This window comes from Flavobacterium sp. W21_SRS_FM3, from assembly GCF_052113625.1.
Classification (GTDB): Bacteria; Bacteroidota; Bacteroidia; order Flavobacteriales; family Flavobacteriaceae; genus Flavobacterium.
In genome coordinates this window covers 461,371-519,041 of record NZ_JBGQOD010000001.1, presented here as the reverse complement: position 1 = coordinate 519,041, position 57,671 = coordinate 461,371, and the positions used below count along the sequence as shown (strand labels likewise).

The 57,671-nt window shown below is 35.3% G+C and carries 48 protein-coding genes and 2 tRNA genes (2 of these 50 only partly in view); 21 read left to right on the top strand and 29 right to left on the bottom strand.

The features are described 5' to 3' along the window. Positions 1–1,334 carry the 3' portion of an asparagine--tRNA ligase gene (asnS, locus tag ACEN2K_RS02350; RefSeq protein ID WP_441757701.1) on the top strand. The gene continues 103 nt to the left of window position 1, outside the view, so the window shows 1,334 of its 1,437 coding nt (coding positions 104–1,437); its start codon lies beyond the left edge, outside the window; the stop codon is at positions 1,332–1,334. Between the two features lie 89 nt (positions 1,335–1,423). Further along, on the top strand, positions 1,424–2,890 hold the full coding sequence (gene rpoN, locus ACEN2K_RS02345) for an RNA polymerase factor sigma-54 (protein ID WP_441757700.1): 1,467 nt from the start codon (positions 1,424–1,426) through the stop codon (positions 2,888–2,890). 141 nt (positions 2,891–3,031) lie between these two features. Here the strand turns inward: rpoN and ACEN2K_RS02340 are convergent, their stop codons facing one another. After that, positions 3,032–3,628: a thymidine kinase gene (locus ACEN2K_RS02340; RefSeq protein WP_441757699.1), complete on the bottom strand. Its 597-nt coding sequence runs from the start codon at positions 3,626–3,628 to the stop codon at positions 3,032–3,034. A 241-nt stretch (positions 3,629–3,869) separates the two neighbouring features. Here ACEN2K_RS02340 and ACEN2K_RS02335 point away from each other — a divergent pair, with 241 nt between their 5' ends. From ACEN2K_RS02335 to ACEN2K_RS02310, 6 genes are all read left to right on the top strand, one after another. Beyond that, positions 3,870–4,991, top strand: a complete 1,122-nt coding sequence (locus ACEN2K_RS02335; protein WP_441757698.1) for a hypothetical protein — start codon at positions 3,870–3,872, stop codon at positions 4,989–4,991. 102 nt (positions 4,992–5,093) lie between these two features. Beyond that, positions 5,094–5,816 (top strand): 16S rRNA (cytidine(1402)-2'-O)-methyltransferase, encoded by a 723-nt coding sequence (gene rsmI, locus ACEN2K_RS02330; protein WP_441757697.1) that lies wholly within the window; start codon positions 5,094–5,096, stop codon positions 5,814–5,816. A 9-nt stretch (positions 5,817–5,825) separates the two neighbouring features. Then, positions 5,826–6,170: a HopJ type III effector protein gene (locus tag ACEN2K_RS02325; RefSeq protein ID WP_441757696.1), complete on the top strand. Its 345-nt coding sequence runs from the start codon at positions 5,826–5,828 to the stop codon at positions 6,168–6,170. A 47-nt stretch (positions 6,171–6,217) separates the two neighbouring features. Next, positions 6,218–7,906 carry a single-stranded-DNA-specific exonuclease RecJ gene (recJ, locus tag ACEN2K_RS02320; protein ID WP_441757695.1) on the top strand — a complete coding sequence of 563 codons (1,689 nt, stop codon included), beginning with the start codon at positions 6,218–6,220 and terminating at the stop codon, positions 7,904–7,906. Beyond that, complete coding sequence (locus ACEN2K_RS02315; RefSeq protein ID WP_441757694.1) at positions 7,906–9,189, top strand: MFS transporter; 1,284 nt, start codon at positions 7,906–7,908, stop codon at positions 9,187–9,189. The genes recJ and ACEN2K_RS02315 overlap by 1 nt, the downstream gene beginning before the upstream one ends. Positions 9,190–9,303: 114 nt before the next feature. Then, the gene (locus tag ACEN2K_RS02310; RefSeq protein ID WP_441757693.1) at positions 9,304–9,660 is read left to right on the top strand and encodes a hypothetical protein; all 357 of its coding nucleotides are present in this window, start codon (positions 9,304–9,306) and stop codon (positions 9,658–9,660) included. Here the strand turns inward: ACEN2K_RS02310 and ACEN2K_RS02305 are convergent. From ACEN2K_RS02305 to ACEN2K_RS02295, 3 genes are all read right to left on the bottom strand, one after another. Next, on the bottom strand, positions 9,657–10,415 hold the full coding sequence (locus tag ACEN2K_RS02305; RefSeq protein ID WP_441757692.1) for a UDP-2,3-diacylglucosamine diphosphatase: 759 nt from the start codon (positions 10,413–10,415) through the stop codon (positions 9,657–9,659). The genes ACEN2K_RS02310 and ACEN2K_RS02305 overlap by 4 nt on opposite strands. 23 nt (positions 10,416–10,438) lie before the next feature. Beyond that, positions 10,439–10,891 carry a 6-pyruvoyl trahydropterin synthase family protein gene (locus ACEN2K_RS02300; RefSeq protein ID WP_441757691.1) on the bottom strand — a complete coding sequence of 151 codons (453 nt, stop codon included), beginning with the start codon at positions 10,889–10,891 and terminating at the stop codon, positions 10,439–10,441. Positions 10,892–11,071: 180 nt separating this feature from the next. Then, positions 11,072–11,839 (bottom strand): enoyl-CoA hydratase/isomerase family protein, encoded by a 768-nt coding sequence (locus tag ACEN2K_RS02295; RefSeq protein WP_441757690.1) that lies wholly within the window; start codon positions 11,837–11,839, stop codon positions 11,072–11,074. 121 nt (positions 11,840–11,960) lie between these two features. Between ACEN2K_RS02295 and ACEN2K_RS02290 the strand changes: the two genes are divergently transcribed. Then, positions 11,961–12,034: transfer RNA gene (locus tag ACEN2K_RS02290), tRNA-Ala, on the top strand. A 185-nt stretch (positions 12,035–12,219) separates the two neighbouring features. Here ACEN2K_RS02290 and ACEN2K_RS02285 read toward each other — a convergent pair. From ACEN2K_RS02285 to ACEN2K_RS02265, 5 genes are all read right to left on the bottom strand, one after another. Next, positions 12,220–13,722 (bottom strand): aldehyde dehydrogenase family protein, encoded by a 1,503-nt coding sequence (locus tag ACEN2K_RS02285; RefSeq protein WP_441757689.1) that lies wholly within the window; start codon positions 13,720–13,722, stop codon positions 12,220–12,222. Positions 13,723–13,923: 201 nt separating this feature from the next. Next, positions 13,924–14,763, bottom strand: coding sequence for a helix-turn-helix domain-containing protein (locus tag ACEN2K_RS02280; RefSeq protein WP_441757688.1), 840 nt, complete (start codon positions 14,761–14,763; stop codon positions 13,924–13,926). A 104-nt stretch (positions 14,764–14,867) separates the two neighbouring features. After that, positions 14,868–15,803, bottom strand: coding sequence for a lipid A deacylase LpxR family protein (locus ACEN2K_RS02275; protein WP_441757687.1), 936 nt, complete (start codon positions 15,801–15,803; stop codon positions 14,868–14,870). Beyond that, a complete protein-coding gene (gene mtgA, locus ACEN2K_RS02270) occupies positions 15,804–16,550 on the bottom strand; it encodes a monofunctional biosynthetic peptidoglycan transglycosylase (RefSeq protein WP_441757686.1) in 747 nt (248 codons plus the stop codon). Continuing rightward, entirely contained in the window at positions 16,550–17,662 is a 1,113-nt protein-coding gene (locus ACEN2K_RS02265; RefSeq protein ID WP_441757685.1) for an NAD(P)/FAD-dependent oxidoreductase, read from the bottom strand. The genes mtgA and ACEN2K_RS02265 overlap by 1 nt, the downstream gene beginning before the upstream one ends. Positions 17,663–17,891: 229 nt before the next feature. On the opposite strand from ACEN2K_RS02265, the gene ACEN2K_RS02260 reads away from it, so the two are divergent. Further along, entirely contained in the window at positions 17,892–19,793 is a 1,902-nt protein-coding gene (locus ACEN2K_RS02260; protein WP_441757684.1) for an alpha/beta fold hydrolase, read from the top strand. A gap of 73 nt (positions 19,794–19,866) precedes the next feature. Continuing rightward, on the top strand, positions 19,867–21,063 hold the full coding sequence (locus tag ACEN2K_RS02255; protein WP_441757683.1) for an aminopeptidase C: 1,197 nt from the start codon (positions 19,867–19,869) through the stop codon (positions 21,061–21,063). A 96-nt stretch (positions 21,064–21,159) separates the two neighbouring features. On the opposite strand, the gene accC is transcribed toward ACEN2K_RS02255, so the two are convergent. From accC to pdxA, 6 genes are all read right to left on the bottom strand, one after another. Continuing rightward, positions 21,160–22,506 carry an acetyl-CoA carboxylase biotin carboxylase subunit gene (gene accC, locus ACEN2K_RS02250; RefSeq protein WP_441757682.1) on the bottom strand — a complete coding sequence of 449 codons (1,347 nt, stop codon included), beginning with the start codon at positions 22,504–22,506 and terminating at the stop codon, positions 21,160–21,162. A gap of 90 nt (positions 22,507–22,596) precedes the next feature. Further along, positions 22,597–23,073: an acetyl-CoA carboxylase biotin carboxyl carrier protein gene (accB, locus tag ACEN2K_RS02245; RefSeq protein WP_441757681.1), complete on the bottom strand. Its 477-nt coding sequence runs from the start codon at positions 23,071–23,073 to the stop codon at positions 22,597–22,599. A gap of 23 nt (positions 23,074–23,096) precedes the next feature. Then, positions 23,097–24,095, bottom strand: a complete 999-nt coding sequence (locus tag ACEN2K_RS02240; protein WP_441757942.1) for a beta-ketoacyl-ACP synthase III — start codon at positions 24,093–24,095, stop codon at positions 23,097–23,099. 175 nt (positions 24,096–24,270) lie between these two features. Next, positions 24,271–24,465, bottom strand: a complete 195-nt coding sequence (rpmF, locus tag ACEN2K_RS02235) for a 50S ribosomal protein L32 (RefSeq protein ID WP_007137315.1) — start codon at positions 24,463–24,465, stop codon at positions 24,271–24,273. A gap of 9 nt (positions 24,466–24,474) precedes the next feature. Continuing rightward, a complete protein-coding gene (locus ACEN2K_RS02230) occupies positions 24,475–25,020 on the bottom strand; it encodes a YceD family protein (RefSeq protein WP_441757680.1) in 546 nt (181 codons plus the stop codon). 87 nt (positions 25,021–25,107) lie between these two features. Continuing rightward, positions 25,108–26,154: a 4-hydroxythreonine-4-phosphate dehydrogenase PdxA gene (pdxA, locus tag ACEN2K_RS02225; protein WP_441757679.1), complete on the bottom strand. Its 1,047-nt coding sequence runs from the start codon at positions 26,152–26,154 to the stop codon at positions 25,108–25,110. A 57-nt stretch (positions 26,155–26,211) separates the two neighbouring features. Between pdxA and ACEN2K_RS02220 the strand changes: the two genes are divergently transcribed. After that, on the top strand, positions 26,212–26,802 hold the full coding sequence (locus tag ACEN2K_RS02220) for a riboflavin synthase (RefSeq protein ID WP_441757678.1): 591 nt from the start codon (positions 26,212–26,214) through the stop codon (positions 26,800–26,802). A 16-nt stretch (positions 26,803–26,818) separates the two neighbouring features. Here the strand turns inward: ACEN2K_RS02220 and ACEN2K_RS02215 are convergent, their stop codons facing one another. From ACEN2K_RS02215 to mce, 3 genes are all read right to left on the bottom strand, one after another. Then, the gene (locus ACEN2K_RS02215; protein ID WP_441757677.1) at positions 26,819–27,052 is read right to left on the bottom strand and encodes a hypothetical protein; all 234 of its coding nucleotides are present in this window, start codon (positions 27,050–27,052) and stop codon (positions 26,819–26,821) included. 162 nt (positions 27,053–27,214) lie between these two features. Next, positions 27,215–27,288 (bottom strand) — tRNA-Ile (locus ACEN2K_RS02210). Between the two features lie 137 nt (positions 27,289–27,425). Then, positions 27,426–27,827 carry a methylmalonyl-CoA epimerase gene (gene mce / locus ACEN2K_RS02205; RefSeq protein ID WP_441757676.1) on the bottom strand — a complete coding sequence of 134 codons (402 nt, stop codon included), beginning with the start codon at positions 27,825–27,827 and terminating at the stop codon, positions 27,426–27,428. 236 nt (positions 27,828–28,063) lie between these two features. On the opposite strand from mce, the gene ACEN2K_RS02200 reads away from it, so the two are divergent. Next, entirely contained in the window at positions 28,064–29,728 is a 1,665-nt protein-coding gene (locus tag ACEN2K_RS02200; protein WP_441757675.1) for an Ig-like domain-containing protein, read from the top strand. On the opposite strand, the gene ACEN2K_RS02195 is transcribed toward ACEN2K_RS02200, so the two are convergent. The 4 genes from ACEN2K_RS02195 to ACEN2K_RS02180 all read right to left on the bottom strand — a co-directional run bounded on the left by ACEN2K_RS02195 (position 29,725) and on the right by ACEN2K_RS02180 (position 34,398). After that, positions 29,725–30,492, bottom strand: coding sequence for an amidohydrolase (locus ACEN2K_RS02195; RefSeq protein WP_441757674.1), 768 nt, complete (start codon positions 30,490–30,492; stop codon positions 29,725–29,727). The two genes, ACEN2K_RS02200 and ACEN2K_RS02195, sit on opposite strands and share 4 nt — an antisense overlap. A 388-nt stretch (positions 30,493–30,880) precedes the next feature. Further along, on the bottom strand, positions 30,881–31,627 hold the full coding sequence (locus ACEN2K_RS02190; RefSeq protein WP_441757673.1) for a succinate dehydrogenase/fumarate reductase iron-sulfur subunit: 747 nt from the start codon (positions 31,625–31,627) through the stop codon (positions 30,881–30,883). 92 nt (positions 31,628–31,719) lie between these two features. Then, positions 31,720–33,720: a fumarate reductase/succinate dehydrogenase flavoprotein subunit gene (locus tag ACEN2K_RS02185; RefSeq protein ID WP_441757672.1), complete on the bottom strand. Its 2,001-nt coding sequence runs from the start codon at positions 33,718–33,720 to the stop codon at positions 31,720–31,722. Positions 33,721–33,732: 12 nt separating this feature from the next. Beyond that, entirely contained in the window at positions 33,733–34,398 is a 666-nt protein-coding gene (locus ACEN2K_RS02180) for a succinate dehydrogenase cytochrome b subunit (protein WP_441757671.1), read from the bottom strand. 370 nt (positions 34,399–34,768) lie between these two features. Here ACEN2K_RS02180 and ACEN2K_RS02175 point away from each other — a divergent pair, with 370 nt between their 5' ends. Further along, on the top strand, positions 34,769–36,130 hold the full coding sequence (locus tag ACEN2K_RS02175; protein WP_441757670.1) for a hydroxymethylglutaryl-CoA synthase family protein: 1,362 nt from the start codon (positions 34,769–34,771) through the stop codon (positions 36,128–36,130). A 64-nt stretch (positions 36,131–36,194) separates the two neighbouring features. On the opposite strand, the gene ACEN2K_RS02170 is transcribed toward ACEN2K_RS02175, so the two are convergent. After that, on the bottom strand, positions 36,195–37,676 hold the full coding sequence (locus ACEN2K_RS02170) for a helix-turn-helix domain-containing protein (RefSeq protein ID WP_441757669.1): 1,482 nt from the start codon (positions 37,674–37,676) through the stop codon (positions 36,195–36,197). Positions 37,677–37,795: 119 nt separating this feature from the next. Between ACEN2K_RS02170 and aceB the strand changes: the two genes are divergently transcribed. The 5 genes from aceB (at position 37,796) to ACEN2K_RS02145 (ending at position 44,463) form a co-directional block, all read left to right on the top strand. Then, positions 37,796–39,397, top strand: a complete 1,602-nt coding sequence (aceB, locus tag ACEN2K_RS02165) for a malate synthase A (RefSeq protein WP_441757668.1) — start codon at positions 37,796–37,798, stop codon at positions 39,395–39,397. Between the two features lie 39 nt (positions 39,398–39,436). Then, positions 39,437–40,720 (top strand): isocitrate lyase, encoded by a 1,284-nt coding sequence (gene aceA / locus ACEN2K_RS02160; protein WP_441757667.1) that lies wholly within the window; start codon positions 39,437–39,439, stop codon positions 40,718–40,720. Positions 40,721–40,877: 157 nt separating this feature from the next. After that, complete coding sequence (locus ACEN2K_RS02155; protein ID WP_441757666.1) at positions 40,878–42,170, top strand: aminopeptidase P family protein; 1,293 nt, start codon at positions 40,878–40,880, stop codon at positions 42,168–42,170. 391 nt (positions 42,171–42,561) lie between these two features. Continuing rightward, the gene (locus ACEN2K_RS02150; protein WP_441757665.1) at positions 42,562–43,362 is read left to right on the top strand and encodes a TIGR00266 family protein; all 801 of its coding nucleotides are present in this window, start codon (positions 42,562–42,564) and stop codon (positions 43,360–43,362) included. Between the two features lie 318 nt (positions 43,363–43,680). After that, positions 43,681–44,463, top strand: a complete 783-nt coding sequence (locus tag ACEN2K_RS02145; protein ID WP_441757664.1) for an alpha/beta fold hydrolase — start codon at positions 43,681–43,683, stop codon at positions 44,461–44,463. A 54-nt stretch (positions 44,464–44,517) separates the two neighbouring features. Here the strand turns inward: ACEN2K_RS02145 and ACEN2K_RS02140 are convergent, their stop codons facing one another. The 4 genes from ACEN2K_RS02140 to ACEN2K_RS02125 form a co-directional block, all read right to left on the bottom strand. Further along, positions 44,518–47,280, bottom strand: coding sequence for a PD-(D/E)XK nuclease family protein (locus ACEN2K_RS02140; RefSeq protein ID WP_441757663.1), 2,763 nt, complete (start codon positions 47,278–47,280; stop codon positions 44,518–44,520). A gap of 63 nt (positions 47,281–47,343) precedes the next feature. Continuing rightward, a complete protein-coding gene (locus tag ACEN2K_RS02135; protein WP_441757662.1) occupies positions 47,344–48,777 on the bottom strand; it encodes an OmpA family protein in 1,434 nt (477 codons plus the stop codon). 133 nt (positions 48,778–48,910) lie between these two features. Next, complete coding sequence (gene kbl, locus ACEN2K_RS02130; protein ID WP_441757661.1) at positions 48,911–50,104, bottom strand: glycine C-acetyltransferase; 1,194 nt, start codon at positions 50,102–50,104, stop codon at positions 48,911–48,913. A gap of 138 nt (positions 50,105–50,242) precedes the next feature. Further along, positions 50,243–53,950 (bottom strand): UvrD-helicase domain-containing protein, encoded by a 3,708-nt coding sequence (locus tag ACEN2K_RS02125; RefSeq protein WP_441757941.1) that lies wholly within the window; start codon positions 53,948–53,950, stop codon positions 50,243–50,245. 324 nt (positions 53,951–54,274) lie between these two features. Here ACEN2K_RS02125 and rbfA point away from each other — a divergent pair, with 324 nt between their 5' ends. Together rbfA and ACEN2K_RS02115 are read left to right on the top strand one after the other, a co-directional pair. Continuing rightward, positions 54,275–54,667: a 30S ribosome-binding factor RbfA gene (gene rbfA, locus ACEN2K_RS02120; protein ID WP_441757660.1), complete on the top strand. Its 393-nt coding sequence runs from the start codon at positions 54,275–54,277 to the stop codon at positions 54,665–54,667. 1 nt (position 54,668) lies between these two features. Continuing rightward, positions 54,669–55,868 (top strand): ABC transporter permease, encoded by a 1,200-nt coding sequence (locus ACEN2K_RS02115; protein WP_441757659.1) that lies wholly within the window; start codon positions 54,669–54,671, stop codon positions 55,866–55,868. Positions 55,869–55,952: 84 nt separating this feature from the next. Here the strand turns inward: ACEN2K_RS02115 and dusB are convergent, their stop codons facing one another. Together dusB and ACEN2K_RS02105 are read right to left on the bottom strand one after the other, a co-directional pair. After that, complete coding sequence (dusB, locus tag ACEN2K_RS02110; protein ID WP_441757658.1) at positions 55,953–56,945, bottom strand: tRNA dihydrouridine synthase DusB; 993 nt, start codon at positions 56,943–56,945, stop codon at positions 55,953–55,955. A 44-nt stretch (positions 56,946–56,989) separates the two neighbouring features. Further along, a protein-coding gene (locus ACEN2K_RS02105; RefSeq protein WP_441757657.1) for a TIGR03915 family putative DNA repair protein crosses the window boundary here: on the bottom strand, positions 56,990–57,671 show its 3' portion. Its footprint extends 86 nt past the window's final position; the window shows 682 of its 768 coding nt (coding positions 87–768); its start codon lies beyond the right edge, outside the window — the gene reads right to left on this strand; the stop codon is at positions 56,990–56,992.

Sequence of the window (57,671 nt, the reverse complement as noted above, 5' to 3'; positions counted from 1 at the left end):
CTTTGAACGATGGTTCTACCATCGATAATATACAATGTGTAGTCGATTTTGAGAATACTCCTGACGAAACATTGAAAAGAATCACCACTGGAGCTGCGATTTCGGTAACTGGAACTCTTGTAGAGAGTAAAGGTGCCGGACAAAAATTTGAGATTCAGGTTGCCAAATTAGAAATATTAGGAGACTCAGATGCTGAGAAATTCCCGATACAACCAAAAAACAAACCAAGCTTAGATTTCTTACGTGAAAATGCTCATTTAAGAGTACGTACGAATATGTTTGGGGCAATTATGCGTGTTCGTTCGGTTTTATCTTATGCGGTGCACAGCTATTTCCAAGAAAAAGGTTTTGTGTATGTTAACACGCCAATCATTACAGGATCTGACGCTGAAGGTGCAGGTGAAATGTTCAAAGTTACCGCTTTACCATTTGACGGAACTCCAAGAACTGAGGAAGGAAAAGTTGATTATAAAGAAGATTTCTTTGGAAAAGAAACTAATCTAACGGTTTCTGGACAATTAGAAGGAGAGACTTTTGCTATGGCTTTAGGTCAGATTTATACTTTTGGTCCAACGTTTAGAGCAGAAAATTCAAACACTTCTCGTCACCTTGCCGAATTTTGGATGATCGAACCTGAGGTTGCTTTTAATGACTTGAACGACAATATGGATCTTGCTGAAGAATTCATTCAGTATGTCATAAAATACACCTTAGACAAATGTCCTGAGGATTTAAAATTCTTAGAAAATCGTTTGCTAGACGAAGAAAAATCAAAACCACAAGCTGAAAGAAGTGAAATGGCTTTGCTAGACAAGTTAAACTTTGTTTTAGATAACAATTTTAAACGCGTTTCTTATACTGAAGCAATTGACATTTTGAGAGACTGTACTCCAAACAAAAAGAAAAAATTCAACTACATCATTAACGAATGGGGAGCTGATTTACAGTCAGAACACGAGCGTTATTTAGTAGAGAAACACTTTAAATGCCCAGTAATCTTGTTTGATTACCCAGCAAATATTAAAGCATTCTACATGCGTTTGAACGAAGACGGAAAAACAGTTCGTGCGATGGATATCCTGTTCCCTGGAATTGGAGAAATCGTAGGAGGTTCTCAAAGAGAAGAGCGTTTTGACGTTTTAGTTGAAAAAATGAAAGCCTTAGGAATTGATGAGGAAGAATTATGGTGGTATTTAGATACTAGACGATTCGGTTCAGCAGTACACTCTGGTTTCGGACTTGGATTTGAAAGACTCGTTCTTTTTGTTACTGGAATGACTAACATACGCGACGTAATTCCTTTCCCAAGAACACCAATGAATGCGGAATTTTAAAAATAGTTTAATTTGTTTAAAGTTTAAAGCTGTTTAAAATACTGACATCTTTAAACTTTAAACCTTAAACTTTTTAAACAAAAAAATAAATGCTAAAGCAATTCTTAAATTTAAAATTATCACAGAAATTATCTCCACAGCAAATCCAGCTGATGAAGTTAATTCAATTGCCTACGCAAGCCTTTGAACAACGTTTATTAGAGGAAATGAATGAAAATCCAGCTTTAGAAGCAGGAAAGGAAGAAGATGACTACGAAAAAGACGAGTTCGAAAACGAAGATTATGATGATTATGATGATGCTGAATCAGATAGAATTGAAGCAGATGACATCAATATCGATGAATATCTAAGTGATGATGATTCACCGGATTATAAGACCCAAGCTAACAACTACAGTGATGATGATGAAGAACGAGAATCTCCATTAGCCTCTCCTATTAGTTTTCATCAGGATTTAATTAATCAGTTGAATACTTTTATTCTAGATGATAATGAGCGAGACATCGCTGAATTCTTAGTAGGAAGCATCGATGACATGGGATACATCCGCAGGAGTATTGCTGATATCGTAGATGATATGGCATTCACTCAAGCGATTTATACTGATGAAGACACTGTAGAAAGAATGCTACATGTAATTCACCAATTAGAACCATCGGGTGTGGGTGCGCGTGATTTACAAGAATGTTTATTACTGCAATTGAAACACAAAACACCATCAGAATATATTGATCTTGCAACAGATATTATCGAGAATCAATTTGATGCTTTTACCAAAAAACATTACGATAAATTATTGCAAAAATACGGGGTTTCTAACGAGCAATTAAAAAAAGCCATCCATGAAATTGAAAGGCTGAATCCGAAACCAGGCGGTGCTTTTACGGGTAATAATAAGATTACTGAAAATGTAGTTCCTGACTTTGCCATTCGAATTGTAGATGGTGAATTAGAGCTAACGCTTAACGGAAGAAATGCTCCTAGCCTGCATGTCTCAAAAGACTATCAGGAAATGATGCAAACCTATAAAGATTCTAGAGATAAATCAGGAGCACAAAAAGATGCAGTACAATTTATCAAGCAAAAACTAGATTCGGCTAAATGGTTTATTGATGCGATTAGACAACGTCAAGAAACGCTTTTTGTAACCATGAATGCGATCATGCATTATCAGGAGGAATACTTCTTAGATGGTGATGAGACCAAATTAAAACCAATGATCTTAAAAGACATTGCTGACATGGTGGGATTAGACATTTCAACTATTTCTAGGGTTGCCAATAGCAAGTATGTAGAAACACCTTATGGAACTAAATTGATCAAAGAATTCTTCTCAGAAGCAATGAAAAATGATCAAGGTGAAGATGTATCGACGCTTGAAATTAAAAAAATATTGCAAAACATTATCGAAGAAGAAGATAAGAAAAAACCTTATCCAGATGATCAACTTGCTGATTTACTTAAAGAAAAAGGCTATCCTATTGCTAGAAGAACCATTGCTAAATACAGAGAGCAACTCGATATTCCTGTGGCAAGAATGAGGAAGAAGATATAAGAATGTAGATTTCAAATTACTGATCAATTATTTTTGATTTAAAAATGCAAAACCCTTTCTGAGCATCAGAAAGGGTTTTGTATTTTATGGGTTCCAGCCACATTATAGCTGACTCTCCTTTGGAGAAGACTGGACAAAGGCTTACTTCTTTTCTTCCTGATCTTTTCGCATGGCGTGGTAATAAGCTGCACGGCTAAGCGGCTCGTATTCTTCAGTTTCCCCTAGCATGACAAGTTTATCACTGTCGGTTTTTCTAAAACTATAATTCGCTAGGTTTCCAGTGCGTGTACATACAGCATGAACTTTTGTTACATATTCGGCAGTAGCCATAAGTGCAGGCATAGGACCAAAAGGATTCCCTTTAAAATCCATGTCTAATCCCGCTACAATAACTCGAATTCCTTGATTGGCTAAATCATTACAAATTTTAACGATTTCGTCATCAAAAAACTGTGCTTCATCAATCCCCACTACATCACATCCTTGTGCTAAAATGGCGATGTTAGCTGCTGCAGGAACGGGTGTAGAACGAATTTCATTAGAGTCGTGAGAAACAACCATCTCATCATGGTAACGCGTATCAATTTCTGGTTTAAAAATTTCCACTTTTTGCTTGGCAAATTGCGCTCTCTTGAGTCGGCGAATCAATTCTTCGGTTTTACCCGAAAACATCGAACCGCAAATGACTTCAATCCAACCAAATTGCTCTTTATGATTTACTGTATTTTCGAGAAACATTTTGTATTTTTCTAACTTAAAAAATGAATAGTTTTTATTACTTTGTAATGTAATAAATGGGCGTAAGATTTTATACTTTTACGCTGTCTCAAAAGTAGAAAAATTTTATTAATTCGAAGATTTGTGAACAGTTATTTAAAAAATTAAATAAATCCGCTAAAGGGTTATTATTCATTTATCAAGATAAAGTTCGGGGTTTAAAAAGAAACAAATACGCAATACATACAATAATTTAAACGTTATGAAAAAAAGACTGGAAGCCGATTTAATGAGCATTGCTCACAGAATATTACAACTAAAAAACAAGTCTGACGTCAATCAATTGTATTTAGAAACGCAAAAATTGTACGAGAAACTTTCCGTTTTACGATTTATTGATGAGCACTATGGTGATGCAAAACCAACAATAGGGCATGCTGAAATTGAAAAAGAAGTGGAAGATTTTTATGACAAAGAAGCTGACTTACCCGTTGAGACCGTTATCGAAATGAATGAAACTAATCTTCCCCATGAAGCTGAAGAAGTAGAAGAACGCACTGAAGAAGTTGTTGAAGAAACGACAGTTGCAGATGAGAATTTAGATAGGGAAACTAAGGATGAGCCAGAAATTATTTCAGAAACTGAAATGGAGCATTCCGACAACCAAAGTATAGTAAAAGAAGAAGAAGATGTTGAGGAAGAAGAATCAGAAAGTATTGCTTTTGAAGCTGACCTAAAAGAAGAACCAGTTGTTGAGGAGCCTACTGAAGAAAACGAGGAAGAGCAAGAAATCGAAGAAGAAGTTCTTGGTGTTCCACCAGTAGATGAAGAATTAATTACAGAACAGGAAGAGTCTGCAAAAACAGACATTAATGATGATAAAAAGGATGATTTTACTCCAGCATTCGAATTGTCAGAAAGTGAAACACCAAAGAAAAATGAAGCGGTTCAAATATCATTTGAAGACTTGCTGGGGGGTAATTACAACGATACTCTTTTTGTAAAAGTAGATAATGTAGAACCTCTTCCGCCAGAAACCGTTTTTGAAGCTGTAGAAGAAAAAGCTGCAGATGAAGCAGTGAGTACTCCACCAGCTATAGAAAAACCAACTGTTGCAGAAACTCCAAAAAACCTTTCTATCAACGACAAATTTTCTAAAGGAATTGATATTGATCTAAACGATCGCATTGCTTTTGTTAAACATCTTTTTGGCAATAGTGAAGAAGATTACAACCGAGTTTTAAATCAATTGATCACTTTTGATAATTTTTACGAGACCCGTAATTTTATTGAAGAAATGGTTAAACCCGACTATAATGATTGGAAAGGTAAAGATGATTACGCAGAACGTTTTATGGATATTATAGAGAAAAAATTTCTTTAATTCTGTAAACTCAAAATCAAACTAAGTTGACTTTGTAGCAAGCAAATTACTTAAAGTGATTTCACAAACTGCAATTTATATTAAACCCATGTATTAGTTATTATGTCAAAATTATATATTGTTCCCACCCCTATAGGTAATCTCGAAGACATGACTTTTAGAGCCATTCGAATACTCAAAGAAGTCGATTTAATTCTGGCAGAAGACACCCGTACGAGTGGAAAACTGTTGAAACATTTTGAAATTGGCACGCACATGCACAGCCACCACATGCATAACGAACATAAAACTGTTGAGAATTTAATTGCTCGTTTAAAAGCAGGAGAAAACATTGCTCTTATTTCAGATGCTGGAACACCTGCTATCTCTGATCCTGGGTTTTTACTAACTCGAGCATGTGTTGAAAACGGAATTGATGTAGAATGCCTACCGGGTGCGACAGCTTTTGTGCCCGCCTTAGTCAATAGTGGCTTACCCAATGACAAATTTGTTTTTGAAGGATTTTTACCTGAAAAAAAAGGGCGTCAAACACGCTATTTAGAATTAGCCGAAGAAAGCAGAACGATGATTTTATATGTTTCTCCGCATAAATTAGTAAAAACCTTAGCCGAATTTATTACTTACTTTGGCGAGGACCGTCAAATATGCGTTTCTAGAGAATTATCAAAACTACACGAAGAAAATGTAAGAGGAACCACTCGAGAAGTGTTAACCCATTTTGAAAAAACAGCTCCTCGAGGAGAAATTGTTGTGGTTGTAGCAGGGAAACCTTTTGTAAAAGAAGCAAAGAAAAGTAAATTTTCAAAAGAAGACAATAAAGAATAAAGCCATCTCATGACGATATCAACATTCCTTACAACTGTAAAAGAAAACCCAAAATCTATTGCTTTTACAGATACCATCGCAGTAATCGAAGAAAATTACGATTTCACAGCAACCGCCTTTAAAAATGGCAATCAAGACAATGCTGCTGGAGAAAACTCAGGATCTTGTAAAGTGTTTGCTTTCGCAAAAGCACAACAGCTTACACAAGAAGAAACTTTAAGCTGCTTTGGTGCGTACTATTTTGAAGATGTACTAAACAAGCCAGAAGGAACGGATCACCAAAATATCCGCAACTTTATGATAACGGGTTGGAACGGAATCCAATTTGAAGGCGAAGCTTTGCAGTTGAAATAAATCAAACGAAAAAATCTCTTTTCACCTAAAACTTTAAACAAAAGACGATGCGTTGGACCATTAAACCCAAACCTTCAGAGGACAAAATCAAACATTTGGCCGCAGCCTTAAATGTAGAAGATTTTGTAGCAACTTTACTGGTACAACGTGGTATAGAAACTTTTGAACAGGCCAAAGCTTTTTTTCGTCCGTCGTTAGATCACCTTCATGATCCTTTGTTAATGAAAGATATGGAAAAAGCAGTTGCTAGGATTGAGTTAGCCATTGCAAATGAAGAGCGCATTCTTGTCTTTGGTGATTATGATGTTGATGGCACCACAGCTGTTTCACTAGTATCTTCTTATTTAAAGTCCTATTATTCTAATGTCGCCACTTACATTCCAGATCGCTACCTAGAAGGATATGGAGTGTCTTATAAAGGAATCGATTTTGCTGAGGACAATGGCTTTAGCCTTATCATAGCACTCGACTGCGGTATTAAGTCTATAGATCATGTCGCTTACGCAAAAGATAAAAACATTGACTTTATTATTTGTGACCACCACAGACCAGGAGACGAACTTCCTGAGGCTGTTGCCGTCTTAGATCCTAAAAGAACCGACTGTAGTTATCCTTATGACGAATTATGTGGTTGTGGTATTGGTTTTAAACTAATACAAGCCTTAGGAAGTAAAAAAGGAGAAACCATCGAAGATTTGATTTCGTATTTAGACTTAGTGGCTACCGCAATAGCCGCAGATATTGTACCGATGACTGGAGAAAACAGAGTTCTGGCCTATTATGGATTACAAGTTATCAATGATGACCCAAGACCCGGAATCAAGGCATTAATTCACCAGATAAAAAAACAAACCTTAGATATTACCGATGTTGTTTTTATCATTGCCCCGAGAATCAATGCGGCTGGCAGAATTAAACATGGTAATCACGCAGTGGAATTGTTAACCGAATTTGATTTTGAACAAGCACAACAATTTGCTTCTGAAATTGAACAATACAACTCGGATCGAAAAGATCTCGACAAACAAATTACCAAAGAAGCCTTTAACCAGATTGAAGTGAATCAAGAACAAGATCGCTTTACCACTGTGGTGTATCAGGAAGACTGGCACAAAGGAGTGATTGGTATTGTTGCTTCGCGATTAATAGAAACCTATTACCGTCCTACATTAGTATTTACAAAAAGTGGTGATAAATATGCTGCATCCGCGCGATCTGTAAAAGGGTTTGATGTGTATAATGCTTTAGACGCCTGTTCTGATTATTTAGAACAATTTGGTGGTCATATGTATGCAGCAGGAATGACGTTAAAAGAAGAAAACTATCCTGCTTTTAAGGAAGCATTTGAGAAGCAAGTTCAAGATACAATTCATCCTGAAATGCGCACACCTGAAATCGAGATTGATGCTGAAATCAACTTCTCTGATATCACCCCTAAATTTTTTAGAATTTTAAAGCAGTTTGAACCTTTTGGACCACAAAATATGACTCCTGTCTTTTTAACTAAAAATATTATTGATACGGGTTACGGCAAAACGATGGGGAAAGATGAAGAACATTTGCGCCTTTTTGTAAAACAAAATAATTCCGAAGGTATTGCTGCTATCGGTTTTGGCCTAGGAAATAAAATTGGCTTGACTAAAGGACAGCAATTCTTTGAGGCCGCTTACTGTATTGATGAAAACGAATGGAACGGCAACGTTTCAACACAACTACGATTAAAAAACATACGATAATGAGTGCTGACAATTTAAAGAAAAAAGATCCCTACGCCGCTTTACGATACAAGGAATTCAATACATTTTTACTACTGCGATTTGCGATGGTATTTGCTTGGTCCATGCAGTTTATCGTTATAGAATGGCAAGTATATAGCATTACAAAAGACCCACTATCTTTAGGGATTATCGGACTAATGGAAGTAATTCCTGCATTATCTATGGCTTTGTTTGCAGGTCATATTGTCGATCAAAAAGAAAAGAAAGGATTATTAGTAAAATGTATTCTTGCTTTTTCGGTTATAAGTTTTGGATTATTTTTATTGACTTGGCCTGCTGTGGTCAGTGATTTCAGTACCAAAAGTATTTTGTACGCTATTTATTTTCTAGTGTTTTTAGGTGGTTTGGTTAGAGCTTTTCTCGGACCAACAATCTTTTCCTTATTATCATTACTAGTTCCTAAAAAAGCTTATCCAAATGCAGCAACTTGGAGCAGTTCTGTTTGGCAGATCGCCTCGGTTGTAGGGCCGGCAGTGGCTGGATTTTCAATAACGTTGATAGGCGTTCACTGGTCCATGTGCTCTGTTTTTGCCTGTTCGATACTTGCTTTATTAGCACTCTCTCAAATCGAAAAAAAACCAATTTTAAATCCAAAAATTGGAGAACCAGTGATGGAGAGTCTGACAGAAGGAATCAAATTTGTTTTTAATAATAAAACCGTTTTAGGAGCTATTACATTAGATATGGTGGCCGTACTTTTTGGGGGTGCCGTAGCGTTACTTCCCGTTTTCGCGCAAGATATTTTAAAAGTGGGACCAGAAGGTTTTGGTTTTTTGAGAGCCGCTCCAGCCGTGGGTGCTTTTATTACCATGTTAATTACCGCCTATGTACCCTTAAGTAAAAATGCCGGAATGAAATTACTTTCAGCCATATTTGCCTTCGGAATCTGTATAATTGTATTTGGACTTTCCACCATTTTTTGGGTCTCTCTGTTAGCCTTGTTCCTTAGTGGCGTCTTTGATGGAATTTCAGTGGTGATACGCCAAACTATTTTACAACTAAAAACACCTGATCATATGCGAGGCAGGGTTTCAGCAGTAAACTCCATGTTTGTGGGTTCATCGAATGAATTGGGGGCTTTTGAAAGCGGATTGACAGCTAAATTAATGGGAACAGTCACTGCTGTTGTCTTTGGAGGAAGTATGACACTCTTCGTGGTATTAACTACTGGAATAATATCACCCACTTTTAGAAAATTAGATCTGACCAAAGATTTAGAAGAACACGAAAACGAAGACTAAGCTATTGAGATAAATAGCAAGATACCTGTTCTCATTATTTTAAAGATAAATTTAACTACAACCTATTTAGAACCAATCTAAATAAATGGTATATTTGTTTCATACACGACTACTATGAAAGAAATAGAACAAATATATTATAACCATTCAGGGATTTCATTTTATTGGAAAAAGGAAAACCAGACAATTTTGAATAAAGTTCAAATAGTATTTAAGGAAACTGGCTTTTATTTCACGGTTCCTGAACTTAATAATTTCATCTGTTTAATTGAAGAGAGCATTAAGAAAAATAATTGCTGCGATGATTGTGCAATGAAAAACAGTTGCGATAAGTTTTTATTAAAGACGCCTTGCAGCCAAATTGACTTAGCCGTTTCAATGAAAGAATTAAAAGCGATTAAAGATTTAGTAGAAGGAACCTTATTTAAAATAAATATGGATGAATATTTATATGGCGCAGGAATGAACTAATTATCGTACTTCTTAATTTCGAAATTTTCCCCATCAAAAACGCCATAAGTAAAATATGAAATCCAGTCGCCTAGATTCACATATTCCGCGTCTACACCCACAGTTACTTTCATAGGTAAATGACGGTGACCAAAGACGAGGTAATTATAGTGTTTAGTCTCTAGTTTCTTTTTAGCATATAAAATTAGCCATTCGTTGTCTTCGCCAAGAAAGGTCACATCTTCATCACCAGAAATCAATTTATTTTTTACCGAAAGATACTGTGCTAATCCTACTCCTATGTCTGGATGAAGCCATCTGAAAAGCCATTTTGAAAAAGGATTAGTAAACACCTTTTTCATACGTTTGTAACCCATGTCACCAGGACCTTTTCCGTCACCATGACCTACTAAGAAGGTTTTATCACCAAAAGTATATTCTTGATTGTCATGATAAACGGGAATATTTAATTCTTTTTCGAAATAACCATGCATCCATAAATCGTGATTCCCTACAAAAAAGTATATGGGAATTCCGCTGTCGCGAATTTCAGCAAGTTTACCTAAAACACGTATAAAACCCTTGGGAACTACGGTTTTATATTCAAACCAAAAGTCAAATAAATCCCCCACTAAAAAAATAGCTTCTGCATCTTCTTTTACTTCGTCCAGCCAAGCCACGAATTTTTTTTCTCTGGGAAAACTTAATTCGGGAGTAGGCGCTCCAAAATGTTGATCAGAAGCAAAATATACTTTTTTATTATTAGGTAATTTCATTAAACTAAGATATCAGTTATGAATTATAGATTATCGCTAGCGTACCACTCTGCAAATGAAGACTCAGTTTCCTGCAACTTCAAAGAGAAAAGTTTAATTCCTTGTGGCAAACGGCTAATGATTCTTTGTGAAAAATCAATTACCATGTTTTCGCTTGTAGGCTGATAATCTACTAAGATTACATGGTGACCACGATTTTTTAATTCCATAGCAAGCTCTACGTGAGGCGTAGTTTCATTAAAAACAGTTGCGTGGTCGAATTGATCTACAATCTCTTCTTTTACAATTTTCTTTAAGTCCGAAAAGTCAATTACCATTCCGAATTTGACATCGTCTCTATTAGTAATCGGACTTCCTATAACGGTCACTGATAATTTGTAGCTATGTCCGTGAACATTTTTACATTTTCCGTCGTAGCCATAAAGGGCATGTCCAGTTTCGAAATTAAATTGTTTTGTAATTCTGATATTGCTCATCTAGGTATAATTTTGACTGCAAATTTAGTCATTTGTTGTGAGAAATGGATTGGAAATATTGTGTTTCCGACTCTATGCGTTTTAGCCCTGATAGTAGCGGCATCCTTTTACTGGCTTCTTTAGCCAGTAAAAGATATAGCGAATAGCAGGAAATAGCTTCTGATAAAACTACGAAAGCAATTATTTCTTAAATTGGTTTAAGGCATTTTTAGTAAAATCAGAGAGTACTAATTTACCTGAAATAGCAGCTCTTTCAACTAAAAGTACATCCCAGTTAGCGGTTCCTTCCCAGATAATTTTTTTCATTTGCTGTAGCGCCTCCGGATTATATGAGGCTAATTTTGATGTAAAATGTCCTAAGTCAATATCTAATTCAGTTTGATCATCGACTAACTTCGCATACAGCCCTTTTTCTAATGCCCATTCTGGCGTTTTCCACTCATGAGCAGCAAGCGTCATCTGAGTCATTGCCGTCTTACCAATCTTACGACTTACAGCTGGTTCAATCACAAACGGACCAATACCTATGGCAAGTTCAGAGAGTTTTACCGCAGCATTTGTAGTAGCAAAAGCATAATCACAGGCAGCTACTATGCCAACACCGCCTCCTACTGCCTTACCGTGAATGCGACCCACGATAATTTTTGAACAGTTGCGCATGGCGTTGATTAGGTTAGCAAATCCAGAGAAAAAAGCGGTGCCTTCTTGTAGATTTGAAACCGCCAAAAGCTCATCAAATGATGCGCCAGCACAAAACGCTCCTTTGCCTTCACTTCGCAAAACGATTATCGCTACATCTGGATTTGAACTCAGCTGATTTAACGCATCAGTGAGTGAATCCAGCAATTGACGAGGAATAGAATTGCTCGCGGGATGTGAAAATTGTACCGTTGCAATATTGTCTTGAATTGTTGAAGTAAGTGAACCGGTCGTTGCTGCTGTAGTCATTTGAATAGTTTTGTGGTAAAGTTAAAATTATTCTGAAGAAAGTAGTACAATTCAACCAGCAGAAAGTTGTTTTTTTATTTGTTTTTTGAATGCTAAATAATGTTATATTTGCGATTGTATTGGGGGATTAGCTCATTTGGCTAGAGTGCTTGCCTGGCAGGCAAGAGGTGACCGGTTCGAATCCGGTATTCTCCACATTATTAAAAAAACCCTTGAAATCTGGTGATTTTAAGGGTTTTTTGTTACTCAGATGTGACCATTGATTAGATTTCAAGCACTTCTATTTAATATTACGAACTAATAAATAGTCTCTATACCGTTAAAACGACAAAACCTCGGAATATCCGAGGTTTTTTTGTAAAATTTAAGTTAGTTTTTGATTAAAAGAATCCCATTGGCTCTTTATCATAAGAAATCAACATGTTTTTTACAACACGGTAATGATCTAAGGCCATTTTATGATTTTCACGTCCAAAACCAGATTCTTTAACACCTCCAAAAGGAGCGTGAGCAGGGTAAGTATGGTATTGGTTTACCCAAACTCTTCCCGCCTGTATAGCACGTGGAACTTGAAATAATTCATGTGCGTCACGAGACCAAACTCCTGCACCTAAACCGTAAGGTGTGTCATTTGCAATTGCAATTGCCTCCTCGGTAGTACTAAAAGTGGTTAACGCTACTACAGGTCCAAAAATTTCTTCTTGGAAGACACGCATATCGTTGTTTCCTTTTAAAACTGTTGGTTGAATATAGTATCCTTCAGAAAGTTCTCCTTCGTAGTTTCCAGCGTCTCCACCAGCTAAAACTGTAGCACCTTCTTCCTTTCCAATGTTGATATAGTTCAAAATTTTGTCGTACTGCGCCTTAGAAACTTGAGAACCGATCATGGTTTCTGGATCTAGTGGGTTACCTGTTTTAATCGCTCCTAGACGTTGTTGCATTCTTTCTATGAAAAGGTCTGCAATGCTTTCATGAACTAAAATACGTGTTGGTGCAGTACAGATTTCGCCTTGATTCAGTGCAAACATTAGCGCTCCTTCAATAGCTTTGCTAAAAAAAGCATCATCTTTATCTGCTACTGATGGGAAAAATATATTTGGAGATTTCCCTCCTAATTCCATAGTTACCGGAATAATGTTTTCAGCTGCATTGTGCAATACTTTACGTCCTGTTGCTGTAGAACCAGTAAAAGAAAGTTTAGCAACACGCTTAGAGGTTGCTAGAGCTTCACCCGCTTCATTACCAAAACCAGTTACAATGTTTAACACTCCCGCAGGTAAAATATCTCCTATTAATTCCATTAAAAGCATAACACTTGTAGGAGTTTGTTCCGCTGGTTTTACAACTGCCGTACAACCTGCTGCTAATGCTGGAGCGATTTTCCATGCTAACATTAACATTGGAAAATTCCAAGGAATAATCTCTCCAACTACTCCGATAGGTTCATGCAAAACAATGCTTACGGTATTTTTATCATGCTCTGAAATACTTCCTTCATCCGCACGAATCACTCCTGCAAAATAACGAAAGTGATCGATACAATAAGGAATATCAGCTGCACGAGATTCACGAATTGGTTTTCCATTATCAATTGTCTCTAATGTTGCTAAATATTCGAAGTTATCTTCCATTACCTGAGCGATCTTAAGTAACATATTACTGCGCTCTGTTGCTGATGTTGTGCTCCAAGAAGGAAATGCTTTATGTGCTGCATCTAATGCAAGGTTAACATCTTCCTCAGAAGAACGAGCTGCTTGAGTAAATACTTTTCCGTCTACTGGTGATACATTATCAAAATATTGCCCGTTAACCGGAGCAACAAACTTTCCGTCAATAAAATTCCCGTATCTTTCTTTAAAAACGGGTTTAGTTACATTTGCCATAATTATATTTTTAAAATTATATTGGTGTAATTATTTATAACATGCTTGTTATAAATAATTACACCACAAATGTATGGTTAAGGCCAATTCTTGCAGTTATTGATTCAGTTCAAAAAATTATGAAAAAAGGTCATTTTAATACTTTAACCAGTAAACAAATAACATAAATTTATCAACTTACTTAAGTTCAACGTTTTGCAATTATGAAGTGATTTCCTTTGGACTTATATTAAATTTGTTTTTAAAAGCAATACTAAAGTTAGATAAATTGTTATAACCCATATCTAAATAAATATCCGAAGGTTTTAATACGCCTTCTTGTAATATTTCTTTGGCTCTTTGCAAGCGCTTCTCCTGCAACCATTTCCCAGGTGCTTCTTTGTATTCGGCGATAAAATGACGTTTAAAAGTGGACAAACTCATATTGCATAAAAAGGCAATTTCCTCTAGTTTTAAATTCGAATAAACATTACTCTCTACTACGCTTTTAAACGGGGAAACATCATTAGAAATTAGAGAATGCAAATACAATTCAAATTTCTTACCGTATTTATTTAAAAGATACAGCATGATTTCTTCAAATTTCAGAGAAAGTAGTTGCTTTTCAAAACCCGAATCAGCTGTATCTAGTATTGTTACTGAATTTATAAAAGCTGCTATATACGCATCATTTTCAATGACAAAATAGGCGATTTCATCATTAGAAGGCACAACATTATTAGTATATTTACTTAAAAAGTCAATCAATTTTTGCTCCGAAAAAAAGAAAAGTTTACAATAATAAATAGCTTCAGTATCCAATAGCTCCGTCCAAAGCCAATTACCCTTTTTTAGCAGTAAAGATTGTTTACTATTAACCGCTACAGAAGTATCGGCAAAGTGAACTTGCTTTTTACCTACTTGTAAAAAGCTGAACATATTCATACTTAAATTGACTTTACTTTTAACAACATCATTAGTCATCTTAAAGTCATAAATTAATAAGTCGAGATTTGATTTTTTGTCCTGAAAATAAATTTCAGGTATGTTTTCTATTGGCATAGCATTTTTGTGAAAAAAGATGAAAATAATGAAAGAAATTAGTACACTGGGATTCAATTAATCAAGAATTCCATTCATAAAATTATAATACAAAACTATAAGTATTACTGCATTAAATATGAAATTCCTATAGACCCGTAAAAATAACCCGATATAGTAGAACTGTAAAGTTCTTTACCGCGGTAAACAAAGACATAAGATAAATTGAGCTTATTTTTGCGGTATTTAAATCCCGCCTCTCCGTTAAAACGAAAAGGTACTAAACTAAACGTCACGGGACTATTGTTATTAAAAAGACTGCCTTGAATTGTAGCATCATACATTTGATAGTTAATACTAGGAGCTATGTAAAAATAAAACTCTCTTTCATTGCTTCCTACTGCTCCTCCATAAAGGTTCGAATTGTATACCGCTACCAACTTTTTAAAACCTATTCTAGTCACAAAACCCGCCGAAGCTCCATTGAAAATTGTTCCTAAACTCGCTTCGCTAAGAAAGTGTAGATCGACAAAATCATGATGGCTTTCTGCAAATATTTTCTTAGAGAACATAAAATGCGTTTGTACCGCTAGAGCGTTTTGAATTTGGTATTCCCAGCCGCGAACTTCTTTGTAACCTACTAGATCATGAAAACTTTTTTGGGTTTCTTTACCAAAAGCATTTGGACCAACATATCCTATTCTCACATCCCCTTGAAATACTGATTCATTCGTATAAAAAATAGTATTCCCAAACTCTCCAAAAAGATAACCAGCATAGGGCCGATCCATAATATCTTTATTAGCTGAATTTAAAAATCGAGGTGTATAAATGTATTGTCCTACTTTAAACTGAGTGGTTTTTTTATAAATTTTTGTGTTTTCATTCTTTGTCAGATACCAATAAAACAGCTCCATCCCATTAGTATAATACATATCATTTTTAGAAGAGGTATACAAATCATTGTCGGCTACAAGCCCTATTTCAGCGCCCTGGTTTTGACTCCAAACATGAGTTGTTAGCAGTAGAACAAATAAAATAAATTTGTTTTTATACCGCATCTAATAATTTATTTTACCTACTGTGCGCATCACTCGCATGATTTTAGTTTTTCTATTATTAATATAGGAAGAAGAACTTGTTGCAGTAAATTTTCTAGGATTAGGCAATATTGCTGCTATTCCAGCCGCTTGTAGTGGCGTCAAATTGGCAGCATCTTTTCGGTACCAGTGCTCAGCAGCAGCTTGTGCTCCATAAACCCCATCACCCATTTCAATACTATTCAAATAGACTTCCATAATACGCTCTTTCCCCCATATAAGCTCAATTAAAACCGTAAAATAAGCTTCAAGACCTTTGCGTAAATAGCTGCGTCCTTGCCATAGAAAGACATTCTTAGCTGTCTGTTGTGAGATGGTGCTCCCTCCTTTAATTCTTCGACCGCGCTCATTGCTTTTATATGCTTTTTGCATGGCTTTGAAGTCAAACCCATTGTGTTTTAAAAACATGCCGTCCTCACTAGCAATAACTGCTTTTTGCAAATTTACAGAGATATTTTCAAGCGGTTCCCAGTCATGACTACACACAGCATCCTTACCTGCAGCTTTATGTTCAATTGCCCTAATAGCCATTAATGGTGTAAAGGGAACAGGAACAAATTTAAAAAGTACTACAAAAAATAAAGAGAGTCCTATAAACCACAATACAAGTTTAAAAATAAGCTTACTCAACTTACTTATAAAACTTCCAGACTCTTTTTTAACTGGTTTTCTCTTTGTGGAACTACTCGGTCTTGTTTTTATTCCCATTATATTAAATCTGCTAATTCTTTTCCTATTAAACTTCCTATTGCTACTCCCATTCCTCCTAGCCTAACACCACAATAAACGTTATCTGATAATTGAGAGACTATAGGTTTCTTACTGTTACCAATCCCCATAATGCCACTCCATCTGTGAGCAATTTTGAAGTCTTGGCGTGGCAAAATTACTTCTTTTAATAATTGTTCCAATTTATTTTGAATAATTTCTGTTTGAGCCAGCACTGTCGTTGTTTCAGTTTCAAAATCAAGATTTCTTCCACCTCCTAGTAATATTCTATCGCCAATGTTTCTAAAATAGTAATAACCTCTGTCTAAATGAAAAGTGCCTTTAATATCTAAATCTTCTATTGGCTCAGTAATTAAAACCTGTGCTCTTGCTGGTTTTACCGCGCCATTTGTCAATTTATTCGAAAAACCATTTGTAGCAAACAATACTTTTTTAGAAATAAAACTAAAGTCCTCCAGCCCAATTTCAACTCCGTTCCCTACATCCGCAAATGCTGTAACTGTCTGCTTATTTAAAATTAATATATTCTCATTATTCGCTTTTTTTAGTAACGCCTGCATCATATTAGCGGTATCTATTTGTCCTTCAAAGGGATTATAAATCACATAATCATGTATTCCATTGAAACCAAAACGATCCACTTGCTTCGCAAAAACATCTGCTTTAAATAATGGTTTTAAAATTTCATTTATAAATGGAAGTTTATTTACACATTCCGTATAACAGCTCTCATCTTCATTTAAAAAAAGTTCATAACCGCCAAAAGGCTTAAAATCTATTACCGTATCTCCTAAGTTCTTACGTAGTAATTGCAAACCCTGCCATCGCTTCTCAATAAGATTAATTACCTCTTCCTCTGAATGGGATTTCAAATCATCTATAATTTCTGAAATGCTTCCAAAGCAAGCAAAACCAGCATTTTTTGTACTCGCTCCCTGTGGCAACATCCCTTTTTCCAGCACTAAAATTTTACTTTCTGGAAATCTTTCGCGTAAGCGCAAAGCAGCATGCAAACCGACAATCCCACTACCTACAATAGTGTAATCTACATTTGTAAACCAATTATTCAACTCCCAATAACTTAAGTTCATGCTATTTTTTTTTATAAAAATAACATTTTCAACTGCTAATTCCGCTTCTCCAATTAAATTAATTTATTGATTGCTGATTTTAAGCAAAGTGGTTTGCTGCAAATTAATTTTCGTTAAAATTATAAATCAAAAAACAGTCCTCTTGTTTCGAAGTATAAACCACCATCAAACCAAGGAAAACTCATCTAAATTCTTTACTTTTAGATCACCAAAAAAATTACTTTTTAAAATGAAAAAAATATTATTTACAACACTGACAATGATGAGTCTAAGCGCAATTGCTCAAAATGTAATGTCCCCCGAAACGCTTTGGAAATTAGGCAGAGTAACACCTATTGGTATCTCTAAGGACGCAAAAAACATTGTTTACAAAGTAAGCAGCCCTTCTGTTGAAGAAAACAAATCCAATTCTAAGTACTATTATATCCCTATTAATGGCGGAAAAGCTACAGCTGTTGAATCCTTCAAAGAATTAGTAAATGATAAAAACATCTCCCCTGATGGAAAATATATGGTTTATAATGAAGAGGTAAAAGTTAATAACGTACTTGGAAAAGATTTTTACCCTGACTTAGATAAATCTGAAGTGCAAATCTATGATGGTTTAGATTATCGCCACTGGGACACATGGAATGAAGGCAAATTTAACCATGTTTTTTATAAAGAAAACAAAGAGGGATCAACAGGAATTGACATCTTGAAAGGGGAGGCATTTGACAGTCCACAAAAACCTTTTGGAGGAGACGAAGATTACATCTGGTCACCTGACAGTAACAGTATTTTGTATGTAGCCAAGAAAAAAGCAGGTACACAGTATGCTATATCTACAGATACTAATATTTACGAATACAATCTTGAAACCGGAGAAACGATTAATAGAACAGAAGGAAATTCAGGTTATGATATAGCACCGCAATTTTCTCCAGCAGGTAATTTATCGTGGTTGCAAATGAAACGTGACGGTTATGAAGCGGATAAAAATGACATCATAGTTGATTTTAAAGGCATGAAAATGAACCTTACTGCTAATTGGGACGGTACTGTGGATAGTTTTAAATGGAGTGTTGACAGCAAAAAAATCTATTTCATTGCTGCTATTGATGGCACAAAGCAATTATTTGAAGTCAACTTCCCTGGTCTTACTAAAATAGCGGTACAGGTAACCCAACTAACAAATGGAGATTTTGACGTCAATGAAATTGTAGGATTTTCTGGAAGCAGTATTATTGTTACTAGAGGAGATATGAATCATGCTGCAGAAATATTTTCTTACGATCTTAAGAAAAAATCTTGGAAACAAATCACAAATGTAAATACAGCAGTTTACAGCAAATTGTCACTTAGCAAAACTGAGAGAAGGTATGTAACAACAACTGACGGTAAGAAAATGTTAGTTTGGGTTATATTACCTCCAAACTTTGATGTTACAAAAAAATATCCAACCTTACTATATTGTCAAGGTGGACCGCAGAGCGCTCTGACACAGTTTTATTCTTTCCGTTGGAACTTTCAATTAATGGCAGCCAATGGCTATATAGTAGTAGCGCCTAACCGTCGTGGAATGCCAGGACATGGCGTTGAGTGGAATGAACAAATCAGTAAAGACTGGGGAGGCCAAGTTATGGACGATTACCTTTCGGCAATTGATGATGTAGCTAAAGAAAGTTATGTGGACAAAACACGTTTAGGATGTGTGGGTGCTAGCTATGGTGGATATTCTGCTTTTTATTTGGCTGGAATCCACAACAACCGTTTCAAAACTTTTATCGCTCATGATGGGGTCTTTAACACGCAAAGTATGTTTGGGACTACAGAGGAAGTATTCTTTAATAATTGGGATTTTGGGGGTGCTTACTGGGAGAAAGATAATGCGGTGGCACAAAAAACATACAGCACTTTTAATCCGATTAACTTGGTTGAAAAATGGAATACTCCGATCTTAATAATTCAAGGGGGTAAAGATTTTAGAGTACCAATTGGTCAAGGACAAGAAGCATTCCAAGCAGCGCAATTACGTGGTATCAAAAGCAGATTTATCTATTTCCCTGAAGAAAATCACTGGGTTTTAAAACCTCAAAACGCTCAAGTTTGGCAAAAAGAATTTTTCAAATGGCTAAAAGAAACACTATAAAAAGTTAAAGTCTGTTTTTAATGTAACAATTCAAACATTCCTTAAACTTATTATAAAACTTAAATAAAATAATATGTATCAATTAAAAATGAGAAACTTATTCCTTGCTTCCGCATTAGTGTTGGGCATGGCAACTGTTTCAGCACAAGATGGATTGGTTAATTCACTTAAAATTAATGCCAGCGAAAAAAGTGCGGAAAGTTTTAAATTCACCGATGTTATTAACCTAGCCAACACTTCGATAAAAAACCAGGGTTCATCAGGAACTTGCTGGAGTTATTCTACTAACTCCTATTTAGAATCAGAGATGATACGTTTAGGTAAGCAACCCGTAGAAATATCACAAGTGTTTTCAGCTCGAAATGCTTACGTCGAAAAAGGTAAAAATTATGTACGTATGCATGGCGCAGTTACTCTTGGTGACGGTGGAGAATTACACGACGTAATTAACATGTACAAGAAATATGGCGCGGTACCTCAAGAAGTATACAGCGGATTAAATTACGGTACAACTAAAAATAAATTTGCCGAAATGGCCTCAATAACCGAAGCATTGTTAGCTGCAGTGGTCAAAAATCCAAATGGAGAACTGACACCCAATTGGGAAAAAGCCTATGCAGCAGTTATAGATTCTTATCTTGGTGAAGTACCTAAAAACTTTACTTATAAAGGAAAAAATTATACTCCGCAGTCATTCGCTAAAGAAATGATCGGAATTAATCCTGAAGAATATATAGAATTTGCATCTTATGCTACAGAACCATATTATAAGAAAACAATGATGATGGTTCCTGATAACTGGTCATTTGATTTAGTATATAATGTAAAAATGAATGACATGACAGCCATCATTGATAATGCATTAAAAAATGGCTTTACAGTTGCATGGGCGACAGATGTAAGCGAAAAAAGCTTCAGTTGGAAAAATGGTGTCGCGTATGTACCAACCAAAAAGTTTGATGACATGACCAAAGAAGAAAAAGAAAACATGTTCAATGGTCCTAAAGAAGAACTAAAAATTACTGAAGAATTGCGTCAAAAAGCATTTGATAATTATCAGACTACAGATGATCACGCGATGCATATTGTTGGTATTGCTAAAGACCAATTAGGCAAAGAATATTACATCGTAAAAAACTCTTGGGGTGTTACTAATGACTACAAAGGCTACCTATATGTGACTAAGGATTTTGTGAAATACAAAACAACTTCATTCATGGTAAATAAAGCAGGAATCCCTGCTGATATTTCGACTAAAATAGGAGTATAAACCACTAAATTATTTTAAATTATAGATAAATTCATATTTTTGTCCATAAAAAAACCTCACTTTTCAGTGAGGTTTTTTTTTATACTAAAAAGCCATTTATTCAGGACTAATCATTTTAAATGTATCCATAAAAGCAGTGGTATAATCCCCTGCAATATATCTTGGATCATCCATTAATTGTCTGTGAAATGGAATAGTTGTTTTGATTCCTTCGATAACAAATTCATCTAATGCTCTTCTCATTTTACTTATTGCTTCTTCTCTTGTTTGAGCAGTAGTAATTAATTTAGCGATCATAGAGTCATAATTAGGCGGAATTGTATATCCTGAGTACACATGTGTATCTAAACGTACTCCATGTCCACCCGGCATATGAAGCGTAGTGATTTTTCCTGGAGAAGGACGGAAGTCATTGTATGGATCTTCCGCATTGATACGACATTCTATAGCATGTAATTGTGGTAAATAATTTTTACCAGAAATAGGCACACCAGCCGCAACTAAAATTTGCTCACGAATCAAATCATAATCAATAACTTGCTCTGTAATAGGATGTTCCACTTGAATACGAGTATTCATTTCCATGAAATAGAAATTACGGTGCTTATCTACTAAGAATTCTACCGTTCCAGCACCTTCATACTTAATAAATTCTGCCGCTTTTACTGCAGCATCTCCCATTTTTAAACGCAATTCGTCTGTCATGAAAGGCGAAGGTGTTTCTTCAGTTAATTTTTGATGACGTCTTTGTACAGAACAGTCTCTCTCCGAAAGGTGACAGGCTTTTCCATAAGAATCTCCAATTACTTGGATTTCTATATGACGTGGCTCTTCTATTAACTTTTCAAGGTACATACCATCATTACCAAAAGCGGCAGCAGACTCTTGACGAGCTCCTTCCCATGCTTTTAATAAATCTTCTTCTTTCCAAACAGCACGCATTCCTTTTCCACCACCACCAGCGGTAGCTTTTAACATAACTGGAAAGCCAAATTCTCTAGAAAGTTGTAATGCTTGTTCGTATGATTCTAAAATCCCAACAGAACCGGGTACACATGGTACACCAGCTTCAATCATGGTTGCTTTAGCCGAAGCCTTATCTCCCATTCTATCAATCATTTCAGGAGAAGCTCCAATGAATTTGATTCCGTGTTCTTGACAAATTTTAGAAAACTTAGAATTCTCAGATAAGAATCCGTAACCTGGATGTATTGCATCTGCATTAGTGATTTCTGCAGCAGCAATAATATTTGACATTTTCAAATAAGACAAATTACTTGGAGCTGGTCCAATACAAACCGCTTCGTCAGCAAACCTAACGTGTAAACTCTCAGCATCAGCAGTAGAATAAACAGCAACGGTCTTAATGCCCATTTCTTTGCAAGTTCTAATTACGCGAAGCGCAATTTCTCCCCTATTTGCAATTAATATTTTTTTAAACATCTTGTTTTAAATTTTAAATTATGAATTTTAAATTTTAAATTATCTCAAAGGGACCAACTGGGTACTTTGAAATATATAATTTAAAATTAATTAAGATGGATCAACTAAAAATAATGGTTGGTCAAATTCTACTGGAGACATATCATCTACCAATACTTTAACGATTTTACCAGAAACTTCAGATTCGATTTCATTGAATAATTTCATCGCTTCAATAACACATAAAACGTCTCCTTTACCAATAGTAGTTCCCACTTCTACAAACATAGCTTTGTCTGGAGATGGTTTTCTATAAAATGTACCAATAATTGGTGACTTAATCGTGATGTATTTAGAATCTTCAGCTGGAGCAACTGCAGCTGGAGCAACTGGAGCTACTGGCTGTGGTGCTAAAGCTTGTTGCAATGTGTTTTGAGCAGGCAATTGCTGTACATACGTAGTCTCTGTAGTATTACCTTCTAAAGTTGTTCTAATGGTGATTTTAACATCATCCATTTCCAATTTAACTTCTGCAACTCCCGAATTTGCTACAAATTTGATTAGGTTCTGAATTTCTTTTAAATCCATAATTATTTGTTTTTAGTTTAAATTTATTTTTTATCGTAGGCCCATTTCAAATAAATAGAACCCCAAGTGAATCCACCGCCAAAAGCAGCAAATATAACTGTATCTCCTTTTTTGAATTTACTTTCAAAATCATTAAGTACTAACGGTAATGTTGCCGAAGTAGTGTTTCCATATTTTTCAATATTCATCAACACTTTAGCTTCTTCTAAGTTCATTCTACTCGCAGTAGCATCAATAATTCTTTTATTAGCCTGATGTGGCACTAACCAGTCAACATCTTCATTTGTCAAATTATTTCTTTTCAGAATTAACTCACTTGCATCGGCCATATTAGTAACTGCATATTTAAATACCGTTTTACCATCTTGAATAATATTGTGCCTTTTCTCGTTTATTGTATCGATAGAAGTGGGGTTCAATGAACCTCCGGCATCAATCTTTAAAAAATCACGACCTACACCGTCACTTCTTAAATATTCATCTTGCAAACCTAAACCTTCATAGTTGGGCTCAAATAAAACAGCACCCGCGCCATCACCAAAGATGATACAAGTGGAACGGTCAGTATAGTCTACAATTGATGACATTTTATCAGCACCAATTAATAAAACTTTTTTATATCTTCCTGATTGTATATAGGCCGCTGCAGTAGACATTCCGTATAAAAAACTAGAACATGCAGCTTGCAAATCATACGAAAAAGCATTTGTTGCACCAATTTGAGTAGCTACATAAACACCTGTTGATGCCACTGGCATATCTGGTGTTGCAGTTGCCATAATAATTAAATCTATCTCTAATGGATCAAGATTTGCTTTTGCCAATAAATCTTGAGCAGCTTTAATAGCTAAGAACGAGGTTCCTTTATCACTATCTTTAAGAATTCTTCTTTCTTTAATACCTGTACGAGAGGTAATCCATTCGTCATTTGTGTCAACCATAGTTTCTAAAACTTTGTTTGAAAGTACAAAGTCAGGAACATATGCTCCAACAGCTGTAATTGCGGCTGTGATTGTATTCATTGTATTCGAATATTTTTCATCAAATGTTGCCATTTGAAAAAACGTTTAAAAGAGGTGAAAATTACAAAAAAAAATCTAAACCTATTGTTTTAGAACTTCTTATTTAATGAAAATTACAAACAACAAAAAAACTCTCACGATGTGAGAGTTCAAATATCATTTGTAAAAAAATGCATTAAGCAACAGCTACAGACTTATCTATAACAACTTGCCCTCTGTAGTACATTTTTCCTTCATGCCAGTAGGCTCTGTGGTATAAATGCGCCTCACCTGTAATTGGGCAAGTAGCGATTTGTGCTACAGTAGCTTTATAATGTGTTCTTCTCTTATCTCTTCTTGTTTTGGAGATTTTTCTCTTAGGATGTGCCATTTTACTATATTATTTATCCGTTAATAGTTGCTTTAATTTGTCCCATCTAGGGTCAATATTTTCTTTTTCTTCTTCTTTTTCTTCTTCTGGTTCTTTAACCGCTAATTCATTCAGTTTATCAAGAGCCTCTGTTTTTAAACTTCCGTCTTTTACACCTGGATGAACCCGTCTTAGAGGTACTGAAAGCACAATCATCTCATACAAGTACTGCGCAACATCAATTTCAAATTCGCCAAAAGGCAAAATAAGCAATTCCTCATTGTCATTATTAAACTGATCTCCAAAACGAACTATCAATTTCATCTTACCCTCAATAGGCAAGTCAAATTCTTCACTCGTTAAATCACAAGGTACATTTACTGAACCTTTATGCTCCAAAATCAATTCCAGCATGTTGCTTTTTTTCTCTAAAACTACATTTACTTTGACGTCTGATTTTTCAAATTCATCATAATCAAAGATTTCAAAGAACGCATTACTTAATTGATATTCAAAATGATGTTTCCCTAGCTTTAATCCCACAAAAGGAATTAAAAATTCTTTTGTATTCTTCATTTCAACATAATTTTACCCCAAACTTCGGGAGTGCAAAGATATAAAATTATTACAAAACTAATAATGTTATTTATCTTTTTTTATTTACTACTGTTTTTCCTTTATCTTTAAAGGTTTTGCACTGATTTCTGCGTACTCAATTCTAGAGCGATAAATATCTAAAGATAAATAAACCGCTTCTTTAAATGAATTAAAATCAGCAATACCTTTTCCTGCTATATCGTAAGCCGTTCCATGATCAGGAGAAGTTCTCACCTTATTCAAACCCGCGGTATAATTCACTCCTTTACCAAAAGACAGTGTTTTAAACGGAATCAAACCTTGATCATGATAGGTAGCAATAACTGCATCGTATTTTTCATATTGACCACTGCCAAAAAAACCATCAGCAGCAAAGGGCCCAAATACTAGAGTCCCTTTCTCAAATAACTTCTTCAGCGTTGGCCTTAGAACTGCGTCATCCTCTGTTCCTATCACACCGCCATCACCACAATGAGGATTCAAACCTAATACAGCAATTTTGGGTTTATTAATACTAAAATCTTGAATTAAAGATTTTCTTATAGTTTCAATTTTTCTAGTAATTAACTCCTCTGTTAAATGAGCCGTAACTTCATTTAAAGGAATATGATCCGTAAGCAAACCCACTCTCAAATTATCCTGAACCATCAACATCAATGCATCTCCCTCTAGTTCTTGATTTAAATAATCAGTATGTCCAGGAAAATGAAAAGCATTCGACTGAATATTATATTTATTAATTGGTGCCGTTACTAATACATCAACCAAACCTTCTTTTAAAGCTGCTGTTGCAGCTACAAATGATTTGATTGCATATTCTCCCACTTTCTCATCATTTTCCCCAAGATTTAAATCAACTCCCTCTTTCCAAAGATTATAAACATTGATTTTTCCAGGAAGAATTTGATCCAATTGATCAATACCATGCAAAGCAACTGCAGAACCTAAATTCTTTTTAATGAATGTCATTATTTTTACATTAGCAAAAATAACTGGCGTGCACAACTCTAACATTCGAGTATCTTCAAATGTTTTAAGAACTACTTCGCTTCCAATACCGTTTAAATCTCCTATCGAAATTCCAACTATTATATTTTCTGCTTTTTTCATCATGCTACTAATTATTTATTGCTAATTTTGAAGTGCAAATTTAGTAAAATAAAACAAGAAATGTTTACAGGAATAATAGAAACCCTTGGAACCATCCAAGAAATACATAAAGAAAAAGACAATATTCACATTACTGTGAACTCATCTATAACATCTGAACTAAAAATAGACCAGAGTGTAGCCCATAACGGAATATGCCTAACAGTAGTAGCTATTAACAATAATAACTACACAGTGACCGCTATTGACGAAACCATTCAAAAAACAAATTTAGGAGATTGGGCGGTAGGCGACAGTATTAATTTAGAAAGAGCCATGAAACTTGGAGACCGATTGGACGGACATATCGTGCAAGGTCATGTAGATCAAACTGGAACTTGTATAGCTGCAGAAGAAACAAATGGGAGCTGGACTTATACCTTTGAATTCGATGACTCACTTAACAATCTAACAATTGAAAAAGGCTCTATAACTGTAAATGGAGTCAGCTTAACAGTTGTAAACTCTAAGAAAAATCAGTTTAGCGTTGCTATAATTCCATATACTTACGAGCACACTAATTTTAATAGTTTCAAAGTAGGCACTAAAATCAATCTTGAGTTTGATGTGATTGGTAAATATGTTTCAAAACTTCAACAGAACCAAAACTAAATAAAAAAACTGAGGTCTAAACTGAGGTTTTTTGTTTACTATTATATTTATAAGTGATATAGATCCCAAAAAGTATTGCCATAAAAAATAATACGAAAATATTTTCATCAATAGGCAAACCTGGGGGCGGCTGCGGCCCATCATCAGCAGCAGCCATATTAGCAGGAGCCGGGGGTTGGGGCTCAGCATACAGCACCATAACCAACAGCATACAAAGGGATGTGACAATTTTTTTAAAGGCAACTTTCATATTTTTCAAAAGTAACAAATGAATTGTTTTAAAAGAAATTATTTAACAGCAAACTTCTCTTTCCCAACACACTAAATAGAACTGATTCACAATTATAAAAAAATTAAAAAAACCTTATAAAAAAAAGCCTTCACATTACTGCGAAGGCTTTCTTGTTAACTGTGGTCCCACCTGGGCTCGAACCAGGGACCACCTGATTATGAGTCAGGTGCTCTAACCAGCTGAGCTATAGGACCGGTTAAGAGTTTGCAATATTACTACTATTTTTCGTTTACTCCAAATATTTTTTATGTAGTTTTACATAAATGCAAACAAATAAATCAAACAGAAAACAAACTTGCTGATTATTAGAATTGTAAAAAAATATTAAAAACTATTTTATTTCTTGGCATAGCTCTATTAAAACCCCATTGGTGCTTTTAGGATGTAAAAAAGCAACTAATTTATTATCGGCTCCTTTTTTAGGTTCATCATTTAACACTATAAAACCCTCATTTTTCAATCTTGCTATTTCGGCTGTTATATCTTCGACATCAAAAGCGATATGATGAATCCCTTCCCCTTTTTTTTCTAAAAATTTAGCAATAGGACTATCTGGACTTGTAGCAGCAAGAAGTTCTATTTTATTTGGTCCGTTTTTAAAAAAGGAGGTCATTACTCCTTCACTAGCCACTTCTTCCGACTTGTATGCAGCTGCCCCAAACAGTTTTTCAAACAAGGCATTCGAGACTTCTAAATCTTTAACAGCTATTCCTATGTGTTCAATTTTTCTCATTATCTTTAATTTTTATAAAATAATCATAATTCCTATCCTTATCGATAGGAAGTTGATCCTTTGCAAAACTACAAATTAAATTTACCTTAGCATGAGCTCAAATTAAATCAGCCCTGAATATTTTCACAAAACACTAGCGTGTGTTTAATACAAGTAGTCAGCTCATAATATTTCTATAAAAATTTCCATTCCCGTAAATATAATTGTTATTTTGTATCCAGAAATATACAGTCTTTATGTTCAAAAACAACTCGATTATTATCTATATCCTTTTAGCTCTTTCTCTAGCTAATTGTGCAAAAAGAGGCACAATTACAGGAGGATTAAAAGATACTCTTGCTCCTACTTTACGAATGAGTTTCCCTAAAAACTACAGCACTAATTTTAAAGGTGACGAAATCAAATTAGTTTTTGATGAATATATAAAACTTAAAAATCTAAATAAGCAATTGATCATTTCACCTCCTATGAAACAGGAGCCTATAGTATTACCTACTACTGCTAGTAAATTTATTACGATAAAAATAAAGGACACACTCCAGCCTAATACCACTTACAGTTTTAATTTTGGACAAAGTATCTCTGACAATAATGAAGGTAATCCTTACAATCAATTTAAATATGTGTTTTCCACAGGAGATTACATCGACTCCCTTGCGATAGGTGGAAAAATCAAAGACTCTTACGAGAAAGAAGCGGATGCTTTTGTTTCTGTAATGCTTTATGAAGTTAATGAGAAATTCAATGATTCAGTGGTTTTTAATGAGTCCCCACGCTATATAACTAACACCTTAGATAGTTTGAAAACCTTTAGATTGGAAAACTTAAAAGCGGGTAAATATCTTTTAGTCGCTATGAAAGATAAAAATAGCAACAACAAGTTCAACCCTAAAGAGGACAAAATTGGGTTTAGAAAAGAATTCATTACTATTCCAAACGATACCGTTTATGAAATCGAACTATTCAAAGAGACGTTAGATTTTAAATCATACAAACCAAGTCAGGCGTCAGCTAACAGGTTATTACTAGGTTATAATGGAAAACAAGATCTAAAGGAAAATCTTCCTAAAGTTGTAGTTAAAAGCAATGGACAAAATATAGAATCTATTATTACTCAAATGCCTAAGAAGGATTCTCTACAAGTTTGGTTTAGACCAATTAAAACCGATTCATTAGCCATTAGCGTATCAAGAGATAATTACCTACAAGATTATATATTAAAAATTAAAGACCAAAAAAAGGATTCTTTAAATATAAGTGCTACTCAAACAGGACTATTGAATTTCAGAGATCGTTTTACTCTTGAAACCGCAACTCCATTAGTAAAGTTTGATGATGCAAAGATAAAAGTGATTAGCAATGATAGTACTGAAGTTTCTTTTAAAAGAGAATATGATGCTTTTAATCAAAAAGTATACTTGGATTTTAAAAAAGAGCCCAAACAGAAATACGATATTCGTTTATTGCCAGGTGCGCTGACCGATTTTTATGAAAAGGCTAATGATACTCTTAATTTTAAACTTACTACAAAAGAGGAATCAGATTATGGAAACCTTCGTATTCAATTGCAGAATGTAAAATATTTTCCTGTAATAGTAGAACTCACTAATTCAAAGGGAGATGTGGTAGAAACTGCCTATACTGAAGAAAAAACTACAATTGATTTTAACTTAATAAATCCAGCTGTTTATAGTCTTCGAATTATCTATGATGAAAATAAAAATAGAAGGTATGATTCTGGAAACTTTTTAGAAAAAAGATACTCTGAAGAAGTAGTTTATTTTTCGAAAGAAATAGACGTTCGTGCCAATTGGGATGTCGATCAAATTTTTGATGTCAGTATTCCCTACACTCCAGAGCCAAAAATAAAGACAGCACCTAAGAAAAAGTCTAGCTTTTAATACTGAATTTCAAAAGAATCCCTATCACTTAAAAAATCAAGTTTTTTACGAACTGCCATTAAATTAGATTGGTCTAAAGTTGCAATCAAAACAGCTTCTGATTCTATTGGAGCGATTAAACAATCACCCAAACCGTCTAGTACTTGTGAATGGCCGATGTATTCGTATCTGTTATCATCTGTTCCTATTCTATTGACTCCAATTGTGTAACTCATATTCTCGATGGCTCTTGCAACCAGCAAGCTATCCCAAGCTTTAATTCTTGTTTTCGGCCAGTTAGCCACATAAATTAGTAAGTCATAATTCTCAGTATTTCTTGAAAAAACTGGGAATCGCAAGTCATAACATATTAAGGGACAAATCTTCCAACCTAAATACTCTACTATCAGTTTTTGAGCACCTCTTAAGTACACTTTGTCTTCGCCTGCCAAAGTAAACAAATGTCTTTTATCATAGTGCTGAATCTCTCCTGAAGGAAAAACAAATAACATGCGATTATAAAAATTAGAATCTTCTTCAATCACAATACTTCCGGTGATTGCGCAGTTATTGGCTTTGGCCAAAGTTTGCATCCACAGCACCGTTTGTCCATTCATAGGTTCAGCAACAGCAGCAGGATTCATTGTAAAACCCGTCGTGAACATTTCAGGAAGCACAACGAGATTGATCTCTTCCTTAATAGCATTTATTTTCTCTTCGAAATAAAGTCGGTTTGCTTCGGGATTTTCCCAAACTAAGGTGGATTGAATTAAGGCTACTTTCATTTTATAAAATTACTAAAAAATGAAATAAAGACAATGGTGTTTTCATCTGAATTCCGATGTGAAAAAAGGGAACATAGATGACGCGGATTGAGCGGATTTATAAAAGGAATTTAGTTTTAAGTTTTTTGTTTCTTGGGATTATAAATCAGCGGTTTCTCAATGGGATTCTTTAATTTCACTATTCTTTCCTCTATATCCTATTCTTTCTTTGGGTGAGGGATAGTAGTGAAAATCCTTTTATGAAATGAAATGGAATAAAAGATTGCAGCGAATAGCCCGACCGCAGGGCACCCCAAAAACAAAAAAAAACGCATCCAAATGAATGAATACGTTTTTTATATTACTATCTTAAAGTTTTACATTTTAAGACATTTGGCCTTAGAATTAATTATCCTTTTGCGCTTGCTGCTAAATATTCTCTATTCATACGAGCGATGTTTTCTAAAGAAATTCCTTTAGGACATTCTACTTCACATGCTCCTGTATTACTACAGTTACCAAAACCTTCAGCATCCATTTGGTGTACCATATTCAATACACGGTCAGTCGCTTCGATTCTACCTTGAGGTAATAATGCATATTGAGAAACTTTAGCCGCAACGAATAACATTGCTGATGAGTTTTTACAACTTGCTACACAAGCACCACAACCAATACAAGTTGCAGCATCAAATGCTTCGTCAGCATCTTTCTTGTTAATAGGAATTGTATTTGCGTCTATAGTATTCCCAGAAGTGTTTACAGATATAAATCCTCCTGCATGTTGAATTCTGTCAAAAGCGCTACGGTTTACAACTAAATCTTTTACTACCGGGAAAGCTGCTGCACGGAAAGGCTCGATTGTAATCGTATCACCATCCTTGAACATACGCATGTGTAATTGACAAGTCGTTACACCTCTATCAGGTCCGTGTGCTTCACCGTTAATAAATAAAGAACACATTCCGCAAATTCCTTCGCGACAATCGTGGTCAAAAGCAACTGGTTCACCACCTTTGCTCATTAAATCTTCATTGAAAACGTCAAGCATTTCAAGGAAAGACATGTCTGGCTCAATTCCGTCGATTTGATAATCAACCATTGCTCCTTTATCTTGGGCGTTTTTTTGACGCCATATTTTTAATGTAAGTTTCATACTTTTTTAGTTTGAAAGTCATAAAGTTGAAAGTTGAAAGTCTCTGGACTCAGTGCCCTTTGACTTGAAGACTTTTGCCTTTTGACTAATTGCTATTTGTAATTTCTTTGAACTAGTTTAACGGCATCAAATACCAACTCTTCTTTGTGTAAAACAGCGTCACTAGGTTTTCCTTTGTACTCCCAAGCAGCAACATAAGCAAAGTTTTCATCATCACGTTTTGCTTCACCATCTTCAGTTTGATACTCCTCTCTAAAGTGACCTCCACAAGATTCGTTACGGTGTAAAGCATCTTTAGCAAACAATTCACCTAGTTCTAAGAAGTCAGCTACACGAGTTGCTTTCTCTAGTTCTTGATTGAATCCTTTATCTGTTCCAGGGATTTTTACATCTTTATAAAACTCTTCACGTAAAGCAGCGATTTCATTGATTGCTTCAGTTAATCCTTGAGCATTACGAGCCATTCCAACTTTATCCCACATAATTTTTCCTAATTTCCTATGGAAATAGTCAACAGAATGTGTTCCGTTATTGTTCATGAATCTATCGATTTGGTCTTTCACTCCTTTTTCTGCAGCTTCAAATTCTGGAGAATCAGTTGAGATAGGTCCCATTTTAATATCTGGTGATAAGTAATCTCCAATTGTGTATGGCAATACAAAATAACCATCAGCTAAACCTTGCATTAAGGCAGAAGCTCCCAATCTATTTGCACCGTGATCAGAGAAGTTTGATTCTCCAATTGAGAAACATCCAGGAATTGTAGTCATTAAGTTATAATCAACCCATGTTCCACCCATTGTGTAGTGAACCGCTGGGTAAATCATCATAGGTGAAGTATATGGATCCTCATCTACAATTTTATAATACATCTGGAACAAGTTCCCGTATTTATTTTTTACAACTTCAGTTCCTAATTTAGTAACTGCTTCCTTATCGTTTGCATCTACACCTTTTAAGAATGCTTGCTCTTTTCCGTAACGTTGTATTGCTGCAGCAAAATCTAAATAAACAGCTTCACCTGTTTTATTTACTCCATAACCAGCGTCACATCTTTCTTTAGCAGCACGAGAAGCCACATCTCTAGGAACTAGGTTACCAAAAGCAGGATATCTTCTTTCTAAGTAATAATCTCTTTCAGCCTCTGATAAGTCTATTGCTTTTTTCTTTCCTTCACGAATTGCTTTTGCATCTTCTAGTTTTGCAGGAACCCAGATACGTCCATCATTACGTAAAGACTCTGACATCAAAGTTAACTTTGATTGGTGGTCTCCAGAAACAGGAATACATGTAGGATGAATTTGTGTGTAACAAGGATTTGCAAAATAAGCTCCTTTTTTATGGATTTTCCATGCTGCAGTAGCATTAGATCCCATTGCATTTGTTGACAAGAAGAAAACGTTTCCGTATCCACCAGAAGCAATAACTACTGCGTGAGCAGAATGTCTTTCGATTTCACCTGTAATCAAGTTACGAGCAATAATCCCTCTAGCTTTTCCGTTTACGATTACTATGTCTAACATTTCGTGACGGTTGTGCATTTTTATTTTTCCGCGACCTATTTGACGGTTCATTGCAGAGTAAGCACCTAGTAACAATTGTTGTCCTGTTTGCCCTCTAGCATAAAACGTTCTCGATACTAATGCACCACCAAAAGAACGGTTATCTAATAAACCTCCATATTCACGTGCCAATGGTACCCCTTGAGCAACACATTGGTCAATAATATTTGTTGAAACTTCTGCAAGACGGTGTACGTTAGCTTCACGAGCGCGGTAATCACCCCCTTTTACAGTGTCGTAAAATAATCTAAAAACAGAATCTCCATCTCCTTGATAATTTTTTGCAGCGTTGATACCTCCTTGTGCAGCGATTGAGTGCGCACGACGAGGTGAATCTTGAAAGCAAAAAGCTTTTACGTTATATCCTAATTCTGCTAAAGTTGCAGCAGCAGAACCTCCAGCTAATCCTGTTCCAACAACGATAACATCTAAATTACGTTTGTTAGCAGGATTTACTAAATTAATATGATCTTTATAATCTGTCCATTTATCCGAAATTGGACCATTTGGAATTTTTGAGTCTAATGCCATTATAATTTAATATTAATGATTGAAATGATGAAATAAAGCAATAAAAATAAATCCGAAAGGAACGATGAAAGCAAATCCTAAACCGAAGTTTCTCAATCCTCTTGAATATTTATTATTGAAACCAACTGATTGAAAAGAAGAACTAAATCCATGTTTCAAGTGTAATGCTAACAATACAAATGAAATACAGTACAAAGCGGTACGTACTGGACTTTCAAACTTTTCTGCTAATTCATGAAAATATCTAGTCTCGTCTAATGGATTAACTGCTACATACTTGTATACCATTTCAGGAAACCAAAAATCGTAAAAGTGTAATGCTAAGAAAGCCAAGATTACCAACCCAGAATAAATCATATTTCTTGAAGCCCAAGAAGAATTTGCAGCACCATTATTTTTTGCATAAGCAATAGGTCTTGCGCTTCTATTTTGAATTTCTAAAACAAAACCCATGATAAAGTGAAAAATCACTCCTACTATTAAGATAGGCTGAATCACAAATTGTACTAAGGGATTATTTCCCATGAAATGAGAAATGGAATTAAATACGTCGGAACTAAACACCGAAGTCATATTAATGAAAAAGTGCTGTGCTAGAAACAACATCAGAAAAAGTCCTGAAAGCGCCATAGCAACTTTTTTAGCTATTGACGACTTCAATAATGCAGATTTTGCCATAAGATTTGAATAATTTGTTTTAAAAAATATGACAAAAATAAAGCAAATAGAGTTGAACTACAACCTTTTCGCCCTTATTTATAATGATTTTAAAGTGTTCTAGCCAAAAAAATAACAATCCTTTAAAATCCAATATTTAAAGCGTTAACCTACTTAAAGTTAGTTAAACAAAACGGCAAAAAAAGAAAAATCACTGATCTCTCATTTGATGTGGTATTAATAAATATCGCCTACAAATTTAGAGATTAGAAAATTTAAAGTTTGTTTTACTAGAAAATCAATAAAAGCGGTAGCTAACAAACTATTTACCGGTTGAAATCTTTGCACTTACAATGGCACAATTTATCTTTACCAGTTAAAAAATAAAAAAATGAACGTAGGAATAGACGCCCTCTCTTTTGATGTTGCCAAAATACATTTACCCATTAACACATTGGCGAAAGCCAGAAACATTGAACCCGAAAAACTAGAAAAAGGTCTCGGACTAGTAAAAATGACTTTGGCTGATAAACACCAAGACACTGTAGTTTTTGGTGCCAATGCACTGACCAAATTAATTCAAGATAACGCTATCAAATTAAGTGAGGTTGACAGGATCTACGTAGGTACTGAAAGCAGTATTGACAACTCTAAACCCATCAGTTCATTCTTGATTGCTTTGATGGAACAAAAATTTGGAGAAAACACACTGTCTGAATGTGACGTAGTCGATTTTACGTTTGCCTGTATTGGCGGCGTAGACGCGATGCAAAATTGTATTGATTATATAAAGTTAAATCCAACCAAAAAAGCCATTGTTGTTACCACTGATTTAGCCAAATATGATTTAAACTCAACTGGAGAATACACTCAAGGAGCGGGTGCAATTGCCATGCTAATAACCTCAAACCCTAAAATCATCTCTTTTGAGGATCACTGGGCAACAAGTACAAAAGGTGTTTTTGACTTTTTTAAACCCTATAGAACCGTTTTAAAAGAAGTAATTACTGGAAACAGGACAAACGAACCTTGGTTTGACAATCTAGAAAACGAAATAGAAATACACAAAGAGCAGCCTGTTTTTGACGGACAATATTCAAATCAATGTTATATGGACCGTACGCGTAATGCTTATTTCACCTTCAAAAAACTAAAGCAAACCGAAGACACTGTGTACAATTCATGGAAAAGCATTATCATGCATTTGCCTTATGCTTTTCAAGGACGCCGAATGTTGTCAGAAATCTATGCTCTGGATGCAGAAAACAAAATCATTAACGGAAATGAAGATACACAAGCATACCAGAACAAATTAAAAGAAACCAGCAAATCCGAGGCATATAAGACTTTTGTAAATCAAAAATTAATGCCTGCTGAACTAGCTTCTTCTTTGATTGGGAATTTATACACAGGCTCTATCTTTATGGGGCTATTATCAACTTTAGCTCATTTTTATGATACTAGTAAAGAAATAACTGCTGCAAAATTTGGATTTCTAGCTTACGGAAGTGGCTCTAAGTCAAAAGTTTTTGAAGGTACAATTCAACCAGAATGGAAAGTTGCTATTTCAAATTGCAAGTTATTTGAAATTTTAGAAAACAGTGTCGAAATCGATTTTGATACTTATGAGAAGCTACATAAAAAAGAACAACAAACTTCCGTTTTAAAACCCTCGAAAGAATGGATTTTAGATCGAATAGAAAATGAAATCCCTAATCTTATGGGCGCTCGTTATTATAAATGGGTAGATTAACAAAACAGAAAACCTCAATTGTAACGAGTTAACAATTGAGGTTTTATATATTGAAAATTCTTGTTTAACTATACTTAGCCATATACTGCTGTACAATCAAGTCGGTGTTCTCATTTCGCTTTTTCTGTTCTAAGTGAATGGGTGGAGATGCACGCACTTCGCAGTTAGGAACCGCACAGGTCTCACAAGTTACACCCACTAGCTCTTTTCTAATTGTTTCATTAGCAATAAACTTAAATTTCTTTTTCATTGCAGGACTTATCAAAATTCCCACTGAAATACTTCTTAAACAATCTTTTTTAAATGGATCTTCAGTAGCAGACGAAAAAACTAAATACTCATTATTACTGTTATCATAACGAGATATTTGAGCTCCAAAATAATGACTCTTGTTTTCAGCAAGTGCAGCTTCAATAGTTTTTATAGAAATCCATCTACGGCAATAATGTTCATTCATTTCATTAGCGTGTGGTTCTTGCTGATTAGTGATATGCAATTCCTTTTTAATCTGATAGGTATCCGCTCCAATTTTATGAGACAACCGCAGGAAAAATAAATTTTTCAATTGAAAATCCTTCGGTAAGATATTGGTTAATCGTTGATAGAAAGATTCTGGCGAAACATTGAATTGACCCATTAAATCTATCATTTCTTGTGCTGTAGGATTGCTTTTGGAAAGAAAAATATTTAGCTCTCCTATTAACTTTTTCCTTGGAATCAATAATGCCCCGGCAAAATAGGAGGCGTAAAAATTATTTAAAACCTGATCAAAATTATCAAATTTTATCCAGCTGAAAGTATACAACCGATCTTTAATATCCAGATAATTATACGCAATTTCTTTCGCTAAAATAAACGCTTTTTGTTGCTCATCAATTTCTAATGACAGCAATAAGGTTTTGCTGTTGGGTACATAAATGGAGCGCAAATCACCCAGTTCCTCTTGTTCTGAGAAAACCAGTTCTTCAATCGTATAGCCATATTCTTCTTTCAGAATTGCCGTTAGCTCTTCTAACGAAATTTTGTTATTGATATTGACATGAAACGCTTTGGAAAAATCCAAAACTTTTTGTTCTAAATCTTCAAAGTAATTATTATGTGCTTCTTGATAGGAACGCAGTGCCGCCAAGAAAAAACTTTCACGGCTTAAATTATAATGTTGCGCAATTTCAATAATCGTACTGATAAACGCATTGACTTTAGCAGGAGCATTAGCAATAATGTCAATTAAATCATTTTCCTGGATTCCAAAAATATCAAGCGGAATCTCCTTTAAAATTCCCGATTTCAAAATTTCACCAATTGGAGCCAAATTATTATCCAATTTCAAAGACACCATATGATCATAAGAAACCTCTAGCTTCTCGGCTAATAGAATAATCTTATCGGTCTTAGGATATTTTTTTCCTTTCTCAATTTCGTTTAAATACGATTTTGACAATTCCGTGATTTTGGCTAAGCCAAATAAGGATAAATTCTTATTGGTTCGTGCCTGCTTGAGCTTCAGACCAAAAATTAATTTAATGTACTCTTTTTCCATATTCATATTTCAAATATACGCTAAATAAAAAAACAACCGCAAAAAAAGTTTTTTTACATTTTAGCGTACGTTCGCTTGTTTTATAAAAAACTTTTTGTAACATTGTCATGTAAAACACATTAACCATGAAACAAACAACCAACACAATTGAAAAACAGCTTCGAATTAAAGCTACTAAAGGACAGCTTTTTCCTGAAGTTCTTACCGAAGACGCAATGGAATATCTTACAAATCTGCATCACCGTTTCAACAATCGACGAATTGCATTATTAGAAGATCGTAAAAAGCAACAACTGTTATTTGACGCAGGTGCATTGCCCACTTTCCCGCCGGAGACAAAAAACATACGAGACAACGAATGGCACGCCGCTCCCACTCCAGATGATTTATTAGACCGTAGAGTCGAAATTACTGGTCCTGTTGATAGGAAAATGGTCATTAATGCTTTAAATAGTGGTGCAAAAACTTTTATGGCTGATTTTGAAGACAGCACCTCGCCTACTTGGAGCAATCTAATGCAAGGACAACAAAATTTAATAGACGCTGTAAACAAAACCATCGTTCTAGAAGATGTTGCAAAAAATAAAAAATACAAACTAAATGATACGACTGCTGTTTTACTTGTCCGTCCAAGAGGTTTGCATTTACAAGAAAAACATATTTTAATTGAGGATCAAGAAACATCAGGTTCATTAGTTGACTTTGGACTGTATGCTTTTCACAATTTTAAACAATTACTAAAAAATGGGTCAGCTCCTTATTATTATATTCCAAAACTAGAGCACTATCTAGAAGCACGATGGTGGAACGAAGTAATTGACTTTACTGAGGATTACTTAGGAATGCAAAGAGGAACGATAAAAGTAACCGTTTTAATAGAAACAATTACGGCTAGTTTTCAGCTTGACGAAATCATATTCGAATTAAAAGAACATATAGTAGGATTGAACTGTGGCCGTTGGGACTATATTTTTTCGTACATCAAAAAATTAAGAAACAACCCCGCTTTTATTGTGCCAAACAGAGATCAAGTTACCATGACATCACCTTTTATGAGTACGTATTCTCAACTGGTAATTCAGCGTTGCCACAAAAGAAATATTCACGCAATTGGCGGCATGGCAGCTCAAATTCCGATAAAAAACAATCCAGAAGCAAACACAACTGCTTTCAACAAAGTGATTGCTGATAAAGAGCGTGAGGTTAGAAACGGACATGACGGTACCTGGGTCGCCCATCCAGACTTGATTCCTCTTGCCATGAAAGTATTCGATAGAGAAATGCCAACAAAGAATCAAATTCATATAAAAAGAGCCGATTTACAAATTACAGAAACTGATTTACTCGAAGTTCCAGAAGGCACCATAACCGAAGAAGGCGTTCGAAAAAACATTAATGTTTCTATTCTATACATCGCTTCTTGGCTTCATGGTCAAGGTGCCGCAGCCATTCATCATTTGATGGAAGATGCAGCAACAGCAGAGATCTCACGATCACAATTATGGCAGTGGTTGCAAAACGGAGTCACTTTGACCAATAATAAAAAACTGACAAACAATTATTACCATCGTTTAGCCATGGAAGAATTTGAAAAAATTAAAAAATTAGTAGGAGAAGAAAGCCACGAAAACGGAGAATACAAGCTAGCCGAGCAATTATTAGACGTACTGGTTGTCAATCCAAATTTTATTGACTTCCTGACTATTCCAGGCTACAAATACCTTTAAAAAAACCAAAAAAATATTACAACCAAAAAAAAAGAAATTATGAAAACTAGAGAAGAAAGAATTCAAGAATTAGTTACTGACTGGATCACTAACCCAAGATGGAAAGGAATTGAACGTCCCTATACAGCCGAAGAAGTAATTAACTTGCAAGGTTCTTACAAAATCGAACATAGTATCGCCAGAATGGGCGCTGAAAAATTATGGAAAAAACTAAATACTCAAGATTTTGTTGCTGGATTAGGTGCCTTGACTGGAAACCAAGCTATTCAAGAAGTGGAAGCCGGACTAGAAGCCATTTATTTAAGTGGATGGCAAGTGGCAGCTGATGCAAATGTTGCTGGCGAAATGTATCCTGACCAATCATTATATCCCGCTAATAGCGTTCCGCTAGTAGTAAAACGTATCAACAACGCTCTTTTACGTGCTGATCAAATACAAGTTGTAAACGGAGAAACTCACAAAAAAGACTATCTAGTTCCTATTGTTGCCGATGCCGAGGCTGGTTTTGGTGGAAACCTTAACGCATTCGAATTAATGAAATCTATGATCGAATCTGGTGCAGCTGGTGTACACTTTGAAGACCAATTAAGTTCTGCTAAAAAATGTGGCCACTTAGGCGGTAAAGTATTAGTACCCACTCAAGAAGCAATTAACAAGTTGGTTGCCGCACGTTTAGCAACAGATGTGATGGGAACACCCACATTAATTGTAGCACGTACAGATGCTGATGCAGCAAATTTATTAACTAGCGATATCGACCCTAGAGATGCTAAATTCATCACTGGCGAAAAAACTTCCGAAGGATTCTTCCACGTTAATTGTGGAATTGAACAAGGAATTGACAGAGGATTGAGCTACGCTCCCTATGCTGATTTGATTTGGATGGAAACAAGCAATCCTGATTTGGCTTTCGCTAAACAATTTGCCGATGCTATTCACAAAGAATTCCCTGGGAAAATGTTAGCGTACAACTGTTCGCCGTCCTTCAACTGGGCTGCAAAACTATCTGTAGCAGAGATGGAAACTTTTAGAGAAGACCTAGCCGCTATGGGATACAAATTTCAGTTCATCACTTTAGCAGGATTCCACGCTTTAAACACCAGTATGTTTGAATTGTCAAAAGCTTATAAAGAAAGAGGAATGGCAGGATATTCTGAATTACAAGAGCGTGAATTTGCTTTGCAAAAACACGGTTTCAAAGCGGTTAAACACCAAGGATTTGTAGGGACAACCTATTTTGATGCCGTACAAAACACTGTAACAACTGGAAGATCGTCAACAACAGCAATGAAAGATTCAACTGAAACGGCTCAGTTCAAATAAAACACTATACTAACTCACTTGCAAAATGCATTGGTTTAAAATGACTCTTTTTAAGCCAATGCATTTTTAGTGTATTAATATAAATTGTTGAATTCATAACGGGAAACAATTTAATCTTAGTATTTTTGAGTAATTAAAAGTAAAAACAAAAATCGTTATGAAATACCATCAAATTGACCGTGACTTATTTATAAAGAATCGCGCCAAATTCATGGCTCAAATGAAGCCTAAAAGTGTTGCCGTTTTTAACTCCAATGATATTTATCCTATAAGTGCCGATAGTACCATGCCGTTTGCACAACACCGTGATATTTTTTATCTGTCTGGTGTGGATCAAGAAGAAAGTATTCTTTTACTTTTTCCAGATGCTCCTTATGAAAACCAGAGAGAAATTTTATTCTTAAAAGAAACTAACGACCATATTGCTGTTTGGGAAGGAGAAAAACTAACTAAAGAACGTGCACTTTCAGTTTCTGGAATAAAAACTGTGTACTGGTTACAAGAATTTGACAAGGTTTTAAACGAGATGATGACGTATGCGGATACCATGTACATCAATACTAATGAGCATTACCGTGCAGCTGTTGAAACTGAAACTCGCGAAGCTCGCTTTATAAAAAAATGGAAAGAAAAGTATCCTGCACACGCCGTTGCTAAAAGCAATCCTATTCTACAACGCATTCGTTCCGTAAAAGAAAGTGAAGAAATTGATTTGATCCAAAAAGCATGTGACATTACCGAAAAAGGGTTTAGAAGAATCCTTTCTTTTGTAAAACCAAATGTAACGGAGTACGAAATCGAGGCCGAATTCATTCATGAGTTTGTTCGCAATCGCTCTAAAGGCTTTGCTTACACTCCAATCATTGCATCTGGTAACAACGCAAACGTTCTGCACTATATCGAGAACAATCAGCAATGCAACGCTGGCGATTTAATTTTGCTTGATGTAGGTGCTGAATATGCTAACTATTCTAGTGATATGACACGTACGATTCCGGTTTCAGGAAAATTTTCTGATAGACAAAAAGCCGTTTATAATGCTGTTTTGAATGTTAAAAAAGAAGCGACTAAAATGCTTGTTCCAGGAACTTTATGGAAACAGTATCATATTGAAGTTGGTAAGTTAATGACTTCAGAGTTATTAGGTCTTGGATTAATCGATAAAGCAGATGTCCAAAACGAAAATCCAGAATGGCCTGCTTATAAGAAATACTTTATGCACGGAACGTCGCATCATATGGGACTGGACACCCATGATTACGGAATCCTAACTGAACCTATGCAAGCCAATATGGTTTTCACGGTAGAGCCTGGAATCTACATCCCAGCCGAAGGATTTGGAATCCGTCTTGAAGACGATGTGGTAATTCAAGAAAATGGTGAGCCGTTTAACTTGATGCGCAACATTCCTATTGAAGTGGACGAAATAGAAAGTTTGATGAACGCGTAAAAAGTTTAAGGTTTAAAGTGAACAGTCTAGAATATTCTAGGCTGTTTTTTTTATGCCCATAATTCAAAATGAATAACATTTAAACAATTAAATTTTTTCTTTGGGCGCATCCCGCCTCCGTAAACTCTGGCAGGGTCGGGCTGTACGCTTTTAGTCCTCGTCCCTGAAAAACGGGACTGTGGGCTAGCCGCTGCCATCCCTTGCGCGAGTAAAGAACGTTAATGCTTCCAAAATAACATTCCTAAAATCATCACAACCTGTAACTTTAAAAGACAACTTACGTCATATACTTAATGAACGATAAAGCATTATTTAAAAAGAGCGAATTCCTATTGATAATGGATTAACAACAAATAAAATCATCTTTTAAAAATCAAATACAATCAAAATTATGACAGCACACGAAATAGATTACGAGATTTTCGGCGAAGAAATGCAGTATGTAGAAATCGAATTAGATCCACAGGAAATTGTCATTGCCGAGGCAGGCAGTTTCATGATGATGGACAATAACATCCAGATGCAAACCATTTTTGGCGATGGATCAAAGCAACAGTCAGGGATTTTTGATAAACTACTAAGTGCCGGAAAAAGAGTCCTAACAGGTGAGAGCATGTTCATGACCGCTTTTATCAACCAGCATCATGGTAAAGGAAAAGTATCTTTTGCTTCTCCCTATCCTGGAAAAATTCTTCCAATTGATTTAACCGAATTCCAAGGAAAATTCATCTGCCAAAAAAGTTCTTTTTTATGCGCTGCCAAAGGCGTTGCTGTTGGTATTGAATTTTCAAAAAAAATAGGCCGTGGTCTTTTTGGTGGCGAAGGTTTCATCATGCAAAAAATTGAAGGAGACGGAATGGCATTTGTACATTCAGGAGGAACTTTAGCAAAAAAAGAACTAAAAACAGGCGAAGTATTAAAAGTAGATACTGGTTGTATTGTAGGATTTACCAAAGATGTAGATTACGACATAGAATTCATTGGCGGCATCAAGAATTCTATTTTTGGAGGCGAAGGTTTGTTCTATGCTACATTACGCGGTCCTGGTACGGTTTACGTACAATCATTACCTTTCAGTAGATTGGCAGACCGAATCATTGCATCAGCACCCAAAGCTGGTGGAGATAGCCGTGGCGAAGGAAGCATTCTAGGCGGATTAGGAAATTTACTAGACGGAGATAATCGTTTTTAATCCAAAATCATTCTGCAATGTTTCAGAACCTTGTAGGATTTCTTTCTAAACAACATACTTACAAGGTTAAAAAAACCTTGCAGGAAATTATAGACCGGCTTTCAGAAATGGAGGCCGTTTTTTATTTTAATGGAAGTTGATAAGAGTTCGATTAACGCGTAGTATAGCCCCGATTGTAGCGGCATCCTTTTATCTTTCCCGATAGCTATCGGGAGAGATAAAAGATATAGCGAAAAGCGGGAGGAATCATGAAATATGCACAGTGGCGGTGCTCCTAAAAAAATAAATAATCCTACTTTTGCACTATAAACACTCGCTTTGAAAAATATTCAATACAAAAATACTAGCATTTCCTACTCAGATACCGGAAAAGGAACTGCAATAGTCTTACTTCATGGTTTTCTAGAAAACCAAAAGATGTGGGACAATTACATTGCGCCTTTTGCTAAGAAAAATCGTGTAATCACTATTGATTTATTGGGTCATGGGGAAACAGAATGTTGGGGTTATGTGCACAGCATGGAACACAATGCCGAAGCAGTTCACACAGTCTTGGCAGCATTACGCATTCGCAAAGCCGTTTTTGTAGGTCATTCTATGGGTGGATATGTAGCTTTGGCTTTTGCCGAGCTGTACCCGGAAGCTGTAAAAGGTTTGGTTTTATTGAACTCCACTGCTAAAGCGGATAGCGACGAACGAAAGGAAAACAGAGATCGCGCCATTAAAGCGGTAAAGCAGAGTTATAAGGGTTTTGTAAGCATGGCAATAGCCAATTTATTCAGTGAGAACAATCGTGAACGTTTAATTAACGAAATTGAAACAGTAAAAAAAGAAGCTTTAAAAACGCCGCTACAGGCTATTGTTGCTTCACTAGAAGGCATGAAAATACGCAAAGACCGAGAAGTTTTATTACATCTTCCTCCTTATCCAAAAATGCTGATTCTAGGCGAGAAAGACCCTGTTTTAGATTATGAAGAAACCAAAGTTCAAATTGAAAAAACCAATGTAGCATTGGTCACTTTCCCTGATGGTCACATGTCCCATATTGAAAATCAAGAAGTATTGACGAATGTTTTATTAGAGTATTTTAAGAGAATCTAATCCTAATCTTGCGTTCCTTGCGAAATCACTTTGCGAGCTTTGTGGTTAAAAAAATTAAACTTTCTCAGTAAAAGGTACTGTTTTATCCAAAATTTCATTTAAAAGCAATACAATTTGTTCTAAATAATTTGACATAACAACATCGTTAATCCCATATTCACTGTCTTTGTATTCTTTAAAATTAAATGGTAAAAACCCTGATTTTAAATTTTTAAAAGAAATGATTCCCGCTTCAATGGGTTTTGCATCGGCTAGTTTTTCATACATAAAAGCGTAAGCCAAAACCTGAATGATTTTATCGTTTTTGATTTCTTCGGTAAGTCCTTTCCACGATTTCAAAGTGACACTCGACTTTTCGACTTTACCCGTTTTATAATCGATAATACGTATGGTTCCGTTGCGTTCTTCGATTCTATCCACATTCCCTTTTATCAATACAGGAAAAGGCAAGCTTGGATGCACTAAACTTCGTTCAAAAGTTTGTTCCAGTGCAATAATTTTAATCGCATCACCCGCTTTAATACTTTCTAATTCTACTTTTAGGAAATTAGAAACATTTCTTTTTGCTACTTCAAAAGCGAGTAGATTTCGCCCTTTTTTAATCTCCCCTTCTTTATAAACCGCCTTGAATTGTTTAAGCACCTCAACATCTATTTGGTTAAAGCAGTTTTGAATGTCATGTTCAGCTATAAATTTTCCAATGAATGGCTCATACAACACTTTTAATGTTTCATGAATGATAGTTCCTAACGTATTCAAAGCGATATTTTCTTCGACTTCTTCGACTTCGCGAATGCGCAAAATCTTCTGAAAATAAAACTGAATCGGATTCCGAATATAACTCGTCAATGCCGATGGCGAAAAACCAACGGTAGCAATTTCTTTCAATCGAGTCATCACCGCCTCCGACTTTTGAATTACCATTGGAGTGTAAGCCGTGTCAGGCAAAACTGCGTTGTAAATTTCGTGTGTTAAATTATGATTGCGTTGTTTCTCAACTTCTAATTGAGTGATAAAACGGCTTTTCTCACCAGCGTCTAGTCCGTCACTTTCGGTATTATATAGCAAGTAGATTTTTTTTGCACGTTGCAATAAATGGTAAAAGTGATAAGTGTAAATGGCGTCTTTTTCTTTGAATGTTGGTAACCCCAGTTCGCGTTTCACATCATAAGGAATAAAAGAATTTTGAGATTTACCCGCTGGGAATTTACCTTCGTTCATAGAGGTAACAATTACCGTATCAAAATCCAAAACCCTACTTTCTAATACGCCCATTATCTGTAAACCATTTAATGGCTCTCCTTCAAACGAGACCTCAGCTAAATCAATTACTTGTTTGTAAATAGCATGTAAGGTGTTTATTTTATCTATATGTTCGTGTTGCGAATAGTAATTTATCAGTTTATTGATGACTTTGAATATAGCGAATACAAAGGCTTTTGTGATTTTCTCTTCTTCATTATCATTACTCAAATTATTCTTTATCGTAAGCAATAAAGTCGAAATCGTTTCTAAAACAGCGATCGAACCTTGCTCCCATTTTTTGAATAATAGTAAAAATAAATCCGTTGGCTCTGGATTTAATTCCATCATCTTTTGATGAGTAATAAACGTATAATTATTTTGATTGATGATGTTAACCAATCCTGATGTTTTGGCATACGGTTCCACTAAAGGGTGTGTCAAAATATCCAGCGCATCTTTATAATACAACACATAGTTTTTTGCATTTCGAGACAAGGCGTTAGTGTGCATCTTGAATAGTTTTGCTATCAAAATTTGAGCAGGATTGTTCTTACTTGAATAGCCCATGGTAATATTCAAAGCACCAACGGTTGATGGTAATGAATATAAAAGAGGTACCAACACATTTTCCTCACCAAGAACAACGGCCACTTTATCAAGTGAAGCCGAAGGATTTTCTTTGATAATTTTTTCAATTATAGTCCCCGTTATTTTTGCTTGACCAATAGTTTTAGGCGTACCAATAATTTGGATATTTTTGGTTTGCGAAAAATCATCTACAATCCACTCAAAAGGATTGGACTTATAATGTTTCCAATTGGATTTGAATCTTCTTAAAAAAAGTCCTGCATCATGATAAGGATCATTTAGAAAAGTTTGATCGGCGTCCCAGTATATTTTAGCTTGATCTTGAGCAATAAGGTGTTGTATGATTTTTTCTTCAGATGCATTTAAGGCATTAAAACCAGCGAAAACATAATGCTTGTTAACAATTGTTTTCGAAAAAGGAACTAAATTCTCAACAGCTTGACGGTAAATTAATCCTTGATAGCCTATCCCTTTTTTTAATAAATGGGAGTATAATGACTGATAGTAATGAGGTAGTAATTTCCAGAAGTCGATGTAGTTCTCAAGTAGTTGGGTTTTGTTCTCTACTTCAATTCCCCATTTTTTGATATCCTCGATGTCTTTTAAGTAAGACAAGACATGAGTTGGATCTAATAAATAGCGATCTATTTCATTAAAATCCTGCAAAAGCATTTTAGCCCAATTAGCAAACAATTCAAAAGACTGTTGTTGTGATTTATCTGTAATAGATAAATAGACTTCATAGAATTCAAATAGTAGTTCAATAGGATCAACAGTACGGACAGCAGCAATATCTTGAATAAAATCCTCTATACTAATAATTTCCGGTGAGAGTATATTAGAACTCACTTGTTTTTTTAAGGCTTCGATTAAAAATATCTTAGCTCTTTTATTGGGTAAGACCACTACTGTATTTGAAAGTTTATCAGCGTAATCTTGAATTAAAACATGTGCAATTTTATCTAAAAAAGAAGAGTGTATCATTTTATAAAAATAAAAAAAACGCCCCGATAAATCGAGGCGTTTCTTAAAATATTTTAGATGAAATTATTCTTTAATTAAAGAAACTTCAACTCTTCTATTGTTTGCTTTTCCTTTAGAAGTTTTGTTTGTGTCAATTGGTTTAGTTTCACCAAAACCAGTAGATTTTAATCTGTCAGTATTGATACCTTTTTCGATTAAGTAGTTTCTAACCGCTGCAGCTCTGTTTTCAGATAAAGTTTGGTTTAATGCATTACTACCATCGCTATCAGTATGCCCTTCAATCATAAAGTTTGAGTTAGGGTATTCTTTTAAGATATCAGTGATTGATTGTAAAACTGAGTAAGATTGAGTTTTGAAAGAAGATTTTCCAGAATCAAATAAGATTGTTTTTCCGTACTCATTCAATTGTTTGATTACTTCAGCAGTAACTTCAGGACAACCTGCGTTAGCAACAGTTCCTTTTACAGTAGGACATTTGTCATCTTTATCAAGAACACCGTCTCCATCAGTATCTGGCCAAGGACAACCTGCGTTTTCTTTAGGACCTGCAACTGTAGGACATTTGTCATCTTTATCAGCAATTCCGTCTCCGTCAGCATCTGGACAACCTTTTAATGCAGCTAAACCAGCAACATCTGGACAAGCATCATCTTTATCAGCAATACCATCTCCATCAGTATCAGGACATCCTTTTAAAGCAGCTAAACCAAATACATCTGGACAAGCATCTTCACTATCTTGGATTCCGTCTCCATCAGTATCAGGACAACCATTGAATTCTTTTAAACCAGCAACTTCTGGACAAGCATCATCTTTATCGTAGATTCCGTCTCCATCAGTGTCTTTTCCTCCAAATTTGAAGATAAGACCAGCAGTATGTTGGAAGTGAGATGGAGCATCTGGAGTTCCAGAAGCATCTTCTCTATCTCCAAAAGATTTTTTGTAAGAAGTCTCAAGAGCTAAACCTACATTTTCAGTAAACCAGAAAGTTAATCCAGCACCTGGATTAAGGGTTCCATAGCTACTATCTCCAAAGAAAGTATAACCTCCACCAACGTGTAACGAAGGATCAATTACTTTAGAATTGATTAAACTCATGAAGCTATATTTTACACTAGCATCAACTCCGTAATACATTAAATCACCTGGATTAGAAACAACATAACCGCGAGAATCATGTCCTGGAGCTGTTGGATCAAATTTTACATATTTATCAATTTTATTTACCGAACCTTGAATACCAAAAGAGAAGTTATCCCCGATGTATTTCGAAACGCTTAAGTAAGATACAGAAGGAAGTACATTCCAATTGTCTTTCGTTGCAAAAGGTTGAGAAAAATGTTGGTCTAACCAACCATTACCACCACCCGCACTAGTCTTAGTGTCTACGGCATTAACTCCAAAAGAGATCGCCCATGGGTTGTTACTGTCTTGTGCGTGAGAGCTTAACCCCATCACCATCATAGCAGCAACTAAAATTTTGTTAAGATGTTTCATACTTATTATTTTTAATTACAATTTAGTTAATTACAGACAAAAGTAACTCGATAATTATTAATTACAAAGCGAAATGTTAAAAAATACCTATTAATATCACAAAATATGGCAATTATGTAACTTTAGATTATAATTATACAACTTTCAGATCCTGACCTACTTCCACAAAGGCTGAGATCGCTTTATCCAAATGTTCCTTGGTATGTGCAGCTGATAATTGAACACGAATTCTAGCTTTATCTTTAGGAACTACTGGAAAGAAAAACCCGATCACATAGATTCCTTTTTTCAATAATTCGTCTGCCATTGTTTGAGACAATTTGGCGTCATACAACATCACGGGAACAATCGCCGAATCACCATCTATTATATCAAAACCAGCTTTTTTCATTCCTGCTTTGAAATAGTTCGTGTTCCACTCTAACTGATCTCTTAGCGTAGTGTCTTTTTCTAACAATTCAAATACCTTGATAGAAGCTCCTACAATTGCAGGCGCTAAAGAGTTTGAAAACAAATACGGTCTTGAACGTTGACGCAACAACTCAATTATTTCTTTCTTGGCTGTAGTATATCCTCCCATGGCACCACCTAAAGCTTTACCTAATGTTCCAGTAATTATATCTACTCTACCCATTACTCCTTTTGCTTCCAGCGTACCTTTTCCTGTTGCTCCTATAAATCCTGCAGCATGACACTCATCTACCATTACCATCGCATCATATTTATCAGCTAGGTCGCAAATTTTATCTAAAGGCGCTACTATACCATCCATTGAGAAAACTCCATCAGTAACAATAATCTTAAAACGACTTCCAGCTTCATTTGCCTTAATCAGTTGTTGCTCTAAGTCCTCCATGTTGCTATTTTCATAACGGTAACGGGACGCTTTACACAAACGCACCCCGTCAATAATAGAAGCATGGTTCAAACTATCTGAGATTATTGCATCTCCTTCTCCTAACAGTGGTTCGAAAACTCCTCCGTTTGCATCAAAAGCTGCTGCATATAAAATTGTATCTTCTGTTCCGTAGAATTCAGAAATTTTTCTTTCTAAAGTTTTATGAATATCCTGCGTACCACAAATAAAACGCACAGATGACATTCCGAAACCATGTGTATCCATAGTATCTTTAGCCGCCTGAATCACTTCTGGATGTGAAGACAATCCTAAATAGTTATTGGCACAAAAATTTAAAACGGTTTCTCCTGTTGAAATCGTAATCTCCGCATCTTGAGGCGAAGTGATGATTCTTTCTTTTTTGAATATGCCGTTATCTTCTATTGTTTGCAATTCGTTTTGCAGATGTTCTTTTATTTTTCCGTACATAATTTTAGGTGTATTTTGTTTAACGTTTAATTTATATAATGTAATTCTGAATCTATAACAGCATTAAAATGATGCAATAATTATTGAAAACCTTGCCTAATCTTTAACGTGTTATTTTGCGAATAATTCATTTTTACATTACAAATTTACTACATCGATTTCTTTTCCGATGTAAATCAATGCTTTTTTTACGACTTTATAACCCATTAGTTCAATTGCGTGTTGGTAATTTTCCAATTGCTTTTGATATTTAGCATTGTGGGCACCTGTTTTATAATCCAACAAATAGACTTCATTCGCTTGATTCACAACCATTCTATCTGGCTTGATGGTATTTCCTTCTTTTTGAATAATAGTCTGCTCGTTTAAAACTGTATTTCCTGACACAAAGCACCATTCTAATTCTTTATGATTCACAATGTCCAATATCGTTTTATGCACCAATTCTTTTTGTGTGAAATTAATCAAACCGTTCTCGATCGCTTTTTCGACAGCAAGTGTTACATCTTCTTTCGTTTTCACAAAAGATAAAATCTCGTGCACCACATTTCCGTACTCGATGGATTCTTGTTGATGCGTTCCCCACATTAACGCTTCCCGTTGAGCAATTTTTATATTCTTGGGATTCAATGTTTCCACAACTACTTCTATCTTTTTGGAAGTATCTACATGTTTTGAAGGAGATGATAATTTTAACGGGCTTCCAAATTCATACTCAAATTGCTCTTGATCAAAACCGTCTTTACTCTCCAAATAATTAATAAAGAAAGTCGACATATTATTGGTCTTTACCTCTCCTTTACTCGTTAAATTCATGTTCGAAATAATAAACAACTGCTCCTCTGCACGCGTAAGCGCTACATATAAGACATTTATATTATCTAATAACTCTTCTTGCTTCTTTTGGTCATAAATCATTTTTGCTTCCTCACCAAAACTCTCTACAGCCGCACTATTATCTATTAAAACTTTAGGTAAACCAAAATCCATCTCGGTAGCCTCCAGCCACAATTTGTCTTTTGGTTTTCTAGTGTAATCTTCCTCTGCAAAAGGCATAATCACTACTGGGAATTCCAGTCCTTTTGATTTGTGAATGGTCATAATACGCACCGCATTATTTCCCTCTGGCGACGGAATACTAAATTTCTCTGCATTCTTATCCCAAAAATTCAAGAAATCAGCAATTCCAGCTTGGTTACGTACATCACGTTCTAAAACAATGTCGAGGAAGTACTGGACGTAGGCATTCCCCACCCCGGCCCTCCCCGAAGGGGAGGGAGACTTGATGGTTTTATTATCTTTGGATGCATAAGTCGAATTAAATAATTTGTGAATATTTAATTCTAACTTTTCTTCTTGACTACTTAATTCTTTTCTAATAGTATCTAAAACTTTTGAAATTGAATCTATCACCTCTTCATTTCTAAAGCGGATTACTTTATAACCTAATTCATTTAAAACATTTGTTCGTTCTTCATCTAGTACTATTTGCTCTGGCGTAAAATGATAATCTCCGTCTACCTCAACAATCAGTTTTTTAGACAAACAAACAAAATCAACAATGTAATTAACAATCAAATGTTGTTGCCTGAATTTACTTCCTAGTGACTGCTCTTTTAATTCTGCCCAAAGAATTTTCTCTGCAACCGTAGGTTCTTTTCTGTGTGCGATCGCTTTTTCAAGTAACAAATGAGAATAATTCCCACCAGTCATATATCCTTTTTTATTCGATCCAACAGCAGTATCCTTTAAGCCCAAACCTTCAGCAGGCAGCGCAGCTACACTGTCTCCCCCTCCTTCGGAGGGGGCCGGGGGGAGGATAAACTTCGATACAATAATTTCTACAGCCTCATACAATGATTTTTTACGAATGTTTTGAAAAGATAACGAAATATCAAAACTCATTAACCAATTTTCAAAATCCACTTCGTTTTTATGTTCCATTCCTTGTGCAATGAAATCATGAACCGCTAATTTGTCTTGCACGTGTTCTGCGATGTAATGCAGAAAATAGGCTTTTGCCTCTAAGTCGGCATTGTTTTTTAAGTATTTTAAAAGATGAATAATCAAGCGCACTTCGGTTGCATTTTGAATCATCAAGGTCTCCGATGACAAAAGCGGAATATTTTGCTCTGTCAAATAATTGGCAATGGCTACACCTTCTCCTCGTTTGCGAGTTAAGATGACAATGTCTTTGTATTCAAAACCCTCTTTAAGCACTTTTTGAATCGTATTTAAAGTCGCCAAAACAAATAATTCTGTTTTATCTAGCGCTTCTTCATCGTCTTCACTATTTTCAACTTTTGGAATAAAAGAAATATTCACATATCCACCCGTTTTACTATTCGTTTTTTGATGGCTGTGATTTTCATATAAATCTTTATAATCTGGATGCTCAAATTCACCCGAAACCAACTTAAAAAATTCATTATTGAAATTAATTACTTGCGAGTAGCTACGGTAATTTTTATCTAAATGCTCTAGTTTTTTATCCGGATTATTAAACGGATTGTTGGATTTGCTTAACTCAATAAACTGCTCTGCTTTTCCACCACGCCAGCGATAAATAGACTGCTTGGGATCACCTACAATCATCAGCGTGCCTTTTTCACCAAAATCATCTTGACCCGAAAGGGCATTATCAATTAACGGAATCAGGTTTTGCCATTGCATTTCGGATGTATCTTGAAATTCATCAATAAAAAAATGACGGTAGCGCTCTCCTAATCGTTCATATATAAATGGAGCAGGTTGATTTTGAATTTCGCGGTGAATAATAGCGTTGAACTCAGTTATCGAAAGCACATTTTGTTCTTCTTGAATTTTAGTCAATTCATTACTCACCGTGTTCAATAAAGAAAGCGGCGTTATATTTTTAAGAAAGGCTTTGTAGAAATCTCTTTTTTCGAAATTTTTATAGATCGTAGCCAGAATTTGGATTAACTCCGGAATTAGATTTTCTATTAAAGCACGGTCTTTGGCCGTTTTATTGATGGCAATGTCATCAAACACATGAAAGGTTTTATTTTTCGGGTTGAATTTTCCATCTCGAATGCTGATTAAATGATTCGGAAACGTTCCTCTTGAAAACGATTTTAAATCGATGCCATTATTTTCAATTAGCGTTAAAGCTGCTTGCGCAAATTCGGCATTGTCTTTCTCTAAGACTTTGCAGCTTGCTACTAGTTTCTTTTTAATTTCGACAAAGTCGGCTATGGATTTATCATGAAAGTGCGTAATCTCAGAACGGTGGTTTTCGTTTAAAACTAAGCGACCGGTATCCAGAATTTCACGCGAAATATCCCAAGATTTATCATCATCGGTTTTTTCCATGGTGAAATCTATGAGCAACTTAGTTAGGGTTTCATCTTCTCCCGCTTGTGCAATGATTGCGTCTACTGCTTCGATTAGTAAATTCTCAGTATCAAGCGTTACCTCAAAAGTCATGGGCAAATTAAGATCGTGGGCAAAAGCACGAATTACTTTATGCGTAAATTTATCAATTGTCGAAATATCAAAAGCGGCATAATTATGAATGATGTGCTTGATGATTTGCTGGGATTTAGTCTTGATTTCAATATTCGAAAGCCCCGTATCTGTGGATAAATCCTGCATTAAGTCGAAGGCTTTTTGAGAAGGTTCGTCTTTGGCAAATTCAGACAAACTTCCTACGATCCGACTTTTCATTTCATGTACCGCTTTATTGGTAAATGTAATGGCAAGAATGTTTCTATACGCATCGTTTTTATGAGCTGTAAGAATAATTTTTAAGTATTCTTTGACCAATGCATAGGTTTTACCGGAACCTGCGGAAGCATCGTATATGGAGAAAGAAGGTCTCCCCAGCCCTCCCCGAAGGGAAGGGAAGGGAGCCGAAACTGGATTTATATTGTGTTCTGAACTGCTATTGTTTTCCATGGTGATTTTGTGTCTGAAGAAGTCTTTTATAACAAAATAAATCTCCAATATTATCGCAAATAATTATTTAATTGTACTGAGTGTGGGTAGAACGATTCCCTAGCCCTGATGGAAACGGCATCCTTTCCTGTGCGCCGCGGCGGACAGGAAAGATATAGTGCACAGCAGGAAAAAGCTTCTAAAAAACAGCTTTACTAATAGGTTGCTTTTAAAAATTGTTTGTTTAATGTTTAAAAGTAGTATTTTTGCACTATGGAAACAAATAGACAGAAAAAAATAGGTGGGGTGATCCAAAAAGATTTGGTTGATATTCTGCAAGGTGAAGTGAGAAAAAATGGCGTATCTAATTTAATTATTTCGGTATCTAAAGTTAGTGTGACTACAGATTTGTCTGTGGCAACGGTGTATTTAAGTGTATTTCCTCAAGATAAAGCAAATGAGATTTTGGAGGCAGTAAAGTCGAATGCAAAAACAATTAAGCATGATTTATCACAAAGAGTGCGTTTGCAATTGAGAAAAGTGCCCAACTTGGTTTTCTTTATTGATGATTCTTTAGACTATATTGAAAAAATCAACAATGCATTATCAAACAGAGATAATCCTATTGAAAATAGAGATCTTCTAGAAAAACGCAAGTTGATATAAATTGAATTTTCCACTTTACATAGCCAAACGTTACATCCTTAGTAACAGTAAAAACAATGCTATTAATATCATTAATCGCATTGCGAGCATGGGTATTATTGTGGGTGCTATGGCTTTGTTTGTAGTATTATCGGTTTTTAGTGGCCTGAAAGTTTTTAGTCTTTCGTTTACTAATGATATTGATCCCGACTTAAAAATTAGCAGCACTCTAGGAAAATCATTTCTTATTTCGCCAGAGCAAGAGGCCAAAATTAAGAAGATTGAAGGTCTTGCTTCTTATTCAAAAATTATAGAAGAACGCGTGTTGTTTGTATTTAATGACAAGCAGGAAGTGACCTATCTAAAAGGTGTTGACAGCAACTTTAACAAAGTCAACGATATTAAAAAAACACTATATAACGGGCAATGGCTGGAGCCAAACACCTATCAAGTGGTTGTGGGTTACGGCATTGCGCAGCAATTTTCGATGGGATTATTAGATTTTAATAATCAGTTGGAAGTTTGGGTTCCTAAACCCGGAAAAGGCACGATTGAAAATGCTGAACAAGCTTTTAATAAAAGTGAGGTGTACCCAATAGGGATTTATGCCATTAGTGAAGATTTAGATTCTAAATATGTTTTTGCTGACATAGGTTTGGCGCAAGAATTATTAGAATATAAAACCAATCAAATTTCAGGAATTGAGATAAAAGAGAAAGAGGGTGCCGATGAAAATGCAATTATAGCAAAACTAAACAGCATCTTCAAAGATAAAATTACCATTAAAAACAGAGCACAACTCAATGAGTCTTTGTATAAAATGTTGAATACTGAAAATATTGCGGTATACTTAATTTTTACTCTTGTGATTGTAGTAGCGCTTTTTAACTTGATTGGCGCGCTAATTATGATGATTCTAGACAAAAAAGGCAATCTTAAAACGCTTTTTAATCTAGGGACCGAAATCAAAGATTTGAGAAAGATATTTTTACTACAAGGGACTTTATTAAGTGTTTTTGGAGGGCTTATCGGTTTGACTTTAGGGATAGTTATTGTGTTACTGCAGCAACATTTTCAACTGGTGATGATTACGCCAACACTGGCTTATCCAGTTATTTTTTCTATCGAAAATGTGTTAATAGTAATGGGAACGATTGTGACACTAGGATTTATTGCTTCATTAATTGCAAGTAGCCGAGTGAGTAAGAAGTTGCTAGAATAATATTTCAGATTTATATAAAAAAATTCCACTAATTTGTAGAAATTGATTCTTACAAATTAGTGGAATTTCTTTTTAAGTGTATTTTTAAGCTACCTCATAACCAGCATATGCCTGTTCTATACTATCTAGAATTGCAAACAACTCTTGAGGGTTATCTTGTGTAACTAATTGCTGCTTGAACGGTTTGAAAGAATGGATTCCTTTGAAGTAGTTAGTGTAATGCGGACGGGTTTCTACAATTCCTAATCTTTCTCCTTTCCACTCCATTGCCCAAGTTAAGTGATTACGTACTGCTGCAACTCTGTCAACAACTGTAGGCTTAGCCATATGTTCTCCTGTTTCAAAGAAATGCTTGATTTCGTTAAAAATCCAAGGATAACCTATCGCAGCACGACCAATCATAATTCCGTCAATACCATATTCATTTTTATATTGTAATGCTTTTTCAGGACTGTCAATATCTCCGTTACCAAAAATAGGCATGGTGATTCTAGGATTGTTTTTTACACGAGCAATATGCGACCAGTCAGAATGCCCTTTGTACATTTGAGCACGCGTTCTAGCGTGAATACTCAAAGCAGCAACACCTATATCTTGCAAACGCTCAGCAACCTCATCAATATTAATCGAGCTATCGTCCCAACCTAAACGGGTTTTTACCGTTACCGGTAAATGCGTACTATCAATAACCGCTTGTGTTAAACGAATCATCAAGTCAACATCTTTTAAAACTCCAGCACCAGCACCCTTACAAACTACCTTTTTTACTGGACAACCAAAGTTGATATCAATAATATCAGGATTTACTGTTGAAACAATTTTCGAAGACAATGCCATAGCTTCCTCATCACCTCCAAAAATTTGAATCCCAACAGGGCGTTCATAATCGAAAATATCCAGTTTCATGCGGCTTTTTATGGCATCACGAATCAATCCTTCTGAAGAAATAAACTCAGAGTACATCATATCGGCACCATGCATTTTACACAACCTACGAAAAGGTGGGTCGCTCACATCTTCCATAGGTGCAAGTAGTAAAGGGAAATCAGGTAATTCTATGTTGCCAATCTTAATCATCTTCGTTTAATTTTTTGCAAAAATACGGTTTTCTAAAGGATTGCCTAAAATATTTTTTTTTCAGTTAAATATTTCCAGTATCGCTTAGGCACATGCTGCACATGCAGCTTCATATTTTTTCTTTCTTTTATATTGGTATGATCGAAATACTCGACCCATAATTTTTGGTAATTTATTTCTTTTTCGTCGTAAATCGCCTCTTCATTTTGGAGCTTTTTTTCGGCGTCAGCGTCTAATGTCACTATTTCTGTATTTTCTAAATCGTAGTACACTCCATAGCCTCTTTTAAAATCATAAATCAACCATTTTTGATCTTGATACCTGTTTTTGAAGTGCCTCACAATTAAAGTTAACACATTAAAATCGGGATAGATTTTAGCAAAATAGATGCCGTCTTTCAACAATTCGAATCTGATAAAAGCTTCCATTCGATGCTTCTCCCTCCCTACGCTTTTTACTAATTTGGAAACCTTAAGAACATCAGAATTGGAGAAATCAGCAAATACATTTTTTTCAGAATTATCAACAGCGTATTTAATTGCTCTAAATAAAATATTTTCAGCATCTTCTGTCTCAGAAAAAAATGCATACAAAATTTGTCTCACACCTTCTTTACCCAACTGCTTCTCTATACGCGCCAATACTCGATCTGACTTTTCATCATCTGTAATTACAGTGATGATTTCGGCAAAAAGTACATTTTGGGCTTTATCAGCACCAATGATG

Excerpts from the sequence above, each read along its gene's own strand:
- rpoN (WP_441757700.1), top strand. The coding sequence starts at position 1,424 with ATGCTAAAGCAATTCTTAAATTTAAAATTATCACAGAAATTATCTCCA.
- ACEN2K_RS02340 (WP_441757699.1), bottom strand. The coding sequence starts at position 3,628 with ATGTTTCTCGAAAATACAGTAAATCATAAAGAGCAATTTGGTTGGATT.
- ACEN2K_RS02335 (WP_441757698.1), top strand. The coding sequence starts at position 3,870 with ATGAAAAAAAGACTGGAAGCCGATTTAATGAGCATTGCTCACAGAATA.
- rsmI (WP_441757697.1), top strand. The coding sequence starts at position 5,094 with ATGTCAAAATTATATATTGTTCCCACCCCTATAGGTAATCTCGAAGAC.
- ACEN2K_RS02325 (WP_441757696.1), top strand. The coding sequence starts at position 5,826 with ATGACGATATCAACATTCCTTACAACTGTAAAAGAAAACCCAAAATCT.
- recJ (WP_441757695.1), top strand. The coding sequence starts at position 6,218 with ATGCGTTGGACCATTAAACCCAAACCTTCAGAGGACAAAATCAAACAT.
- ACEN2K_RS02315 (WP_441757694.1), top strand. The coding sequence starts at position 7,906 with ATGAGTGCTGACAATTTAAAGAAAAAAGATCCCTACGCCGCTTTACGA.
- ACEN2K_RS02310 (WP_441757693.1), top strand. The coding sequence starts at position 9,304 with ATGAAAGAAATAGAACAAATATATTATAACCATTCAGGGATTTCATTT.
- ACEN2K_RS02305 (WP_441757692.1), bottom strand. The coding sequence starts at position 10,415 with ATGAAATTACCTAATAATAAAAAAGTATATTTTGCTTCTGATCAACAT.
- ACEN2K_RS02300 (WP_441757691.1), bottom strand. The coding sequence starts at position 10,891 with ATGAGCAATATCAGAATTACAAAACAATTTAATTTCGAAACTGGACAT.
- ACEN2K_RS02295 (WP_441757690.1), bottom strand. The coding sequence starts at position 11,839 with ATGACTACAGCAGCAACGACCGGTTCACTTACTTCAACAATTCAAGAC.
- ACEN2K_RS02285 (WP_441757689.1), bottom strand. The coding sequence starts at position 13,722 with ATGGCAAATGTAACTAAACCCGTTTTTAAAGAAAGATACGGGAATTTT.
- ACEN2K_RS02280 (WP_441757688.1), bottom strand. The coding sequence starts at position 14,763 with ATGCCAATAGAAAACATACCTGAAATTTATTTTCAGGACAAAAAATCA.
- ACEN2K_RS02275 (WP_441757687.1), bottom strand. The coding sequence starts at position 15,803 with ATGCGGTATAAAAACAAATTTATTTTATTTGTTCTACTGCTAACAACT.
- mtgA (WP_441757686.1), bottom strand. The coding sequence starts at position 16,550 with ATGGGAATAAAAACAAGACCGAGTAGTTCCACAAAGAGAAAACCAGTT.
- ACEN2K_RS02265 (WP_441757685.1), bottom strand. The coding sequence starts at position 17,662 with ATGAACTTAAGTTATTGGGAGTTGAATAATTGGTTTACAAATGTAGAT.
- ACEN2K_RS02260 (WP_441757684.1), top strand. The coding sequence starts at position 17,892 with ATGAAAAAAATATTATTTACAACACTGACAATGATGAGTCTAAGCGCA.
- ACEN2K_RS02255 (WP_441757683.1), top strand. The coding sequence starts at position 19,867 with ATGTATCAATTAAAAATGAGAAACTTATTCCTTGCTTCCGCATTAGTG.
- accC (WP_441757682.1), bottom strand. The coding sequence starts at position 22,506 with ATGTTTAAAAAAATATTAATTGCAAATAGGGGAGAAATTGCGCTTCGC.
- accB (WP_441757681.1), bottom strand. The coding sequence starts at position 23,073 with ATGGATTTAAAAGAAATTCAGAACCTAATCAAATTTGTAGCAAATTCG.
- ACEN2K_RS02240 (WP_441757942.1), bottom strand. The coding sequence starts at position 24,095 with ATGAATACAATCACAGCCGCAATTACAGCTGTTGGAGCATATGTTCCT.
- rpmF (WP_007137315.1), bottom strand. The coding sequence starts at position 24,465 with ATGGCACATCCTAAGAGAAAAATCTCCAAAACAAGAAGAGATAAGAGA.
- ACEN2K_RS02230 (WP_441757680.1), bottom strand. The coding sequence starts at position 25,020 with ATGAAGAATACAAAAGAATTTTTAATTCCTTTTGTGGGATTAAAGCTA.
- pdxA (WP_441757679.1), bottom strand. The coding sequence starts at position 26,154 with ATGATGAAAAAAGCAGAAAATATAATAGTTGGAATTTCGATAGGAGAT.
- ACEN2K_RS02220 (WP_441757678.1), top strand. The coding sequence starts at position 26,212 with ATGTTTACAGGAATAATAGAAACCCTTGGAACCATCCAAGAAATACAT.
- ACEN2K_RS02215 (WP_441757677.1), bottom strand. The coding sequence starts at position 27,052 with ATGAAAGTTGCCTTTAAAAAAATTGTCACATCCCTTTGTATGCTGTTG.
- mce (WP_441757676.1), bottom strand. The coding sequence starts at position 27,827 with ATGAGAAAAATTGAACACATAGGAATAGCTGTTAAAGATTTAGAAGTC.
- ACEN2K_RS02200 (WP_441757675.1), top strand. The coding sequence starts at position 28,064 with ATGTTCAAAAACAACTCGATTATTATCTATATCCTTTTAGCTCTTTCT.
- ACEN2K_RS02195 (WP_441757674.1), bottom strand. The coding sequence starts at position 30,492 with ATGAAAGTAGCCTTAATTCAATCCACCTTAGTTTGGGAAAATCCCGAA.
- ACEN2K_RS02190 (WP_441757673.1), bottom strand. The coding sequence starts at position 31,627 with ATGAAACTTACATTAAAAATATGGCGTCAAAAAAACGCCCAAGATAAA.
- ACEN2K_RS02185 (WP_441757672.1), bottom strand. The coding sequence starts at position 33,720 with ATGGCATTAGACTCAAAAATTCCAAATGGTCCAATTTCGGATAAATGG.
- ACEN2K_RS02180 (WP_441757671.1), bottom strand. The coding sequence starts at position 34,398 with ATGGCAAAATCTGCATTATTGAAGTCGTCAATAGCTAAAAAAGTTGCT.
- ACEN2K_RS02175 (WP_441757670.1), top strand. The coding sequence starts at position 34,769 with ATGAACGTAGGAATAGACGCCCTCTCTTTTGATGTTGCCAAAATACAT.
- ACEN2K_RS02170 (WP_441757669.1), bottom strand. The coding sequence starts at position 37,676 with ATGAATATGGAAAAAGAGTACATTAAATTAATTTTTGGTCTGAAGCTC.
- aceB (WP_441757668.1), top strand. The coding sequence starts at position 37,796 with ATGAAACAAACAACCAACACAATTGAAAAACAGCTTCGAATTAAAGCT.
- aceA (WP_441757667.1), top strand. The coding sequence starts at position 39,437 with ATGAAAACTAGAGAAGAAAGAATTCAAGAATTAGTTACTGACTGGATC.
- ACEN2K_RS02155 (WP_441757666.1), top strand. The coding sequence starts at position 40,878 with ATGAAATACCATCAAATTGACCGTGACTTATTTATAAAGAATCGCGCC.
- ACEN2K_RS02150 (WP_441757665.1), top strand. The coding sequence starts at position 42,562 with ATGACAGCACACGAAATAGATTACGAGATTTTCGGCGAAGAAATGCAG.
- ACEN2K_RS02140 (WP_441757663.1), bottom strand. The coding sequence starts at position 47,280 with ATGATACACTCTTCTTTTTTAGATAAAATTGCACATGTTTTAATTCAA.
- ACEN2K_RS02135 (WP_441757662.1), bottom strand. The coding sequence starts at position 48,777 with ATGAAACATCTTAACAAAATTTTAGTTGCTGCTATGATGGTGATGGGG.
- kbl (WP_441757661.1), bottom strand. The coding sequence starts at position 50,104 with ATGTACGGAAAAATAAAAGAACATCTGCAAAACGAATTGCAAACAATA.
- rbfA (WP_441757660.1), top strand. The coding sequence starts at position 54,275 with ATGGAAACAAATAGACAGAAAAAAATAGGTGGGGTGATCCAAAAAGAT.
- dusB (WP_441757658.1), bottom strand. The coding sequence starts at position 56,945 with ATGATTAAGATTGGCAACATAGAATTACCTGATTTCCCTTTACTACTT.